Origin of the sequence: uncultured Sphingomonas sp. (genome assembly GCF_964243315.1) — a bacterium.
Lineage (GTDB): Bacteria > Pseudomonadota > Alphaproteobacteria > Sphingomonadales > Sphingomonadaceae > Sphingomonas.
Map to the genome: position 1 here is coordinate 1 of NZ_CAXTEM010000023.1, position 47617 is coordinate 47617.

Annotated in this window: 42 protein-coding genes; 24 read left to right on the forward strand and 18 right to left on the reverse strand. The window is 66.9% G+C overall.

Going from position 1 to position 47617, the window contains the following annotated elements:
- Both rlmN and ACFE77_RS08730 read left to right on the forward strand, forming a co-directional pair.
- A partial coding sequence (gene rlmN / locus ACFE77_RS08725; RefSeq protein ID WP_375421246.1) for a 23S rRNA (adenine(2503)-C(2))-methyltransferase RlmN occupies nucleotides 1-813 on the forward strand: 813 nt, incomplete at its 5' end.
- A 2-nt stretch (nucleotides 814-815) separates the two neighbouring features.
- The gene (locus tag ACFE77_RS08730) at nucleotides 816-1577 is read left to right on the forward strand and encodes a sulfite exporter TauE/SafE family protein (RefSeq protein WP_375421247.1); all 762 of its coding nucleotides are present in this window, start codon (nucleotides 816-818) and stop codon (nucleotides 1575-1577) included.
- A gap of 309 nt (nucleotides 1578-1886) precedes the next feature.
- Here the strand turns inward: ACFE77_RS08730 and ACFE77_RS08735 are convergent, their stop codons facing one another.
- On the reverse strand, nucleotides 1887-2504 hold the full coding sequence (locus ACFE77_RS08735; protein WP_375421248.1) for a flavin reductase family protein: 618 nt from the start codon (nucleotides 2502-2504) through the stop codon (nucleotides 1887-1889).
- A 48-nt stretch (nucleotides 2505-2552) separates the two neighbouring features.
- Here ACFE77_RS08735 and ACFE77_RS08740 point away from each other — a divergent pair, with 48 nt between their 5' ends.
- From ACFE77_RS08740 to ACFE77_RS08750, 3 genes are read left to right on the forward strand one after another with little or no spacing between them, the layout of a single operon-like run.
- Nucleotides 2553-3269, forward strand: coding sequence for a cytochrome b/b6 domain-containing protein (locus ACFE77_RS08740; protein WP_375421249.1), 717 nt, complete (start codon nucleotides 2553-2555; stop codon nucleotides 3267-3269).
- A complete protein-coding gene (locus ACFE77_RS08745; RefSeq protein WP_375421250.1) occupies nucleotides 3266-4027 on the forward strand; it encodes a molybdopterin-dependent oxidoreductase in 762 nt (253 codons plus the stop codon). The genes ACFE77_RS08740 and ACFE77_RS08745 overlap by 4 nt, the downstream gene beginning before the upstream one ends.
- Before the next feature lie 24 nt (nucleotides 4028-4051).
- Nucleotides 4052-5275, forward strand: a complete 1224-nt coding sequence (locus tag ACFE77_RS08750) for a class I SAM-dependent methyltransferase (protein ID WP_375421251.1) — start codon at nucleotides 4052-4054, stop codon at nucleotides 5273-5275.
- A 158-nt stretch (nucleotides 5276-5433) separates the two neighbouring features.
- Here ACFE77_RS08750 and ACFE77_RS08755 read toward each other — a convergent pair whose 3' ends face one another.
- Nucleotides 5434-5832, reverse strand: coding sequence for an EF-hand domain-containing protein (locus tag ACFE77_RS08755; RefSeq protein ID WP_375421252.1), 399 nt, complete (start codon nucleotides 5830-5832; stop codon nucleotides 5434-5436).
- A gap of 108 nt (nucleotides 5833-5940) precedes the next feature.
- Between ACFE77_RS08755 and ACFE77_RS08760 the strand changes: the two genes are divergently transcribed.
- The 4 genes from ACFE77_RS08760 to ACFE77_RS08775 all read left to right on the forward strand — a co-directional run bounded on the left by ACFE77_RS08760 (nucleotide 5941) and on the right by ACFE77_RS08775 (nucleotide 12296).
- Entirely contained in the window at nucleotides 5941-7158 is a 1218-nt protein-coding gene (locus tag ACFE77_RS08760) for an argininosuccinate synthase (RefSeq protein WP_375421253.1), read from the forward strand.
- A 242-nt stretch (nucleotides 7159-7400) separates the two neighbouring features.
- Nucleotides 7401-8915, forward strand: coding sequence for an NAD(P)/FAD-dependent oxidoreductase (locus ACFE77_RS08765; RefSeq protein ID WP_375421254.1), 1515 nt, complete (start codon nucleotides 7401-7403; stop codon nucleotides 8913-8915).
- Nucleotides 8912-10693 carry a hypothetical protein gene (locus ACFE77_RS08770; RefSeq protein ID WP_375421255.1) on the forward strand — a complete coding sequence of 594 codons (1782 nt, stop codon included), beginning with the start codon at nucleotides 8912-8914 and terminating at the stop codon, nucleotides 10691-10693. The genes ACFE77_RS08765 and ACFE77_RS08770 overlap by 4 nt, the downstream gene beginning before the upstream one ends.
- A 16-nt stretch (nucleotides 10694-10709) precedes the next feature.
- On the forward strand, nucleotides 10710-12296 hold the full coding sequence (locus ACFE77_RS08775; RefSeq protein WP_375421256.1) for a hypothetical protein: 1587 nt from the start codon (nucleotides 10710-10712) through the stop codon (nucleotides 12294-12296).
- On the opposite strand, the gene ACFE77_RS08780 is transcribed toward ACFE77_RS08775, so the two are convergent.
- The 4 genes from ACFE77_RS08780 to ACFE77_RS08795 form a co-directional block, all read right to left on the reverse strand.
- A complete protein-coding gene (locus tag ACFE77_RS08780) occupies nucleotides 12268-13404 on the reverse strand; it encodes a GNAT family N-acetyltransferase (protein ID WP_375421257.1) in 1137 nt (378 codons plus the stop codon). The two genes, ACFE77_RS08775 and ACFE77_RS08780, sit on opposite strands and share 29 nt — an antisense overlap.
- A 236-nt stretch (nucleotides 13405-13640) precedes the next feature.
- Nucleotides 13641-14105: a RidA family protein gene (locus ACFE77_RS08785; RefSeq protein ID WP_375421258.1), complete on the reverse strand. Its 465-nt coding sequence runs from the start codon at nucleotides 14103-14105 to the stop codon at nucleotides 13641-13643.
- Nucleotides 14102-14749 (reverse strand): HAD family hydrolase, encoded by a 648-nt coding sequence (locus ACFE77_RS08790; protein ID WP_375421259.1) that lies wholly within the window; start codon nucleotides 14747-14749, stop codon nucleotides 14102-14104. The genes ACFE77_RS08785 and ACFE77_RS08790 overlap by 4 nt, the downstream gene beginning before the upstream one ends.
- Entirely contained in the window at nucleotides 14746-15018 is a 273-nt protein-coding gene (locus ACFE77_RS08795; protein ID WP_375421260.1) for a DUF3572 domain-containing protein, read from the reverse strand. Before ACFE77_RS08795 ends, ACFE77_RS08790 begins: the two co-directional genes overlap by 4 nt.
- 33 nt (nucleotides 15019-15051) lie before the next feature.
- Between ACFE77_RS08795 and ACFE77_RS08800 the strand changes: the two genes are divergently transcribed.
- Complete coding sequence (locus tag ACFE77_RS08800; RefSeq protein WP_375421261.1) at nucleotides 15052-15414, forward strand: response regulator; 363 nt, start codon at nucleotides 15052-15054, stop codon at nucleotides 15412-15414.
- A 501-nt stretch (nucleotides 15415-15915) separates the two neighbouring features.
- Here the strand turns inward: ACFE77_RS08800 and rpmG are convergent.
- Nucleotides 15916-16083 carry a 50S ribosomal protein L33 gene (gene rpmG / locus ACFE77_RS08805; protein ID WP_375421262.1) on the reverse strand — a complete coding sequence of 56 codons (168 nt, stop codon included), beginning with the start codon at nucleotides 16081-16083 and terminating at the stop codon, nucleotides 15916-15918.
- 164 nt (nucleotides 16084-16247) lie between these two features.
- Between rpmG and ACFE77_RS08810 the strand changes: the two genes are divergently transcribed.
- The 4 genes from ACFE77_RS08810 to ACFE77_RS08825 all read left to right on the forward strand — a co-directional run bounded on the left by ACFE77_RS08810 (nucleotide 16248) and on the right by ACFE77_RS08825 (nucleotide 19467).
- Entirely contained in the window at nucleotides 16248-16568 is a 321-nt protein-coding gene (locus ACFE77_RS08810; RefSeq protein ID WP_375421263.1) for a hypothetical protein, read from the forward strand.
- A 1-nt stretch (nucleotide 16569) separates the two neighbouring features.
- Nucleotides 16570-17136 (forward strand): TMEM165/GDT1 family protein, encoded by a 567-nt coding sequence (locus ACFE77_RS08815; RefSeq protein ID WP_375421264.1) that lies wholly within the window; start codon nucleotides 16570-16572, stop codon nucleotides 17134-17136.
- 181 nt (nucleotides 17137-17317) lie between these two features.
- Complete coding sequence (locus ACFE77_RS08820) at nucleotides 17318-17809, forward strand: Dps family protein (RefSeq protein ID WP_375421265.1); 492 nt, start codon at nucleotides 17318-17320, stop codon at nucleotides 17807-17809.
- Between the two features lie 56 nt (nucleotides 17810-17865).
- A complete protein-coding gene (locus ACFE77_RS08825; protein ID WP_375421266.1) occupies nucleotides 17866-19467 on the forward strand; it encodes a cisplatin damage response ATP-dependent DNA ligase in 1602 nt (533 codons plus the stop codon).
- Nucleotides 19468-19569: 102 nt separating this feature from the next.
- Here the strand turns inward: ACFE77_RS08825 and rnc are convergent, their stop codons facing one another.
- The gene (gene rnc / locus ACFE77_RS08830) at nucleotides 19570-20238 is read right to left on the reverse strand and encodes a ribonuclease III (protein WP_375421286.1); all 669 of its coding nucleotides are present in this window, start codon (nucleotides 20236-20238) and stop codon (nucleotides 19570-19572) included.
- A complete protein-coding gene (gene lepB, locus ACFE77_RS08835) occupies nucleotides 20235-21038 on the reverse strand; it encodes a signal peptidase I (protein ID WP_375421267.1) in 804 nt (267 codons plus the stop codon). The genes rnc and lepB overlap by 4 nt, the downstream gene beginning before the upstream one ends.
- Before the next feature lie 151 nt (nucleotides 21039-21189).
- Here lepB and pgi point away from each other — a divergent pair, with 151 nt between their 5' ends.
- Together pgi and gorA are read left to right on the forward strand one after the other, a co-directional pair.
- Nucleotides 21190-22677, forward strand: coding sequence for a glucose-6-phosphate isomerase (pgi, locus tag ACFE77_RS08840; RefSeq protein ID WP_375421268.1), 1488 nt, complete (start codon nucleotides 21190-21192; stop codon nucleotides 22675-22677).
- An 81-nt stretch (nucleotides 22678-22758) separates the two neighbouring features.
- Complete coding sequence (gene gorA / locus ACFE77_RS08845) at nucleotides 22759-24108, forward strand: glutathione-disulfide reductase (protein WP_375421269.1); 1350 nt, start codon at nucleotides 22759-22761, stop codon at nucleotides 24106-24108.
- Between the two features lie 296 nt (nucleotides 24109-24404).
- On the opposite strand, the gene ACFE77_RS08850 is transcribed toward gorA, so the two are convergent.
- Complete coding sequence (locus tag ACFE77_RS08850; protein ID WP_375421270.1) at nucleotides 24405-25184, reverse strand: enoyl-CoA hydratase/isomerase family protein; 780 nt, start codon at nucleotides 25182-25184, stop codon at nucleotides 24405-24407.
- A gap of 121 nt (nucleotides 25185-25305) precedes the next feature.
- Between ACFE77_RS08850 and ACFE77_RS08855 the strand changes: the two genes are divergently transcribed.
- The 3 genes from ACFE77_RS08855 to ACFE77_RS08865 are packed head-to-tail and all read left to right on the forward strand — an operon-like array spanning nucleotide 25306 to nucleotide 28088.
- Nucleotides 25306-26502 carry a thiolase family protein gene (locus tag ACFE77_RS08855; protein ID WP_375421271.1) on the forward strand — a complete coding sequence of 399 codons (1197 nt, stop codon included), beginning with the start codon at nucleotides 25306-25308 and terminating at the stop codon, nucleotides 26500-26502.
- A gap of 51 nt (nucleotides 26503-26553) precedes the next feature.
- Nucleotides 26554-27036 (forward strand): 5-(carboxyamino)imidazole ribonucleotide mutase, encoded by a 483-nt coding sequence (gene purE / locus ACFE77_RS08860; protein ID WP_375421272.1) that lies wholly within the window; start codon nucleotides 26554-26556, stop codon nucleotides 27034-27036.
- Nucleotides 27033-28088: a 5-(carboxyamino)imidazole ribonucleotide synthase gene (locus tag ACFE77_RS08865; protein ID WP_375421273.1), complete on the forward strand. Its 1056-nt coding sequence runs from the start codon at nucleotides 27033-27035 to the stop codon at nucleotides 28086-28088. The genes purE and ACFE77_RS08865 overlap by 4 nt, the downstream gene beginning before the upstream one ends.
- Nucleotides 28089-28388: 300 nt before the next feature.
- On the opposite strand, the gene ACFE77_RS08870 is transcribed toward ACFE77_RS08865, so the two are convergent.
- The 3 genes from ACFE77_RS08870 to ACFE77_RS08880 form a co-directional block, all read right to left on the reverse strand.
- Entirely contained in the window at nucleotides 28389-28688 is a 300-nt protein-coding gene (locus ACFE77_RS08870) for a hypothetical protein (RefSeq protein WP_331042101.1), read from the reverse strand.
- 26 nt (nucleotides 28689-28714) lie between these two features.
- Nucleotides 28715-31528: a M16 family metallopeptidase gene (locus ACFE77_RS08875; protein WP_375421274.1), complete on the reverse strand. Its 2814-nt coding sequence runs from the start codon at nucleotides 31526-31528 to the stop codon at nucleotides 28715-28717.
- Nucleotides 31529-31630: 102 nt separating this feature from the next.
- A complete protein-coding gene (locus tag ACFE77_RS08880) occupies nucleotides 31631-33958 on the reverse strand; it encodes a TonB-dependent receptor domain-containing protein (protein ID WP_375421275.1) in 2328 nt (775 codons plus the stop codon).
- Nucleotides 33959-34195: 237 nt separating this feature from the next.
- Here ACFE77_RS08880 and clpB point away from each other — a divergent pair, with 237 nt between their 5' ends.
- Nucleotides 34196-36775, forward strand: coding sequence for an ATP-dependent chaperone ClpB (gene clpB / locus ACFE77_RS08885; protein ID WP_375421276.1), 2580 nt, complete (start codon nucleotides 34196-34198; stop codon nucleotides 36773-36775).
- Between the two features lie 331 nt (nucleotides 36776-37106).
- Here clpB and ACFE77_RS08890 read toward each other — a convergent pair whose 3' ends face one another.
- Both ACFE77_RS08890 and ACFE77_RS08895 read right to left on the reverse strand, forming a co-directional pair.
- Complete coding sequence (locus ACFE77_RS08890; RefSeq protein ID WP_375421277.1) at nucleotides 37107-38390, reverse strand: aspartyl/asparaginyl beta-hydroxylase domain-containing protein; 1284 nt, start codon at nucleotides 38388-38390, stop codon at nucleotides 37107-37109.
- A 106-nt stretch (nucleotides 38391-38496) separates the two neighbouring features.
- Nucleotides 38497-41490, reverse strand: a complete 2994-nt coding sequence (locus tag ACFE77_RS08895; protein ID WP_375421278.1) for a TonB-dependent receptor domain-containing protein — start codon at nucleotides 41488-41490, stop codon at nucleotides 38497-38499.
- A gap of 229 nt (nucleotides 41491-41719) precedes the next feature.
- Here ACFE77_RS08895 and ACFE77_RS08900 point away from each other — a divergent pair, with 229 nt between their 5' ends.
- Nucleotides 41720-42232 carry a hypothetical protein gene (locus tag ACFE77_RS08900; protein ID WP_375421279.1) on the forward strand — a complete coding sequence of 171 codons (513 nt, stop codon included), beginning with the start codon at nucleotides 41720-41722 and terminating at the stop codon, nucleotides 42230-42232.
- Between the two features lie 26 nt (nucleotides 42233-42258).
- On the opposite strand, the gene ACFE77_RS08905 is transcribed toward ACFE77_RS08900, so the two are convergent.
- From ACFE77_RS08905 to xseA, 3 genes are read right to left on the reverse strand one after another with little or no spacing between them, the layout of a single operon-like run.
- Nucleotides 42259-43116 (reverse strand): M23 family metallopeptidase, encoded by an 858-nt coding sequence (locus ACFE77_RS08905; protein WP_375421280.1) that lies wholly within the window; start codon nucleotides 43114-43116, stop codon nucleotides 42259-42261.
- Nucleotides 43113-43313 carry a DUF2093 domain-containing protein gene (locus tag ACFE77_RS08910; RefSeq protein ID WP_375421281.1) on the reverse strand — a complete coding sequence of 67 codons (201 nt, stop codon included), beginning with the start codon at nucleotides 43311-43313 and terminating at the stop codon, nucleotides 43113-43115. The genes ACFE77_RS08905 and ACFE77_RS08910 overlap by 4 nt, the downstream gene beginning before the upstream one ends.
- A gap of 25 nt (nucleotides 43314-43338) precedes the next feature.
- Nucleotides 43339-44712, reverse strand: a complete 1374-nt coding sequence (gene xseA / locus ACFE77_RS08915) for an exodeoxyribonuclease VII large subunit (protein WP_375421282.1) — start codon at nucleotides 44710-44712, stop codon at nucleotides 43339-43341.
- On the opposite strand from xseA, the gene purD reads away from it, so the two are divergent.
- The 3 genes from purD to ACFE77_RS08930 form a co-directional block, all read left to right on the forward strand.
- On the forward strand, nucleotides 44711-45991 hold the full coding sequence (gene purD, locus ACFE77_RS08920; RefSeq protein ID WP_375421283.1) for a phosphoribosylamine--glycine ligase: 1281 nt from the start codon (nucleotides 44711-44713) through the stop codon (nucleotides 45989-45991). The genes xseA and purD overlap by 2 nt on opposite strands.
- 38 nt (nucleotides 45992-46029) lie before the next feature.
- A complete protein-coding gene (locus tag ACFE77_RS08925) occupies nucleotides 46030-46659 on the forward strand; it encodes a hypothetical protein (RefSeq protein WP_375421284.1) in 630 nt (209 codons plus the stop codon).
- 215 nt (nucleotides 46660-46874) lie between these two features.
- A partial coding sequence (locus ACFE77_RS08930; RefSeq protein WP_375421285.1) for a HAMP domain-containing protein occupies nucleotides 46875-47617 on the forward strand: 743 nt, incomplete at its 3' end.

A 47617-nucleotide genomic window follows, 5' to 3' on the forward strand; every position in this document is an offset into this window, starting at 1 on the left:
CGCGGCACGCTGTGCGTGTCGAGCCAGGTCGGGTGCACGCTCAACTGCCGCTTCTGCCACACCGGCACCATGCGGCTGGTGCGCAACCTGACCCCGGCCGAGATCGTCGGGCAGGTGATGCTGGCCCGCGATTCGCTGGGCGAATGGCCGTCGCAGCCCGAGGGGCGGATGCTCACCAACATCGTGATGATGGGGATGGGCGAGCCGCTCTATAATTTCGAGCATGTCCGCGACGCGCTGAAGCTGGTGATGGACGGCGACGGGCTGGCGTTGAGCAAGCGGCGGATCACGCTGTCGACGTCGGGCGTGGTGCCGATGATGGCGCGCGCCGGCGAGGAGATCGGGGTCAATCTCGCGGTGTCGCTCCACGCGGTGACCAAGGAGATCCGGGACGAGATCGTGCCGATCAACCGCAAATACGGGATCGAGGAACTGCTGCAGGCGTGCGCGGACTATCCGGGCGCGAACAATGCACGGCGGATCACGTTCGAATATGTCATGCTGAAGGACAAGAACGACAGCGATGCCGAGGCGCACGAGCTGGTGCGGCTGATCCGGAAGTACCGGCTGCCCGCGAAGGTCAACCTGATCCCGTTCAACCCCTGGCCCGGCGCGCCCTACGACACCTCGACGCCCGAGCGGGTGCGGGCGTTCTCGACGATCATCTTCGAAGCCGGGATCTCGGCACCGGTGCGCACCCCGCGCGGACGCGACATCGATGCGGCGTGCGGGCAGCTGAAGACCGCGTCGGAGAAGAAATCGCGTGCCGAGCTCGACCGGCAGGCCGAGGAAAAGCTGCTCGCGCTCGGGTGAGCGTGGCGATCGAGCCCCTGCGACTTTTGCTCGCGGCCGGCGCCGGGCTGCTCGGCGGCGCGATGAACGCGTTGGCGGGCGGCGGCACCTTCGCGACGCTGCCGACGCTGATCGCGCTAGGACTGCCGTCGCCGATCGCCAACGCGACCAGCAACGTCGCGCTACAGCCGGGCGCGTTTACGAGCGCATGGAGCTATCGCAAGGGGCTGGAGCCGATCGGAGGCTTGTCGGTCCGGCTGCTCGCCGGGATCACCTTCATGGGCGGGCTCGCGGGCAGCCTGATGCTGGTCTGGACGCCCGAGCGCACCTTCGACGTGATCGTGCCGTGGCTGTTGCTGTTCGCCACGGTCGCGCTGGCGTTCGGCAAGCCGCTCGCGGCGTGGCTGGCGACGCGGACCAATGTCGGCGTGCGCACGCTGGTCGCCGCGCAGACGCTGCTGGGTATCTATGGCGGCTATTTCGGCGGCGGCGTCGGGCTGATGATGACCGCGACCTGGGGGCTACTCGTCGGGGTCGAGCCCGCGCGGCTCATGGCCCCGCGCACGCTGCTGCTCGCGGTGGCGAATGCGGCGGCGACGATCGTGTTCGTCGCGTCCGGAATGGTGTCGTGGCAATGGTGCCTGCCGATGCTGATCGGCGCGATCGCTGGCGGGTTTTTCGGGGCCAAATTGGGGGCGCGACTGTCGCCACGGGTGATCCGTGTTTGGACGCTGCTGGTGACTGCGGTGACCACTGCGGTGTTCTTTTGGCGGGCTTATGGCTGAGGTGTGGGGCTAACCGCTGCTCCCCACCAACCCCAGCCGTTCGCCTCGAGTAGCTGTCGAGCTCGTCCGAGACGGCGTATCGAGAGGTGCCTCTGTCGGGGCTCTTTCCCTCGATACGGGCTCTCGACAAGCTCGATCCCTACTCGAGACGAACGGTCTGGGGAGATGCAGGGGTGGATGGTTCACGCGAAGGCGCGAAGGCGCGAAGGTGGTGCGCAGCGCCGCAGGCTCCCCTACTCAATCTTCCTTCGCGTCTCCGCGTGAACCGTTCTTCGCGCCTTCGCGCCTTCGCGTGAACCACTCCAACAGTCACCGCGGACGCCGCAGCTTGAACAGTGCGTCCTCGCGGGTTTCGAAATAGTCGGCCGGCCCCCCGCCGCGTGAGATCGGGTGGGCGCGGGCGGTCTGGTAGACGCCACCTTCCAGCATCGCGCAGTCAATGTGGATGCCGATCGCCTCGCCGATCACCAGCCATTGATCGAGCGCGCGGCCGGCCCTGTCCTCGAGCCGGATCAGCTGGGTGAGGACGCATTCGAACGCCACCGGGCTGGCGGTCACGCGCGGCGGCGCGATCAGGCGCGACGGAGTCTGCGGGATCCCCGCCAGCGTGAATTCATCGACATCGGCGGATACTCCCGCGGAGGTCGCGTTCATCACCTCGGTGAGATCGCGCGTGACAAGGTTCCAAACGAACTCGCGGGTTTCGGCGATGTTGGCGACGCTGTCCTTCCAGCCCATCGACGAGAAGGCGATCAGCGGCGGATGATAATTGACTAGGTTGAAGAAGCTGTACGGCGCGAGATTGCGCACGCCGGCGGCCGACACCGTGCTGATCCAGCCGATCGGGCGCGGCGCGACGATGGCATTGAGTGGATCATGCGGGAGGCCGTGGCCCGCCTGTGGTTCGTAGAAATGCCATTCGGTCATGGCGATGTTCCTGCTAACGAGCGAGCATCGCGTCAACGAAGGATGAGCATGGAAGAGCCGATCGCCCCCGGCACCGTCATCGTCCGCCACCGCATCGCGACGCGGGTGTGGCACTGGATCAATGCGATCGCGATCGTGATCCTCCTCGGCTCCGGGCTGACGATCTCCAACGCGCATCGGCGGCTCTATTGGGGGCAGTTCGGCGCCAACCCCGATCACGCGTGGCTGAGCGTCGTCTACTGGCCGGGGTGGGTGACGATCCCGGCGCGCTACAATCTGGCGCTGGCGCGGCGCTGGCACCTGTTGTTCGCGCTGGTGTTCGCGTTCTCGTTGCTGGTGTTCATGATCGTCAGCCTGCTCAATCGGCATTTCCAACGCGACCTGAAGATCCGCCGCCGCGAGTTGACCGCGCGGCACCTTTGGATGGACGTGAAGCAACACGCCGCGCTGCGCTTCCACGATGCCGAGAATCCGCGCGACTATAATATTCTCCAGAAACTGACCTACATCGTCGTGTTGTTCGTGCTGCTGCCGCTCGCGGTGCTGACCGGGCTGACGCTGTCGCCGAGGATGGACGCGGCGTGGCCGTGGCTGCTCGACCTGTTCGGCGGGCGGCAATCGGCGCGGTCGATCCACTTCCTCGCCTCGGGCGGCATCGCGCTGTTCATCGTCGTCCACCTGACGCTGGTGATCCTGGCGGGGGTCGTGCCGGAGACGCTGTCGATGATCACCGGACGGTGGCGCGTACCGGAGAACGAGCGATGACGACGCTGCTCACCCGCCGCACCTTGATCGCCGGGGGCGCGAGTGCCGCGGGGCTGGTGCTCGCCGGCTGCGACCGCGTCGCGCAGATCCCACAGGCGCGCCGGATCCTGTTCATGGGCGAGGAGATGAACCGCGGCCTGCACCGCGCGCTGATGCACCGCGATGCTCTGGCGCGCGAGTTCTCGCCGGCGGAGATGTCGCCGGTGTTCCGGGTCAACGGCACGCGCAATCCCGGCACGCCGGCCTATGAACGGGCGGTCGCCGGCAAGTTCGCGGACTGGAGGATCGGGGTCGGCGGGCTGGTCGACCGGCCGCTCGACCTGTCGATGGCACAGCTGCGGTCGATGCCTGCGCGGACCCAGATCACGCGCCACGACTGCGTCGAAGGGTGGAGCGCGATCGGCAAATGGCACGGGCCGACGCTGGGCACGGTGCTGAAGGCGGCGCGGCTCCGCGATGCCGCGCGTTACATCGTGTTCACCTGCGCCGACCTCTACGGCGGTGCGCCCTATTATGAGTCGATCGACCTGATCGACGCCTTCCATCCGCAGACGATCCTGGCCTGGGCGATGAACGACGCGCTGCTGTCGATCGGCAACGGTGCCCCCGTACGGCTGCGGGTCGAACGCCAGCTCGGCTACAAACACGCCAAGTACGTGTCACGAATCGACGCGGTCGCGAGCCTCGACGCGGTCGGCAAGGGCAAGGGCGGATATTGGGAGGACAATGTCGATTACGATTGGTACGCGGGGATCTAGCGGGCCCTGACGAGTTTATATCCGATGGCGTTGATCGACCTGTTCCTGTCACGTGCGGTAAAGCGCGGCCGATTGACGCTGTTGCGCCCCGACAAACCCGCCACCGTCTTCGGCATCGCCGACCCAGATTTTCCCGACGTCACGCTCCGCTTCGCCGATCGAGGCGTCGCCGGACGGATCGTCCGCAATCCGGCGCTGGCGGCGGGCGAACTGTACATGGACGGACGGATGATCGTCGAGGACGGCGACATCCTCGACCTCGTCCGGCTGCTGACCGCCAACGACAAATGGGAGAAGGGGCAGAACAACCTCGAACCATCCTGGTTCGTTCGTTCGGTCGGATCGATCAAGCACCGGGTCGACCGCTACAACATGGAACGGCGATCCAAGCGCAACGTCGCGCACCATTACGATCTGTCGGCGCGGCTCTACGACCTCTTCCTCGACGCCGACCGCCAATATAGCTGTGCCTATTACACCGACCCCACGAATACGCTGGAGCAGGCACAGCAGGACAAGCTCGCGCACATCGCCGCCAAGCTCGCGATTCGGCCGGGGATGCGGGTGCTCGACATCGGCTGCGGCTGGGGCGGGCTGGCGCTGTACCTGCACGACAAGCTCGGCTGCGAGGTGGTCGGCGTCACGCTGTCGGAGGAGCAGATCAAGATCGCGCGTGACCGTGCCGCGGCGAAGGGCGTCGCCGACAAGGTGACGTTCGAGCTGATCGACTATCGCCGGATCGAGGGGCAGTTCGACCGGATCGTGTCGGTCGGGATGTTCGAACATGTCGGCCCACCGCAATACCGGACCTTCCTGCGCAAGTGCCGCGACCTGTTGACGCCCGACGGCGTGCTGCTGATCCACACGATTGGGCGGCTGGGCGGACCCGGCGTCACCGACGATTTCACCACCAAGTATATCTTTCCCGGCGGCTACAATCCGGCGCTGTCCGAGATCATCCGCGCCAACGAGGGGCTGCGGATGTTCCCGACCGATGTCGAGGTGCTGCGCCTCCACTACGCGCTGACGCTCAAGCAATGGTACGCCCGCACGGTCGCCGCGAAGGACGCGATCGTCGCGCTGTACGACGAGCGGTTCTACCGAATGTGGACCTTCTACCTCGCCGGCGCCGCGATGGCGTTCGAGAATGGGGGGCTGTGCAACTACCAGGTTCAGTTCTCGCGCAGCCGGACGGAGTTGCCGATCACGCGCGATTATATGTTCGAGGGCGAACAGGCGCTGCGGTGAGATTTAGCTAGCCAACAACACCTTCCATCATTCCCGCGCAGGCGGAAATCCATACTGGCGAGCGTCGCGATTGGTGCACGACGGGTAGCCAGTCTGGATCCCCGCCTTTGCGGGAATGACGGCGGAATGGGGGCTGACCGAGTGGGCCAGCCCGAACCCTACCGCCCCAGCGCCTTCTTCGCGACGCCGCGTTCTGCGGGGCCGATCTTGCCGTCGCCATCGGCGTCGTAGCGCTTGAAGGTCGCGGCGAGCAGCGCCTCGGCCTCGGCCTGGTTGACCTTGCCGTTCTTGTTGGCGTCGGCGCGATCGAACCACAGGTCTGCGAGTCTCTTGGCGTGGACCGCGTCGGGGCGACCGGGGCCGACCTTCATCTGCGCGATGCGGGCCTGGACCTCGGCGCGGGTCAGCACGCCGTCCCGGTCGGTGTCGCTCTGCGCGAACTCCGACTTGAACTTGGCGGTCGCCGAGGCGCGGGTTTCCTGCGCGACGGCGGAAGCGGCGAAGCTCGCGCCGACGGCAAGCGGAAGGACGGCGAGCGTGAGGAGTGTGCGGGTCATGCGCGCCCCCTGCCCCCAACGGCCTAAACCCGACCTGAACGACTTTCGCGCGGTTGCGCGCGTCCGCGCCGCCACGTAAGCGCTCGCGCGCTGCAAGGAGCCCTGCCCATGACCGATCCGATCAACCGCGTCGTCCTCGCCTATTCGGGCGGGCTCGATACGAGCGTGATTCTGAAGTGGCTCCAGCAGACCTATAGTTGCGAAGTGGTGACCTTTACCGCGGATCTCGGCCAGGGCGAGGAGCTGGAACCCGCGCGGCGGAAGGCGGAGATGGCGGGCGTCCGGCCGGAGCACATCTTCATCGACGATCTGCGCGAGGAGTTCGTCCGCGATTACGTGTTCCCGACGATCCGCGCCAACGCGCTGTACGAGGGGCTGTACCTGCTCGGCACCTCGATCGCGCGGCCGCTGATCGCCAAGCGCCAGATCGAGATCGCGCGCCAGGTGAACGCCGACGCGGTCAGCCACGGCGCCACCGGCAAGGGCAACGACCAGGTCCGCTTCGAGCTCGGCTATTATGCGCTCGCGCCCGACATCAAGGTGATCGCACCGTGGCGCGAATGGGACCTGACCAGCCGCACCCGGCTGATCGAGTTTGCCGAACAGCACCAGATCCCGGTCAGCAAGGACAAGCGCGGCGAGGCGCCATTCTCGACCGACGCCAACCTGCTGCACACCTCCAGCGAGGGCAAGGTGCTCGAGGATCCGTGGGACGAGGTGCCCGACTATGTCTTCTCGCGCACCGTCAGCCCGGAACAGGCGCCCGACGCCCCCGAGACGATCACGATTGATTTCGAGCGCGGCGACGCGGTGGCGATCAATGGCGAGGGGATGAGCCCGGCGACGCTGCTGGCGAAGCTGAATGACTTCGGCCGTGCCCACGGAATCGGCCGGCTAGATCTGGTCGAGAACCGCTTCGTCGGCATGAAGAGCCGCGGCATGTACGAAACCCCGGGCGGCACCATCCTTCACGCCGCACATCGCGGGATTGAGCAGCTCACGCTCGACCGCGGCGCCGCACATCTGAAGGACGAGATGATGCCGCGCTATGCCGAGCTGGTGTATAACGGCTTCTGGTTCAGCCCCGAGCGTGAGATGCTGCAGGCGGCGATCGACCACAGCCAGGCGAAGGTGTCAGGCACGGTGCGGCTGAAGCTGTACAAGGGCGGAGTCTACGTCACCGGGCGCAAATCGCCCAACTCGCTCTATTCGGAGAAGGTCGTGACCTTCGAAGACGACCAGGGCGCCTATGACCAGCGCGACGCGGCCGGGTTCATCAAGCTCAATGCGCTGCGGCTGCGGCTGCTGGGGCGGCGCGATGGGTAACGGCTTCGCATCCGTCGAAACGGAGCGCCCGCTTACCTCCCCCTCCATCGGCTTCGCCGCCACCTCCCCCTGGCGGGGGAGGAGTGAACTGAATCCTCCCCCGCCAGGGGGAGGTGGCACGGCGTTGGCCGTGACGGATGGGGACGTTACGCCGCTGCTCAATTCGGTCCTAACGCCCGTTAACCTCGTTTTAGCGCTTTGCCGCCATTTCCGTTCACGATCGAACGGGGGACGGGCGGAACATGGCGAATGGCACGGGCGCAGTCGACGTCGCGATCATCGGGGCAGGACCGGCGGGGCTGACCGCCGCCTATCTGCTCGGCAAGGCGGGCTATTCGGTCGCGGTGGTCGAGAAGGATCCGACCTATGTCGGCGGGATCAGCCGCACCGTCGAGCATGACGGCTTTCGCTTCGACATAGGCGGCCACCGCTTCTTCTCGCGATCGAAGGAGGTGGTCGATCTCTGGAACGAGCTGCTGCCCGACGACTTCATCGAACGCCCGCGGATGAGCCGGATCTATTACGAGGGCAAGTTCTACAGCTATCCGCTGCGCGCGTTCGAGGCGCTCGCCAATCTCGGCATCTGGCGCTCTACGCTGTGCATGGCGAGCTATCTGCGCTGGAAGATGCGCCCGAAGCGCGATGTCCGCAGCTTCGAGGACTGGGTCGTCAACCAGTTCGGCCACAAGCTCTATTCGATATTCTTCAAGACCTATACCGAGAAGGTGTGGGGCATGCCGTGCGACGAGATGTCGGCGGATTGGGCGGCGCAGCGGATCAAGGGGCTGAGCCTCGGCAGCGCGGTGATCGACGGCCTTAAGCGCTCGCTCGGGCTCAACAAGCGCCCGAACGACGGCATGCAGACCAAGTCGCTGCTCGAGAACTTTCGCTACCCGCGGCTCGGCCCGGGGATGATGTGGGATGCCGCGCGCGATCGCGTCATCGAACACGGCAACCGCGTCCTGATGGGCCATTCGCTGAAGCAGCTCGCGCGCGACGAGGTCGGCGATCGGTGGCGCGTGATCGCGACCGCCGCCGACGGCGCGACGGTGACAATCAACGCCGCGCAGGTGATCAGCAGCGCCCCGATGCGCGAGCTCGCGGCGCGGCTGCAGCCCCTGCCGGCGACGCTCCCCCAGGCAGCCGATCTTCGCTACCGCGACTTCCTGACGGTCGCGCTGATGATCCGGTCGCACGACCTGTTCCCCGACAATTGGATCTACATTCACGATTCGAAGGTGAAGGTCGGTCGCGTCCAGAATTTCCGCAGCTGGTCGCCGGAGATGGTCCCGGACCCGGCGATCGCCTGTGTCGGGCTCGAATATTTCTGCTTCGAGGGCGACGGCTTGTGGTCGGCGAGCGACGAGGATCTGGTTGCGCTGGCGACGCGCGAGATGGCGATACTGGGGCTGTGCGATGCCGCGCAGGTCGAGGGCGGCGTGGTGGTGCGCCAGGAAAAGGCCTATCCGGTCTACGACGATCGCTATCGCGACAATGTCGATGCGCTGCGTGAAGAGATCGAGGCGCGCTATCCTTCGCTCCACTGCGTCGGGCGCAACGGCATGCACCGTTACAACAACCAGGATCACGCGATGATGACGGCGATGCTGACCGTCCGCAACATCGTCGCGGGCGAGCGCATCTACGACATCTGGGGCGTCAACGAGGACGCCGAATATCACGAGGCCGGCACCGAGGGCGAACGCGCCGCGCTGGCCAGCGTCCGCGACGTGCCCGAGCGCCTGCGCGCGGCATGACCCGGGAGCGGCTCTGGCCGGCGCTGCTGCTCGGCTGGCTGCTCGCGGCGGTCGTGCTGTGCGTGGCGCTGGCCCCGACGATCGTCCACCTGCGCTTCCCCGATCCCGACGATGCGATGCGGCTGCTCGAGGTGCGCGACTGGCTCGCGGGCCAGAGCTGGTGGGATGTCGGCCAGCACCGGCTGAACGGCGGCGATTTCCCGATGCATTGGTCGCGACTGGTCGATCTGCCGCTCGCAGCGGTGCTGCTGGTGTTCGATCCGCTGGTCGGCACGTCGCTATCGACGCGGATCGCGATGACCCTGGTGCCGATGCTGACGCTGATGGCTGTGATGGCATCGGCCGCCGGCATGTCGCGCCGGCTCGGCGGGATCGAGACCGCGCGGTTGTCGATCCTACTCGCCCCGTTGTCGATACCGTTGGTGTACCAGATTCGTCCGCTGCGGATCGATCATCATGGCTGGCAGATCGCCCTGGCGACCGCGGCGGCGGCGTTGCTGATCGGCACGCCCACGGTGCGGCGTGGCCTTGCGACGGGCCTCTCCCTCGCCATGCTCGTGACGATTTCGATGGAAGGATTGCCGATCGCGGCCGCGATCGCCGCGGTGGCTGCGATCGGCTGGGCTTTCGAGCCGCGGCGACGAGGTTTCGTGGTTGCGCTGATCGGGTGTTTCTTCCTGGCCGCGCTCGCGCTTCAAGTCGGCACCCGTGGTCCGGCAATGTTCGCCAGCAGCTGCGACGCGATGTCGCCAGGGTGGCTCACGGTGCTCGGCATCGCTGCCGGCGGCATCACCGCCGCGACCGTGATCGCGCCCGCAAATCGCCTGGGCCGGATCGCGCTTCTCGGTGCGGTCGGAATTGGGTGCCTGGCGACGCTGCTCCTCGTCGCGCCGGCGTGCATCGACGGACCGTTCGCGACGCTCGATCCCCTGGTCCGGACCATCTGGTACGACAATGTCCGCGAGGGCCTGCCGATCTGGGCGCAGCCCGCGGGATGGGCCGCCGTGACGATCGCGCTGCCGCTAGTCGGCCTATTCGGGTCGGCGCGGGCGCTGCGCGGCGGCGACAACGAGACGCGGACGGGTTGGCTGATGCTGATCGGCGTGCTGGCGCCGGCGACCCTCCTCGCCTGCCTGGTCAACCGTGCCGGAGGGACCGCGAATGCGCTGGCCTTGCCCGGGGCGGCGTCGCTGCTGCTGGCGATGCTGACCCGCGCGCGTGCGGTGCGCGCCCTGCTCCCGCGCATCGCCGCGACGGCGGGTGCGCTTCTCGTCGCCTCCCCCGGCCTTGCCGCCGGAGCGGTCTCATCGATACTGGCGCGTCCTGCGGTCGGATCGGTGGTGACGATCGCCGGCCGCACCAGGCCTGCGTGCGAGACCTTCGACCAGATCCGCGCTCTCCGCCGGCTGACGCCCGCGACCGTCTTCCTGCCCCTCGACGTGACGCCCGACCTCATCGCCACTACCCCCCACCACGCGATCGCCGGTGGCTATCATCGGAACAGCGCGGCGATGCACCGCATCCTGGCGGCATTCAGCGGCTCGCCCGACCTTGCCGAAGGGCTCGTTCGCGCCACGGGCGCGACCTACGTCGCGGGCTGCCCGGGGCTGAACGAGACCGAGCTGTACAAGAAGGTCGCGCCCGACGGCCTCTGGGCGCGGCTCGAACGCGGCGAGCGGATCGCGTGGCTTGAGCCCGTGCCGATGACGGGCTCGCCGGTGCTGGTGTGGCGCGTAGTCGGATCGTCGCGCAGGCCCTTGTCCCGCAAGGCTTCCTGACACTAAGGCATGCCCGATGGAGGGGCAGCAGCTACACTGGTGGCAAACGCGCTGGTTCGTGGTCGCGATGGCGATCGCGGCGATCGTGCCGCTGTTGCGGCCGGAGATCCCGCCGCTGGTCGACCTGCCCGGGCATCTCGGGCGTTACCGGGTCCAGCTCGACAATGGCGCACACCCGTGGCTGGCGGACTGGTATGATTTCCGCTGGTCCCTGATCGGCAATCTTGGGATCGACCTGCTGATCGTACCGCTGGCGCCGATCTTCGGGCTGGAACTCGCGGTCAAGCTGATCGTGATGGCCATCCCGGCGCTGACCGTCACCGGGCTGTTGTGGATCGCGCGCGAGGTACATGGCCGGATCCCCGCGACCGCGCTGTTCGCGCTGCCGCTCGCCTATAGCTACCCGTTCCAGTTCGGGTTCATCAATTTCGTGCTGTCGATGGCGCTGGCGCTGAACCTGTTCGCGCTGTGGCTGCGGCTGGGCCGGTTGCGGCAGTTCAGGTTGCGCGCGGCGTTGTTCGTGCCCGCGTCGTGCCTGTTGTGGCTGTGCCATACCTTCGGCTGGGGCGTGCTCGGCGTGCTCGCCTTTTCCGCGGAGATGATCCGCCAGCACGACGCCGGGGAGCGCTGGTTCAAGGCGTGGATCCGCGCGGGTCTGGGTTGCGCGCCGCTCGCGCTGCCGATCCTGATGATGATCTTCTGGCGATCGGGCGACCATGTCACCGGCAAGACCACCGACTGGTTCGATTGGCGCGCGAAGATCAACTGGGTGTCGATGATGCTCCGCGACCGCTGGATGGCGTTCGACGTGGCGTCGGTGACGGTGTTGTTCATGATCCTGTTCAAGGGTGTCCGCGACCACCGGATCGAATATTCGCGCAACCTGATCCTGTCGGCGCTGTTCCTGCTGGCGGTGTTCATCCTGCTGCCGCGGATCGTCTTCGGATCGGCCTATGCGGACATGCGGCTGGCGCCGTTCGTGGTCGCGATCGCGCTGATCGCGTTGCGACCGAAACGCGGGCTGTCGTTCCGCGGTGCTGCCACCTTCGCGGCTCTCGGGCTGGTGTTCGTCGGCGCGCGATTGATCGGCACCACGGTCAGCTATTGGATGTACGCCGAGAGCTACGACCGGACGCTGCTCGCGTTGAACCATGTGCCGGTCGGCGCGCGGCTGGTGTCGTTCGTCGGACGCGAGCGCTGCGCGGACGAATGGGCCTATTCCCGGCTCGAGCACGTCCCGGCGATCGCGCTGGAACGGCGGCTCGCCTATACCAACGATCAATGGTCGATGGCCGGCGCGCAGTTGCTGACCGCCCGCTACCGCCCCGCCCAGCGCTTTGCGCACGATCCATCGGAGATTGTGACCGGATTCCGCTGCCGCGGCGAATGGTGGCGGCCGATCTCGATGGCGCTGGAGACGTTCCCGCGCGACGCGTTCGATTATGTCTGGCTGATCCGGCCGCCGCGCTACGACCCCAAGCTGGTCGAGGGCATGACCCCGATCTGGCGCAACGACCATAGCGTGTTGTACCGGGTGGATCGCAAGCCGCCGCGCGGCGAGGCCGACGTGACCCCTATGAAGTCGATCGGCGGAACGGGGTAAGCTCGCCCAGATACTCCTGATCCGCCGCCACCGAGGCACGCTCGCGCGCCAGGAAGTCGGCTATCGCCCGACGGAAGCCGCGGTCGGGGATGTAGTGTGCGGACCAGGTCGGCACCGGGACATAGCCGCGCGCCAGCTTGTGCTCGCCTTGCGCCCCCGCCTCGACCGTCTTCAGCCCGCGCGCGATCGCGGCGTCGATCGCCTGATAATAGCAGAGCTCGAAATGGAGGAACGGCACTTCTTCGGTACAGCCCCAATAGCGGCCGTAGAGCGTGTCGTCGCCGATCAGGTTGAGCGCCCCCGCGATCGGCACGCCGTCGCGTTCGGCGAGGATCAGCAGGACGCGGTCGCCCAGCGCCTCGCCGAGTAGCGGGAAGAAGCTGCGGGTGAGATAGGGCTGGCCCCATTTGCGGCTGCCGGTGTCCTGGTAGAAGCGCCAGAACGCGTCCCAATGCCGCGGTTCGATCGCGGCGCCGGTCAGGTGGCGGATCGTCAGGCCCTCTACCGCCGCGGCGCGTTCCTTGCGGATCGCCTTGCGCTTGCGGCTCGCCAATGCGGCGAGGAAATCGTCGAAGGACGCATAGCCGTCGTTCGCCCAATGGAATTGGGTACCCTGACGGATCAGCCACCCCGCGGATTCGAACAGCGGCAGCTGTGAGGGGGCGATGAAGGTCGCATGTGCGCCGGACAGCTTGTGCTGATTGGTGACCGCCTCGATCCCCGCGATCAGCGCGGGACCGGCGCTCTCGTCGCGGAGCAGCAGGCGGGGACCGGGCACCGGGCTGAAAGGAGCGGCGACCTGGAGCTTGGGGTAATAGGCACCGCCGGCGCGCTCCCATGCGTCGGCCCAGCCGTGATCGAAGACGTATTCGCCCTGGCTGTGGCTCTTGCCATAGGCGGGCGCGATCGCGACCGGAACGCCGTCCGCGTCGTCGACCACGATCGGGATCGGTTGCCACCCCGTACGCGCGCCGACGCTGCCCGATGCTTCGAGTGCGGCGAGGAAGGCGTGGCCCACGAACGGGTTGCCGGTGCCGGCGCACGCGTCCCACTGGTCGGCAGGGATGGCTGCGACGCCGTCGGCGAGGCGGGCGATGAGCGCGGTCATTCGCAGCGGCAGATAGGGTGGAGAGCGCGCGGGCGCTAGCTGTGGTGTGCGATGTTAGGCGCCCGCATGTACCACCCACTTCATTACTACCCCGGCGGAGGCCGGGGCCCAGGTGAGGAACGATGGTGGCTGATGCCGGCGCTTCGTTAACGCCCGCCTTCCCAGCTGGGCCCCGGCCTTCGCCGGGGTGGTGAAGAGGTGAAGAGGTGAAGCGGCGGTGCGGCCACCCGCTTCGCTCAGCCCGAAATCTGCACGATCGCATCGATCTCGACCGCCGCGCCCAGCGGCAGGACGGGAACGCCGACCGCGCTGCGGGCGTGCTTGCCGGCATCGCCGAACAGCGCGACCATCAGTTCGGAGGCGCCGTTCGCGACCTTCGGCTGGTCGGTGAAGTTTGCGGCGGAGTTGACGAACACGCCGAGCTTCACGATCCGTTCGACGCGCGACAGATCGCCGAGATACTGTTTCAATTGCGCGACGATCATCAGCCCGCACGCCCGCGCCGCCGCCTGGCCGCGGTCGAGATCGACGTCCTCGCCAAGCCGCCCGGTCACCAGATTACCGTCGATGAAGGGCAGCTGCCCCGACAGATGGAGCAGGCCACCCGCCTCGACGACGGGGACATAGGCGGCCACCGGCGCGGCGGCTTGCGGGAGGGAGAGGCCGAGGGCCTCCAGCGCGCGGTCGATCTGGTCGGTCATGCGGTCGTCTTCGGGCGCTCGCCGGTCGCGGTCAAGCCTTCGGCGAAGCGCGCCTCGATCCATTCCACCGCCTCCCGCCAGTCGTCGATCCGCGCATTGGCGGCGGGCGCGGCGGGCATCGTCCGTGCGAGATCGGGTTCGGAGATCATGTGCAGCCGGTGGACGCCCGGCGCATGCCGCGCGACCGATTCGTGGTGGACCGGCAGATCGTCGACGAACACCGTGATCGGATCGCCATGTTCGGCGACGAGCCGCGCGACCGGCTCGCCCTTGCCGCCCTGGTTGCATTCGACGCGAAGTTCGATCCCGAACCGCGCGAGCTGTTCAATCCGTGGCTGGCGGCATTCGTCCCGCAGATTGGTGAGGATGACGATATCGGCGCGCTTCGCGAGCCGGGTCAGCGCTTCGGCGGCGTGCGGCACCAGCGTCTGGCGGTGCATCTCGTTCGGGAAGAACTGGTTGAGCATCCCCCACATATCCTCGCGCGAGGGCGCCGGGCTGCCGTCGCGACGGGTCATGCTGGTCGCAAAGTCGCCCCCGGCGATGTCGAAATCGATCGCATGTTCCTGGTCGAGCCAGGTGCCGAAATGCCGCACCATGTGCAGCAGCACCTCGTCGCAATCGCAGATCAGCAGCGTCTTCATCGATCCTCCAACGTCGCGCGGGCAGCGACCAGTGCCTCGGGCTTCAGGTCGAGCGCGGCGGCACACGCGACGAGATCGGGTTCATGCGCTTCGAGGAAGCCGAGCGCGGCGGCGAGCACCACGGGATCGCCGACCCGCGACCTGAGATCCTGCGGATCGAGCCCGGTCGTCGCCAGCAGGCGCGCCGCGCGATCGGGCTCACCTAGCGTCCATACCAACGCCTTTAGTGCGATAGCATCTGCGTTGTCGTTTGTATCGGTACGCAGCATTGCCTATCGTCCCGTTCCGAAGGAGCGATCCCGTTGGCAAAAAGGGTGCTCGTTGTCGAGGACAACGAACTCAATCTCAAGCTGTTCTGCGATCTGCTGCGCGCGCATGAATTCACCGCCGAACCGGTGCGCGACGGCCGCGAAGCCGTGGAACGTGCCCGCGCGTTCAAGCCCGACCTGATCATCATGGACATCCAGATGCCGCATGTGACCGGCTATGAGCTGATCCTGGAGCTGAAAGCGGACGCGACGCTGAAGAGCATCCCGGTGATGGCGGTCACCGCCTATGCGGGCCGCGAAGACGAGGAACGGATCCGTGCGGCGGGGGCGGACACCTATGTGTCCAAGCCGATCAGCCTGGCGCGGTTCATGGATGCGGTGGGGGCTTTGCTTTAGGCGCCGCCAGGGGCGTCGAAGGGTTCACGCGAAGGCGCCAAGGCGAAGAATAGTGGGTTCGCGCGGAGACGCGGAGGCGCGGAGAAGAATGAGAGATGCCTGCGGCACGGAGTGGCGAGTCTGGGTGCAGTTCTGGTGAAACCGACCTCTTCGCCCCATCGCGCCAACCGAGGGCAGGCGGTCGCCAACCTCACCCGTTCGCCTCGAATAGCCGTCGAGCTCGTCGAGACGGCGTATCGAGAGGTGCTCTCTTGAGGCAATTTCTCTCGATACGGGCTCTCGACGAGCTCGACCCCTACTCGAGACGAACGGAGTTGGTGGCCCACGAGCAAGTGTCAGACGGCAGCGCGGCAGGCTCCCAAGCCTTCTTCCTCCGCGTCTCTGCAGCTCCGCGCGAACCCTCTTCTACCTACGCCGCCCCAAACGCCGAAAGGACCGCGGAGCTGATGCTCGCGGTCCTGTTCGACAGCGTCCGACGGCGGCATCACCCCGCCGTTGCGATCACTTGATCTTGGCTTCCTTGAACTCGACATGCTTGCGCACGACGGGATCGTACTTCTTGAAGACCAGCTTCTCGGTCTTGGTCCGCGGGTTCTTCTTGGTGACGTAGAAGAAGCCGGTATCGGCGGAGCTGACGAGCTTGATCTTGACGGTAGTCGGCTTGGCCATGAGCCTGTGTTCCTGCAATACGAAGAAGAGCAGCGGCACGGATGCCACCGCTCGATCAGCCGCGGCGCATGGCGGAACATCCCGCGCAAGTCAACCGCGGCGTCGGGTTAACCCGGTCTTCACCACTCGCGGCGCAGCATCGTGCGAAGCGGTGGAGACGGGTGATGACGATGGCGGCGGACTTGGAGAGCGTCAAAGCCGATCTGGCGGCGCGGATCGCCGCGATTGACGTCCGAGCGCCTTATTCACGCGCCTGCGAACTCGCTCCCGACGTCGATGCGATCAGAGCGATCGCCCACCGTGCGGGGCTTAACCCGGCGGTGACCGTCGCCCATTTCCTCGATTCGGCGCTGTCGCGGGGCGAGCATGGCGCGCTGGTCCATGGCTGGCTCGCGGTGTTGCGCGATGCGGTGGTGAGCGACCGGCAGGACCTTGCGGCATGCGATTCGTTCGCCGCGGCGTGTTCGGTCCGGCTGGCCGGGTAAAATGGACGCGCTGATGGCGGCGCTGGTCGCCGCTGCCTGCGCGCAGGTCGGCGATCGCACCGCGTGGCTCGCCGCGATCCTGGCTGATCGGTATCGCAAGATCCTGCTCGTCCTGGTGGCGGCTGCGCTTGCGGTTGCGCTCGCAGCGGTCGGCGCGACGGTCGCTGGTATTCTGATGGCCTCGAGGCTTACGCCGGAGGCCAGGCAACTGCTTCTCGCGCTGGCGTTGATCGTGCAGGGCGGCGGGGCTTTGTTTCGAACCAAGCCGCCGGGTCGGCTGGATGGCTGGAAGCTCGGCGCGGCGGCAACGAGCCTCGTCGGGGTGCTGGCGCTCGCGGTAGGCGGCGGCCTGCCGTTCATCGTGCTTGCGATCGCGGCGCGGTCGACGATGCCGTGGCTGACGCCGATCGGTGCAACGATCGGCTCGCTCGCGGTGATCGTTCCCGCGGCGATGTTGGGCGAGAGCGGATGGTTGGCTTTGCCGCTTCGGGCGGCGCGTATCACGATCGGCATGCTGTTCCTGATTGTTGGGCTGACGATCGCACTGGGTGCCATGGGACTGAGATGACGCAGTTTACTTGTGCTCCTGCGAACGCAGGAGCCCAGGGCAATCCCGGGCAACTTTCGTAGCTCTGGGCTCCTGCTTTCGCAGGAGCACAACTAGTATCGAAAGGCGCACCCTTTCCCGACAGAGACGGAGCCAAACCGGCGGCGGTTCGTTCTCGCCCCGAAATCATCCGGAGTTCCCCATGGCCACCGTCAATCCTGCGCTCGATACCCCGACCGGCCTCAGCAACACCCAATCGGTCGCGGATGCGCTGAACACCTCACTCGCCGATTGTTTCGCGCTGTACCTCAAGACCAAGAATTTCCACTGGCACGTGTCGGGCCCGCATTTCCGCGACTATCACCTGATGCTCGACGATCAGGCGGCTCAGATCCTCGGCGTGACCGATGCAATCGCCGAGCGGGTGCGCAAGACCGGCAACCTCACGCTGCGGTCGATCGGCGACGTGTCGCGGCGCCAGACGATCGCGGACAACGACGCCGACTTCGTCGATCCCTATGCGATGCTCGCCGAGCTGCGCGAGGACAATCTGAAGCTGGTCGAGGCGTTCCGTGCGGTGAAGGACGCCGCGGAAGAGGCCAAGGACAATGCCACCAGCGGCATCGTCGACGATTGGACCGACGAGGCCGAGGAGCGCGCCTGGTTCCTGTTCGAGGCGAGCCGCAAGGCCTGACGCATCGGCGCGCGACGGCCAGGGAGCACCTCGCCGTCGCCGCGCGTTAGCTGACGATGCACGCCTTCGCCGCGCTTCTCGATTCACTGATCTACACCCGCTCGCGCAACGCGAAGCTGAAGCTGATCGGCGATTACCTGCAATCCGCACCCGATCCCGATCGCGGGTGGGCAATGGCGGCGCTGACCGGCGATCTCGACCTGCCCGGCGTCAAGCCGGCGGTGATCCGTGCGTTGATCGAGGCACGGGTCGATCCGGTGCTGTTCCGGATGAGCCGCGACTATGTCGGCGACACTGCGGAGACCGTTGCGCTGCTGTGGCCGGCGCCGGCGCTGCCGGTCAATCCGTCCCCGCTGTCGATCAGCGCGGTGGTCGATCGGCTATTGTCGCTCTCGCGTTCCGACGCGCCCGCTGCTTTGGCGGAGATGCTCGACCGGTCGGACGCGGAGGAACGGTTCGCGCTGCTCAAGATGGCGACCGGGGCGCTGCGGATCGGGGTGTCCGCGCGGCTCGCCAAGACCGCGCTGGCGCAGGCGTTCGGGATCGACGTCGAGGCGGTCGAGGAGGTGTGGCACGGGCTTGCGCCGCCCTATCCGACGCTGTTCGCCTGGGCGGAGGGAAAGGGCGAGCAGCCGACCCCCGCGGACGTGCCGGTGTTCCGCCCGTTCATGCTCGCGCATCCGCTGGAGGATCTGCGCGTCGACCTCGCAGACTATGCCGCGGAATGGAAATGGGACGGCATTCGCGTCCAGATCGTCCATGTCGCCGGCGTCACCAAGCTCTACAGCCGGACCGGCGACGACGTCACCGGCAGCTTCCCCGAGGTCGCCGCCGCCTTCTCGACGCCGGGCGTGGTCGATGGCGAATTGCTGGTGAAGGGCGAAGCGCAGGGCCACACGCTCGACGCCGATCGCGCGGATGGCGGCGCGGCGAGCTTCAATGCGCTCCAGCAACGGCTCGGGCGCAAGACCGTGTCGGCGAAGATGCAGGCCGAGTATCCCGCCTTCGTCCGGCTCTACGACATCCTGTTCGACGGCGCCGAGGATCTGCGTGGGCTGAGCTGGACCGAGCGCCGCGCACGGCTCGAGGCATTCGTGCCGCGGCTCGAACCCGAGCGATTCGATCTCAGCCAGGTGATCGACGCGCCCGACTTTACGGCGCTGGAGGCGATCCGGGCGGGTGCGCGCGATGCCGGTATTGAGGGGGTGATGCTGAAGCGGCGCGACTCGGCCTATGTGACCGGGCGCCGCGTCGGACTCTGGTACAAGTGGAAGCGCGATCCGCTGACCGCCGACTGCGTGATGATGTATGCGCAGCGCGGCTCCGGGCGGCGGTCGAGCTATTACAGCGATTACACCTTCGGGTGCTGGACCGAAGAGGGCGAGTTACTGCCGGTCGGCAAGGCCTATTCGGGGATAACCGACGACGAGTTGCGGATGCTCGACAAGTTCGTGCGCGGGCATACGCTCAGCCGGTTCGGGCCGGTGCGCGAGGTGGAGAAGACGCTGGTGCTCGAGATCGCGTTTGATTCGCTACACGCGTCGAAGCGGCACAAATCGGGCGTGGCGATGCGATTCCCCCGGATCGCGCGGATCCGGCTCGACAAGCCGGCCGCGGAGGCGGATCGGATCGCGACGCTGATGCGGATGATTACCTGAGGAATGGGTCGGCTCGTGTTCCTGCGAACGCAGGAACCCAGTGTTACGAACAATAGCGCCTGTGACCCTGGGCTCCTGCGTTCGCAGGAGCACGGAACGGCCCTACCCGCCCAGCTTCTCCAGCAGCGCCTTCGCCGCGGCGGTTTCCGCTTCCTGCTTGTTCGCGCCCGTGGCGCTTGCGGTCGCCAGCTTGCCGATCGAGACCGTTACCGTGAAGCGCGGCGCGTGGTGCGGGCCGGAACGGTCGCTCACCACATAGTCCGGCGGGCGCCGGTTGTTCGCGGCGGCCCATTCCTGGAGCTGCGACTTCGGATGCTGCGGCGCCTTCGCTCCCGCCGCGACCCGGTCCCCCCAGGCGGCGCGGACGAAGGTGCGCGCGGCATCGAGCCCGGCTTCCAGATACCAGGCGCCGATCAGCGCCTCCATGACGTCGCCGAGGACGTTGTCACTTTCCGAGGCGCCGTCGTCGCGCGCCTGCTTGCCGAGCCGCAGGTGCGGTCGCACCCCCAATTCACGTGCGATGGCGGCGCAGACCGGACCGGTGACCAGCGCGTTGAAGCGCTTCGACAATTGGCCCTCGGGCTCGTCCGGGAATAGCTGCCACAGCCATTCGGCCATGATCAGCCCGAGCACACGATCGCCGAGGAATTCGAGCCTCTCGTAGTTCGCCGCGGCCTGGCTGCCATGCGTCAGCGCGCGTTCGAACGGCGCCGCATCCGCCGGCGCGCGGCCGAACGTCGCGGCGAGCCAGCCGGCGAGATCGCCGCTCAGAACCCTTCTCCGATCCGCTCCCACCGTGCCGCGCTGAACCAGGTCCAGGGCAGCAGCCACGATGCCGACCCGTCGGTCGAGAAGAAGCCGACCACCGCCTTGCCCTCGATCCGCTCCATCGGGATGTAGCCCATGCCCATCGGGGGGGCGAAGCGACTGTCCGCGCTGTCGTCGCGATTGTCGCCCATCAGGAACACGTTGCCTGCGGGCACGGTGTAGAGGCCGGTATCGTCGGCCATCGGGATCGTCGCCTGATCGATCACCGCATAGCTGCGGCCGTTCGGCAGAGTTTCGCGGAAGCGCGGATAGCGGCAGATCGGCGCGCCGGCGGCATCGACGTCCTGAAACGCCTCACCGCATTTACGCGCGTCGAAATTGGGGGTGAGCGGCAGGGTGAAATCGGCGATCCGCAGCTTGGAAATCGGCTTGCCGTTGAGCATCACCTGGCCGCCGGTCACCTGAACGGTATCGCCCGGCAGCCCGATCACGCGCTTGATCACGTCGTGATCGTCGGGGCCCATCGACCGAAACACCACGATGTCGCCGCGGACCGGGTCGTGTGGGAAGACGCGGCCCGGGATGAGCGGCAATCCCCAGGGCAGCGACCAGCGCGAATAGCCGTAGTTCCACTTCGACACGAAGAGATAGTCGCCGATCAGCAGCCGCGGCAGCATCGATTCGCTCGGGATCGAGAACGGCGCGAACACGAAGCTACGCAGGATGAACACGAACAGCGCGAGCTTCAGCAGGAAGCGGAAGGTCTCGCTGGTTTCCGAGCGAGCGGACTTTGTCTTGGCCATGACGGACCCATAACCGTCTCCGTTCGTCCTGAGTAGTCGCGCCGAGAAGGCCGACGCGCACGAACGGGCTTGCCGCGATCGGCGCATGCGATACGGGCGGGTCCTATACAAACGCCCTGCCACCCCAACACAGCCTTAGGATGAAGCGACGATGAGCGACTGGTCGACGATCGAAGCCCTCCCCTCCCCCAAGCTGGTCGACCTGTTCGACGCCGATCCCGATCGCCTGGCGACGTTCAGCCTCGACGTCGCGGGCATTCATTTCGATTGGTCGAAGACCCACCTGACCGCCGAGGCAATGACCGCGTTCGCGGCGCTGGCGGAGGCGCAGGACCTGACCGGCAAGCGCGACGCGATGTTCGGCGGCGCGGCGGTCAACGTCACCGAAAATCGGCCGGTCGAACACACCGCCGAGCGCGGCGAGGGCAAGGCCGAGAGCGTCGCGATCGCGCGCCAGTTCCACGCCCGGATGCGCACGCTGATCGACGCGATCGAGGGCGGCGCGCTGGGTGAGGTTCGCCACGTCCTCCATGTCGGGATCGGCGGCTCCGCACTCGGGCCGCATCTGCTGATCGATGCGCTCGGGCGCGAGGACAAGCGCTACGACGTCGCGATCGTCTCTAATGTCGACGGCACCGCGCTGGAGGACGTGTTCGATCGGTTCGATCCCGCGGCGACGCTGCTCGTGATCGCATCGAAGACCTTCACCACCACCGAGACGATGCTCAACGCCGACTCGGTCCTCGGCTGGATGACCGAGCACGGCGTCGAGGATCCGTATGGCCGGGTGATCGCGCTTACCGCCGCGCCCGACAAGGCGGTCGAATGGGGCGTCGACGAGACCCGCGTGCTGCCCTTCTCCGAAGGTGTCGGCGGGCGGTATTCACTATGGTCGTCGATCGGCTTCCCCGCCGCGATCGGGCTCGGCTGGGGGGCGTTCGAGGAACTGCTGGAAGGCGCGGCCGAGATGGACCGCCATTTCCGTCTCGCGCCGCTGCACCAGAACGCACCCGCGATCGCCGCCTTCGCCGATCTCTACTACACCCAGGTCCGCGGCGCCGAGACGCGCGCGCCGTTCGCCTATGACGAACGGTTGCGGCTGTTGCCGAGTTATCTCCAGCAGCTGGAGATGGAATCGAATGGCAAGAGCGTGCGGGTCGACGGCCAGCCGGTCGGCCGTCCGACCGCGGCAATCACCTGGGGCGGGGTCGGCACCGATGCGCAGCATGCGGTGTTCCAGCTGCTCCACCAGGGCACGCATCTGGTGCCGGTCGAATTCATCGCGGTGATCGAACAGTTCGATACGCTCAACGAGGATCATCACCGCCAGCTGTTGCTAAACGCCTTCGCGCAGGGCGCGGCGCTGATGAAGGGCAAGCAGGTCGACGATCCCGCGCGCAGCTATTCCGGCGATCGGCCGTCGTCGACGCTGCTGCTCGACCAGCTCGATCCGCGCACGCTGGGCGCGCTCATCGCCTTCTACGAACATCGCGTGTTCGTGAACGGCGTGCTGCTGGGGATCAACTCGTTCGACCAGTTCGGGGTCGAGCTCGGCAAGGAAATGGCCAAGGAAGCCGCCAAGGGCGGGGGCGATTTCGATCCCTCGACCACCGACCTGATCCGCCGCGCCTTCGCGTAGAGCGGTCGGGCCGAGCCTTGCCCGCAAGCTGAAGCTGCCCCACTTGGCGGTCGACAACGACGCGCAACGAAGGATCTCGCCTTGGCGGACTACGACTACGACCTATTCGTCATCGGCGCCGGATCGGGCGGAACCCGGGCATCGCGGGTCGCTGCGGCGCATGGTGCGCGCGTCGCGGTTGCGGAGGAGTACCGGGTCGGCGGCACCTGCGTGATCCGCGGCTGCGTGCCCAAGAAACTGCTCGTCTACGGCGCGCATTTCGCCGAGGATCTTGCCGATGCCAAGCGCTTCGGCTGGCAGGTGCCCGACCAGTGCGAGTTCAGCTGGCCGACGCTGCGCGACAACGTGTTGGAAGAGGTCGATCGGATCAACGGCGCCTATACCAAGACGTTGGAAAGCCACGGCGTCGAGATCATCCACAGCCGCGCAACCGTCACCGGCGCCAACCAGGTCACGCTCGCCGACGGCACGGTCAAGACCGCCGAGCGCATCCTGATCGCGGTCGGTGCGCACCCGGCGGTACCCGACTGCCCTGGCAACGAACACGGCATTACCTCGAACGAAGCGTTCCACTTGGACGCCATCCCCAAGCGTGTGCTGATCGCGGGCGCGGGCTACATCGCCAACGAATTTGCGGGCATCTTCCACCAACTCGGCGCGCACGTCATCATCATGAACCGGACGCAGGACATCCTGCGCGGCTATGATCTGTCGATCCGCGACCGGCTGCTGCAGATCTCGCTGATGAAGGGGCTCGAGTTCCGCTTCGATGCCGCGTTTCAAGGAATCGAGAAGAACGAGGACGGCTGCCTGACGGTGAGCATGGCGAATCACGATCCGGTCACCGTCGATCTCGTGATGTTCGCCACCGGGCGGGTGCCGAACACGGGGTCGCTCGGACTCGACGCCGCAGGGATCGAGCTCGACGACAAGGGCGCGATCGTCGTCGATGAGGACAATCGCTCCACCTGCCCCAGCATCTATGCGATCGGTGATGTGACCAATCGCGTCCAGTTGACCCCGATCGCGATCCGCGAGGGCCAGGCGTTCGCCGACACCATGTATGGCAACAAGCCGACGCGGGTCGATTACACCAACATCCCGAGCGCGGTGTTCAGCCACCCGCCGCTCGCCGGGGTGGGGCTGACCGAGAGCGAAGCCAAGCAGACGCTTGGGTCGATCCGGGTCTATTCGTCGGATTTCCGGCCGATGAAGAACGTGCTCGCGAACCGCAACGAACGCGCGCTCTACAAGATGATCTGCGACGGCGAGACGGGCAAGATCGTCGGGCTGCACATGATCGGACCCGACGTACCCGAGATCCTCCAGGCAGCGGCGATCGCGGTGAAGGCGGGGCTGACGAAGGACCAGTTCGACGAGACGGTCGCGCTGCACCCGACGATGGCGGAGGAGTTGGTGTTGATGCGGTGAGGTTGGCCGAGCACCACCCAAGCTTGTGCTCTCGCGAAGGCGGGAGCCCAGTACTGGATCCCCGCCTTCGCGGGGATACGAGTTAGAGAGGCGGGGCTTCTGCCCCAACCGTTGACACCACTCCACAACCGTTGACGCCTCCCCGGCGAAGGCCGGGGCCTAGGTCGAAGACGATCGTGGTGACGGCCAACGCTGCGTTACTTCTGCCTCCCACCTGGGCCCCGGCCTTCGCCGGGGTGGTAGAAGCGATCGGGTAGAAGAAGTGCCGGGTATCAGACGTACCTACAAGGCATCTCCTACTCTCCCCTGAACACGCCCGGTCGCCGCTCGTTCACCGCACGCACGCCTTCGGCGAAGTCGGCGGTCTTCTGCAGCCATGCCTGTTCCGCCAGCTCGTGATCGGTCTGCGTGACGACCAGCGCCGCCAGATCGCCCCGCATCGTCGCGCGGGTCGATTGCACCGCCAGCGGCGCCCCGGCGGCGATCTCCTGCGCCAGCGACAGCGCTTCGGCGCGTAGTCGGTCGGCGGGCACGACGAGATCAGCCAGCCCCCACTCGCCCGCCTGCTCCGCCCGGATCCGTCGCCCGGTGAGCGTCATCAGCAACGCGCGCTGGCGCCCGACGACGCGTTCGAGCACCGCCGAGATGCCGAACCCCGGATGAAAGCCGAGCTGCACGAAATTGGCCACGAACCGCGCCTCGGGCGCCGCGATGCGGAAGTCCGCGACCAGCGCCAGGCCCAACCCCGCGCCGACCGCCGAACCCTGGATCGCGGCGACCACCGGCTTGCGCACCGCGAACAGCCGGGCGGCGGCGACGTAGAACGGGTTGCGCTCGCCCGCAGGCCGGTCCTCCGCCACCGGATTGGCGTTGGCGAGATCGGCGCCGGCGCAGAAAATCCGGCCCTCGGAGCGCAACAGGATCGCGCGCACGTCACGGTCGGCGTCGGCGGCGTCGAATGCCGCGCCGATCGACTCGATCAGCGCCAGATCCGCAAAATTGTGCGGCGGTCGCGCGAAGGTGACGATCGCGACATGGCCGTCCCGCTCGGTGATCACTGCCTTGTCGTCGTTCATCGCCTGTGTCCCGTCATTGCCCTGCGGCTTTGCCGCGCATCGCCGATCTTGCCAAGGATCGCCGTAGCGGAGCGCACGAGAATGGGCTAATCGACCACACCCGATCTTCGAAAGGTTCTTCATGCGCGAAGCAGCGATCGTCTCCACCGCCCGTACCGGTATCGGCAAAGCCTATCGCGGCTATTTCAACGCGACCGAGGCGCCGGCGCTCGCCGGCCACGTCATGAACGCCGCGGTCGAGCGTGCCGGCGTCGACCCAGCCCGGATCGACGAGATCTTCTGGGGGGTCGGCAATCAATGGGGCACGCAGGGCGGCAATGCCGGGCGAATGGCGGTGTTCGCGGGCGGGCTGCCGCGCAGCGTGCCGGCGTTCACGCTCGATCGGAAATGCGGATCGGGCCTGACCGCGGTGGCGATGGCGGCGCGGACGATCATCTGCGGCGAGGCCGAAGTCGCGCTCGCCGGCGGCATGGAATCGATCAGCTACACCGTGAACAAGGACGCGCCGCGCTTCGTCAACCAGAGCGTCACCGACAAGGAACCCACCGCCTATATCCCGATGATCGAAACTGCGGAGATCGTCGCCGAACGCTACGGCATCACGCGCGCGGCGCAGGACGCCTATGCCGCGATGAGCCAGCAGCGCGCCGCCGAGGGGATCGCCAAGGGCGCCTTTGCCGAGGAGATCGCGCCGATCACGGTCGAAAAGGCGCTGTTCGACAAGGAAGGCAATCGCACCGGCACCGAGAGCGTCACGGTAACCCAGGACGAGGGGATCCGCGCGGGGACGACCGCGGAGGGGCTCGCGGGCCTGAAGACGGTGTGGCCGGGCGGTGCGTTTTCGGGGCCCGGCGGCAACGTCACCGCGGGCAACGCCAGCCAATTATCCGACGGCGCATCGGCGCAGATCCTGATGGACCGCGACACCGCCGTCGCAGAGGGCAAGGAGATCCTGGGCCTCTATCGCGGCTTTCAAGCGGCGGGCTGCGGACCCGAGGAGATGGGTATCGGCCCGATCTTCGCGGTGCCCAAGCTGCTCGAGCGTGCCGGGCTGTCGGTCGCGGATATCGGCTTGTGGGAGCTGAACGAGGCGTTCGCGTCGCAATGCCTGTACTGCCGCGATTTTCTCGGCATCGATCCGGAGAAGTACAACGTCAACGGCGGCGCGATCGCGGTCGGGCATCCGTTCGGCATGACCGGCAGCCGGCTGGTCGGCCATGCGCTGATCGAAGGGCGCAAGCGCGGGGTGCGCTACGTCGTAGTGACGATGTGCACCGCGGGCGGCATGGGCGCGGCGGGGCTGTTCGAGATCGTGTGAGGCGGCACGGCGGGGCTTGCCGCCACCCGGCCTCCCCGCTAACCGCGGCCGATGGCGCAACCGCTCGTCGGCATCATCATGGGCTCCACTTCCGATTGGGAGACGATGACGCGCGCCGCGGACATCCTCACCGAACTCGGCGTCGCGCATGAGACGCGGGTGGTGTCGGCGCATCGCACCCCCGACCGGCTCTACGACTATGCGAAGACCGCGGCGGACCGTGGGCTGAAGGTCGTGATCGCGGGCGCTGGCGGCGCCGCGCATCTGCCGGGCATGGTCGCCGCGCTGACGCATCTGCCGGTGCTCGGGGTGCCGGTCGAATCCAAGGCACTGAAGGGCCGCGACAGCCTGTTGTCGATCGTGCAGATGCCCGCCGGCATCCCGGTCGGCACGCTGGCGATCGGCAAGGCGGGCGCGACGAATGCGGGGCTGCTCGCCGCCGCGATCCTCGCCACGGCCGACCCAGTGCTTGCCGACCGCCTCGTCGCGTGGCGCACCGCGCAGACCGAGGCCGTGGCGACCGACCCGGCATGATCCTGCCCGGCGCGACGATCGGCATCCTCGGCGGTGGCCAGCTCGGCCGGATGCTCGCGGTCGCCGCCGCGCAACTCGGCTACCGGACGCATGTGCTGGCCCCCGACCGCGAGAGCGTCGCCGCGCAGACCGCGTCGAGCCTGACCCGCGCCGACTATCACAATCGCATCGTGCTCGCCGATTTCGCGGCATCGTGCGACGTCGTCACCTACGAATTCGAGAATATCGCGTTGGTACCGGTCGAGTGGCTCGCGGCGCGGGTGCCGGTCCACCCCCACCCGCGCGCGTTAGCGGTGGCGCAGGAACGGATCGCCGAGAAGCGCTTCGTCGAGTCGGTCGGCGGCCGTCCGGCGCGCTGGGCCGCGGTGGACAGCCGCGAGACGCTTGCGGCCGCGATCGCGACGGTCGGCACGCCCGCGGTGCTCAAGACCGCCCGGTTCGGCTATGACGGCAAGGGACAGGTCAAGCTCGACACGCCGGCCGACCTCGACGCCGCATGGGAGACGATCGGCGGGCCCGCGATCCTCGAGGCGTTCGTGCCGTTCAGCCACGAATTCTCGATCCTGATCGCGCGCGGCGAGGACGGCGAGTGCGTGCGCTATGATCCACCGCACAACGTCCACGTAGACGCGATCCTGCGCACGTCGACGCTGCCGTCGCCACGCGAGGTGATCGATCAGGCCGAGGAGGCGACCGCGCTGGCGCTGCGCATCGCCGAGCAGCTCGATTATGTCGGTGTGCTGGCCTGCGAGTTCTTCGTCGGCGCCGATGGCCCGGTGTTCAACGAAATGGCACCGCGAGTGCACAATTCGGGGCACTGGACGATCGAGGGCGCGGAAACCTCGCAATTCGAGAACCATATCCGCGCGATCTGCGGCCTGCCGCTGGGCAGCACCACGCTGACGGGCAGCCGGGTGACGCTGAAGAACCTGATCGGCGAGGATGCGTGGCAATCGGTGCTGACCGAGCCGGGCGCGCATCTGCACCTGTACGGCAAGGGCGCGGCGCGAGCGGGGCGCAAAATGGGGCATGTTACGCGGGTGGTGCGGTAGGGGGACGGCGCTAGGTTCTCGCTTAACGACCCGCACCATCCGCCTCACGGTTACCAGCTACCTAACGCATCTTCTTCGTCACCCCTCACCGCCTTCTTCACCACCCCGGCGAAGGCCGGGGCCCAGGTAGGAGACGATTGTGACGACTGGCGGAGCTCCGTTACATCTGCCTTCCCACCTGGGCCCCGGCCTTCGCCGGGGTGGTATCTCGCACTCGTGGGTGGGTGTCACAATCATCTGACGCGACGAAGGCCCGCCGCCGTCACCGGAAGCGAGCCCTCGCATGCATCACGTGACCGATCAGGCGGTGCGCGTCCCCGACAGCGGGAAGCTGCCGAAGGCGCCGGCGCCGACGGTGCCGGTCAGCGTGTCGCCTTCTGCAGTGGCCTTGCAGTCCAGCGTCATCGGCATCGGCACGGTCATCTGCTGCTTCCAGCTGATGGTGTTGCCGTCGGCCTCGCCGCTGAGATCGCTCGAGCCCATCGCGCCGGAGACGGTGCCGTTCCAGGCATTGCCCTCGGTTTTGACCACGACGGTCATCTTCTGGTCGCCCAGCGGCGATTTGACGGTGCAATCCCAGCTGCCATCGACATCGGCCATCATATTCTCCTTCGTGGATCTTGAATTTATCGGGCGCCGGTGACCGACGCCGCGGGAACGACCTCGACCGGGAGGCCGACCCTGTCAAGCTGCGGCCTGACCTTCCCGGCGTCACCGATGACAACCCATGTGATCGCCGCCGGATCCAGCGCCTTGGCGATATCGCTGCGCAACTGCGGCAGAGTCAGCGCGCGATAGCGCTGGGTGATCGTCGCGTAATAGTCGTCCGGCCGGCGGAACAGGTCGTTGGTCTGCATCGCGGTCAGCACCGCGCCCGACGTCTCGAACTGCCCCGACATCGCGCGCACCGCGCCGTTGATCGCGCGATCGAACTCGGGCTGGGTCATCGGCTTCGTGGTGACGAAGTCGGTGATGTCCTGGCGCAGCGCCGCGACCGAGGGACCGGTCTGGTCAGCCTGGACCGGGGCGGAGACCGAATAGGGCGCGGCGAATTCGTTGCGGCTGAAGCCGCCACCGACCCCGTACGACCAATGTTTGTCCTCGCGCAGGTTCATGTTGAGCCGGCCAAGGAAGCTGCCGCCGAGCGCGTCGTTGGCGGCGATCAGCGGCAACAGTTCCTCCGTGCCCTTTAAGCGGGTCGGCAGCGCCGCCGCGATCAGCGATTGCGGGCTGTCCGGACGATCGACGAGGACGATCTTCGCGGGCCCGGCTGCGGGCACGCTGGTGGGGAAGGCCTTGGTGCCGGCTGCACCCGCCGCCTTCCAGTCGCCGAACCGCGCGGCCATTGCGGCGCTGATCTCGGCCAGCGGACGATCGCTGACGACGAAAATCTTGGCCTTGTCGGGACGTAGCCAGGCTTGCTGGAACGCGATGAGGTCGCCCCGCGCCAGCGCCGCCACGACCTTGGGATCGCCACTGCCGCCGGGGCGGCCATAGGGCGACGTGCCGCCGAAGAGGTAGGCCGGCAGCACGCGCTGCGCGAGGCCCTGCGGGTCGGTCAGTTCCTGCGCGATCTGCGCGAGTTGCTGGTTCTTGAGCCGCGCCACCTCGGTCTCGGCGAAAGCGGGGTTGCGGGTGACGTCGGCGAGCAGGTCGAGCGCCGGGGTCAGGTTGGCGCTGGGTACGACCAGCGAGACGCTGGTGCGGTCAGCCGTTGCCCCGGTGCCGATCTGTGCGCCGAGGCGCTCCTTGGCCTCGGCAAAGGCGATCGAATCGAGCGTCTTGGTGCCCTCGTCGAGCATGTCGAGGGTCAGCTGCTGGGTGCCGAGCCGGTCCGCCGGATCGGCGGCGCGGCCGGCGTCGAAGCTGATCACCGCCTGGGTGACGGGCACCGCGCTACGCTGCGCATAGACCAGCTCGATGCCGTTCGGCAGGCGGGTGCGGCTCACCGCGGGGAAGGTCAGCCCCGCGACATCGCCGACCGCGGGCATCGCGCCGCGCGTACCCTTGAACGGGGTTTCGGGCGCGGGCTTGACCGCCACCGCGGGCGGCACCTGTGCCTCGGCATAGGCATCGCGCGGCCCCGCAACGACGTTGACCGTGAGTACCGGGCGCGACAGCCATTTGTCGGCCGCCGCCTTCACGGTCGCCGGGGTCTGCGCCGCGAGCGCCGCGAGCTGTTTCTTGTAGAAGCCGGGATCGTTCGAATAGAGCGCCCCTTCCGCGAGCGCGACCGCCTTGCCGCCGAAGCCGCCGACCGATTCGAGTCCGCGGATGCGCCGCGCGACCGTCGATGTCACCACGCGCGACACCTCGTCCGCGGTCGGCCCGGTCTTGAGGAACTCGGCGACCACCTCGTCCAGGCGCTTGCCGGCGAGCGCCGGATCGACGCCCGGCCGCACCAAGCCAAAGATGTTGAAGGTGCCGACCTGCGCGAAAGCGGAATTATCGACGGAGATCTGCGTGAACAGCTTTTCCTTGCGGACCAGCTGGTTGTTGGTGCGCGACGACGACAACCCGCCGAGCACCGCCGCGGCGACGTCCAGCGCCGGGGAGTCGGGATCGTTGAGCCCAGGCACCGCCCAGTTGCGGGTCAGCGCGACCGCGGCGACCCGGTCCTTGATCGTTTCCACGACCGGCGCGGCCAGCGTGGTGACCGGCGCGACGGGCAAGGCGGACTTCGGCCCCGCCTTGATCGCGCCGAAATACTTTTCGACCATCGGCTTCGCGGTCGCGACGTCGATATCGCCGGCGAGCACCAGCACCGCGTTGTTGGGGCCATAATGATCGCGGAACCATGCCTTCACCGTGGTCACGGTGGCGGCGTCGAGGTCCTCCATCGATCCGATCGTATCGTGCGCATAGGGGTGGCCGGCCGGGAACAGTCCCTCGGTGATGCGATAGCCGAGCAAGCCATAAGGCTGGTTGTCGCCCTGCCGTTTCTCGTTCTGGACGACGCCGCGCTGCTCGTCGAGCAGGGCCTGGGTAATCGCGCCGTTGAGATAGCCCATCCGGTCGCTTTCGAGGAACAGTGCGCGCGGCAAGGCCGCGGTGGGCACGGTTTCGAAGTAATTGGTGCGATCGAAATAGGTGGTGCCGTTGAAATCGGTCGCGCCGACCTGCTTCAGCGGTTCGAAGAAATCGCCCGGCGCATTCTCGCTGCCGTTGAACATCAGATGTTCGAACAGATGCGCGAAGCCGGTCACGCCCTTCGGCTCATGCTTGGAACCAACGTCGTACCAAACGCTGACCGCTACGACGGGCGCCTTGCGATCGGTGTGGACAACGACACGCAGCCCGTTCGCGAGCGTGAAGGTCTGGTACGGGATGTCGACCGCTTTAACGAGGCTGGCGACCGGCGCCGCCTTAATCTGCGCACCCGCCGGCACGGCTAGTGCACCGATCGCGACGCTCAACAACACCCGTGACTTGAACTTCATCGGCTACGCTCCAGACCTGTCTTAGGCGAGCATAGCACTTACCCCGACCGCGGCAACATAGGTATATACCCCAAGGCGTTGCGCGCGGTCGGGTTCGGCGATCTAGAACGCCGTCTTCAGCGTGGCGAACACCTGCCGCGGGGCGCCGATCAGCAGCGTCTGGTTGTCGCCCGAATTGCCGAAGCCGTTCGATCCGATCGTCGCGACATAGTCCTTGTCGAGCAGGTTGACCGCGTTGAGCTGCAGCTCGACCTTGCGCTCGCCGAGCGTCACCCGCGCACCGATCGTGGCGTCGACCAGCACCCGCCCCGGCACCGACTGGTCGTTGGTGTAGGTGAAGAACCGCTTGCTCATATAGTTGGCGCCAGCCCGCGCGAAGAAGCGGGTGTCGTCATAGGTGAGCTCGCCCTTGGCCAGGTGTCGCGGCGAATCGACCACGGTCTTGTCCTTGATCGGCACCGTCCCCGTCGCGGTCACCACATTGTCGCGATAGGTGGAGTCGTTGTAGCTGTACGACGCGAATACGCCGAAGCCGCCACCGACCTTCCATTCCGCGGTCGCCTCGGCGCCATAGGAGCGGACGCCACCGACATTCTGCAGGATCGCCGGGTTGCCGACGATCCCGGCGCTGGTGGTGACGCCGAGCAGCCGGTTGCGGAAATCGACATAATAGCCCGCCAGCGACGCGTTGAACCCGCGGCCCTTGATGCGCGCGCCGAGCTCGTAGGTGTCCGATTCCTCCGGCTTCAGTTCGGTGGCGCCGTTCAGCAACGCGTCGAACCCGGCCTGGGTGGTCGCGAACGGGCCACTCGTCGCCGAGGAGGCGAAGGCGCGGGTCACCTGGGTGAAGCCCGCGAACAGCTCGGCATCGTCGTTGACCGCATAGGTCGCGCCGGCGTGCGGCTGGAACCAGTCGGTCACCTTGATCTTGCCCGCCGCGAGGCTGCCGCGCGTGATCGGGTCGGCGGTGTTGCGGACGTCATAGCCCTTCCAGCCGAGGTTCACGGTCAGCGCCCCGATCGGGATGCGATCCTCGACATGATATTGGACGGTCTCCGTCGTGTAGTTGAAGTCCCACTGCGTCGCGAAGGCGTTGCGCTGGAACTCGAGCGGCTCGCGGGTCCGCACGGTGCGGCTGTCGAGCCCGTAGAAACGCCGTGCCTGGCGGAAATCGTTGTCCTCGTACCAGCCGCCGACGGTCAGGTCGCCGAACGCGCCGAGCGAGCCGCCGACCGCGCCGAACGCGCCCTTGCGGTGGATGCCGTATTCGGTGGTGCGGATCGAGATCGGCACGCCGGAGGGCGACGGCACATAGGGCGTGTACCAGATCCCCTGCCCGCGATTGTCGTGATAATAGCCCTTCAGCATCGCCCGGACCGGCGCGCCCGCCTCGGTCTCGACCCCAATCGAGGCGAGGTAATCGGTGCGCAGCCCGGCCGCGTCGTAATAGGCATCGTCGGCATTGGCGAAGGGCGCCGGATAGGTAGTGCCCGCGGCGGGGTTCAGCCTGGGTGCGCCGGTGTAGCCGGTGTTGGCGCCGACGTCGGCGACCCGCACCGCGAGCGGGAAGTCGTTGGAGATATTGTCCCAGCGATAGCCCAGCCGACCGATCATCCCGAGCGACATGTCCTGATAATCGTTTTCGCGCCGGTCGGAGAAGTCGAACGTGCCGACGAGCTGGACGTCGTAGCCGAGCGGCGCGATGAACTTGGCGTTGACCTGGTTCTGGCGCTGCGAGCCGAAGCCCTTCCACTTTTCGGTATCGAGATAGCCGTAGGACACATAGGCGCTCGGTCCGTTGTCGCCGAGCACACCGGTGTCGAGCCGGCCGAACGCACGGACGGTGTTCTGGCTGCCATAGGTGCCGTTGAGCGTCAGCCCGAACACCGGCGCCGGATCGGACGAGAAGAACTCGATCGTCCCGCCGAGGTTGTTGGTCGCCTGCGACCCGATCGCGCCAGCGCCCTGGCTGACCACGGTTCGACCGATATTCTCCGAACTGATCGCGCGGCTGATGTGCAGGCCATTGGTGTTGCCGTAGCTGCCATCGCCCAACGGGATACCGTCGAGCGTGAAGCCGATCTGGTTTTGGTTGAAGCCGCGGATCGAGACCCGCTGCGCCCATTCATACGCACCGAACGCGTCCGCCGATTGGAAGTTGACGCTCGGCAGTTTCTCGATCGCTTTCAGCGGGCTGGTGCCGGGGGTGAGGATCGCGATGTCGGCGGCGCGCAATTCTTGGACCTGGCGGGTCTGACCGCGGCCGGTGACGATGATGTCGCTCTGGTCGGGATCGGGCTCGGCGGTCGGCTCCGGTTCGGCGGCCGAGGTGGCGGACACGGCGTCGCGCGGCAGATCGGTCGCTGCGGCGGCGAGCGGCCAAAGCAGCGCGGCGCCCGCGAGCAGGCTGGGTGCGAGATGGCGAAGCATGGTGATCCCCTTCGAAGCTGAACTGCTTCAGAGAACCGCGCGTAGGCGGCGAATATTGCAGGCTTGCGCAAGATACGTGTCGGCTCGGCGTCACTGAGATGACGCTATCGTTACACTCGGATCTCCGGACGGCGATGCTGCTCGCCAAGCCGCGGAAATCCCGACATGCTTTGCCCGCACCCTCTTGTGTTGCTCAAATACAACACCATCTGGGCGGTTCGGAGGACAGGCAACAGCATGAACATCGAGAAATTCACCGACCGCGCCAAGGGCTTCCTACAATCGGCGCAGACCGTGGCGATCCGCATGAACCATCAGCGGATCGCCCCCGAACACGTGCTGAAGGCGCTGCTCGAGGACGAGCAGGGCATGGCCGCGGGGCTGATCCAGGCAGCGGGCGGCGATGCGCGGCGCGCGGTTGCGGAGACCGACCAGGCGCTGGCAAGGATTGCCGCGGTCAGCGGATCGGGCGCGCAGCAGACCCCGGGGCTCGACAACGACACCGTGCGGCTGCTCGACCAGGCGGAGCAGATCGCGACCAAGGCGGGCGACAGCTTCGTCACGGTCGAACGGCTGCTGGTCGCCTTGTCGCTCGCGCTCACCACCGCAGCGGGCAAGGCGCTCAAGGCCGCCGGTGCAACGCCCGAGGGACTCAACACCGCGATCAACCAACTCCGCCAGGGGCGCTCGGCGGATACCGCGGGCGCCGAGGACCGGTACGACGCGCTGAAGAAGTTCGCGCGCGACCTCACCCAGGCGGCGCGCGACGGCAAGCTCGACCCGGTGATCGGCCGCGACGAGGAGATCCGTCGCACCATCCAGATCCTCGCCCGCCGCACCAAGAACAACCCCGCGCTGATCGGCGAACCCGGCGTCGGCAAGACCGCGATCGCGGAGGGCCTGGCGCTGCGCATCGCCAATGGCGACGTGCCCGACACGCTGAAGGGCCGGCGGCTCATGTCGCTCGATCTCGGCGCGCTGATCGCGGGCGCGAAGTATCGCGGCGAGTTCGAGGAGCGGCTGAAGGGCGTGCTCGACGAGGTGAAGGCCGCGGAGGGCGACATCGTCCTGTTCATCGACGAGATGCATCAGCTGATTGGCGCCGGCAAATCCGAAGGCGCGATGGACGCGGGCGATTTGCTGAAGCCGGCATTGGCGCGCGGCGAGCTGCATTGCGTCGGCGCGACCACGCTCGACGAATATCGCAAGCATGTCGAAAAGGACCCGGCGTTGCAGCGCCGCTTCCAGCCGGTGTTCGTCGGCGAACCCACGGTCGAGGACACGGTGTCGATCCTGCGTGGGCTGAAGGAGAAATACGAGCTCCACCACGGCGTGCGGATCACCGACGGCGCACTGGTGTCGGCGGCGACGCTCAGCAACCGCTACATCACCGACCGCTTCCTGCCGGACAAGGCGATCGACCTGATGGACGAGGCCGCAAGCCGGATCCGCATGGAGGTGGAGAGCAAGCCCGAGGAGATCGAGACGCTCGATCGCCGCATCCTCCGCCTCAAGATCGAGCGCGAGGGGCTGAAGCGCGAGACCGACGCCGCGTCGCGCGACCGGCTTGACAATATCGAGGAGGAACTCGCCAATCTGGAGGATCAGTCGGCGGCGCTGACCACGCGCTGGCAGGCCGAGAAGGACAAGATCGCGGGCGAATCCAAGCTGAAGGAACAGCTCGACGCCGCGCGGCTCGAACTGGAGCAGGCACAGCGTTCCGGCGACCTCGCGCGCGCGGGCGAGCTTTCCTATGGGCGCATTCCGCAGCTCGAGAAGCAGCTCGCCGAGGCGGCGGGGGCCACCCAGGGCGCGATGCTGCGCGAGGAGGTCACCGCCGACGACATCGCCGGGGTCGTCAGCCGCTGGACCGGCATCCCGATGGACCGCATGCTGGAGGGCGAGCGCGAGAAGCTGCTTCACATGGAGGAGGCGATCGGCAAGCGCGTGATCGGCCAGGCCGATGCGATCCACGCGGTGTCGACCGCCGTCCGCCGTTCACGCGCGGGCTTGCAGGATCCTAACCGGCCGATGGGGTCGTTCCTGTTCCTGGGCCCGACCGGAGTCGGCAAGACCGAGCTGACCAAGGCGCTCGCCGAATTCCTGTTCGACGATCCCGCCGCGATGGTGCGGATCGACATGAGCGAGTTCATGGAGAAGCACGCGGTCGCGCGGCTGATCGGCGCCCCCCCGGGCTATGTCGGCTATGAGGAAGGCGGCGTGCTGACCGAGGCGGTACGGCGCCGGCCGTATCAGGTGATCCTGTTCGACGAGGTCGAGAAGGCGCATGGCGACGTGTTCAACGTGCTGCTCCAGGTGCTGGACGACGGGCGGCTGACCGACGGCCAGGGCCGGACGGTCGACTTTGCCAACACGCTGATCATCCTGACCTCGAACCTCGGCAGCCAGTATCTCGCCAATCTCGGCGACGGCGAGGATGTCGCGGCGGTCGAGCCGCAGGTGATGGACATCGTTCGCGCGCATTTCCGCCCGGAATTCCTCAACCGGCTCGACGAGATCATTCTGTTCCACCGGCTGGGGCAGGCGCAGATGGCACCGATTGTCGACATCCAGGTGTCGCGCGTCGATCGCCTGCTTGCCGACCGCAAGATCACGCTCGACCTGACCGACGCGGCGCGGCTGTGGCTGGGGAGAGTGGGGTACGACCCGGTCTACGGCGCCCGCCCGCTCAAGCGCGCGGTGCAGCGCTACTTGCAGGACCCGCTCGCCGATCTGATCCTGCGCGGCGCGGTAAAGGACGGCGCGACGGTCAGGGTGGATGAGGGGGACGGGAAGTTGGTGTTAGTGGTGTCCTGACGAAAAAGGGCGGCTCCGATGGGAGCCGCCCTGATACCTTGACCTGGCGAGCGGTTCAGAAGTTGAACTGTGCGCCGGCGCGGAACAGGCGACCGACGATACCGGCCGAGCTCCACGCGGGATTGTAGTTGTTGCCGCCATAGGTGTTGGGATCGAACACTGCCTTGGCGTCGAGGGCGTTGATGACGTCGGATTGGTCACGAACGTTGCAGTGGATCGGGATGCCACCGCCTGAACCCGCTGCGGCGCCTGATTAGCGCGTCACTGACGCTATCAACGTGGCAGCTTCCCTCGGCTAAGAAGACGCTCGTCCGCGCCGCCGCGATCATGGTCAATCCTTGGGCAGTGGTGTTCCGAAGCCGCTCTCGTCGCTCGCCGCAAAAAAATTGCGGATCATGCCTCGTTCGTCGTCGCTTAGATGTGGATTCCACGTATCGAAGATCAGCACGGCGCGCAGATCGGGACCGTCGTTCCATGCTTCATGTTCGATCGTGTCATCGAACGCGAACGCCTCCCCCTCTCGCCACGTTCGAGTATCGCCGCCAACCCGGAATTTGCAGCCGGCAGGAACGATGAGCGGAAGGTGGACGATCGCCCGTGTGTTGGTCACGCCGGTGTGGGGCGGAATATGCGCACCGGGCTCAAGTAACGAGAAGAACACGGTCGGCGCGCGTCCCGGGATATCCGTTAGCGGCAAACGCTCGATCGCTGCCGCAGTGACCGGGCAAGCGCGACAGGCGGCATCGTTGCGAACCCCATGCCGCCAGAGGAAGAAAGCACCCCATTTGGTGTTGCGATCGAGTGCGCTCCACTTGTTGTGAGGCGTGCCGGCGTCCTGTTGAACATAAGGAACGATAACGTCGATGCGGTCGGTGATCAGCTCAAGCAATTCGGCGCGGATCGCGTCGGTCTGCGCCTCGATCAGGGTAAGCCAGGGAAAATAACCGCGGTCGAAGAACTCGTCCGCCGGTAAATAGGGATAGTGCAGCCCATGGCAGTCGTTGGCGTAGATCCGACGCTTGCCGAGGGCGGCATCTACACAGACGTCGAAGCGGCGCAGCGCAGCAGCTGACGCGCGTTCGCGTCCGGCGTCCAGCGCCGGGCGGATGGCTGCCTCGAAACGTGCCATGTGATCGGCCACGAAGACGCGCGCATGATCCAGCACCGGCTGCAATGCCGGAGGACATTCGGGTGCCGGCGGAGCGAGCGCAATCACTGCCCCCCAATGGGTTGCCGCCAAAGCCAAGTTGCCGGTCCGCTCGTGCAGCTCGGCCGCGCGGAGCCGGGCCATGAAGAGACGTTGGTCGATGGCCAGAGCCGAGTCGAGCGCCGCCTCCTCCCCAACGTCGTCCTGATCCAAACGACAGGCTTTCGCCAAATTGAGTAAAAGCTCGGGGGCGGTCGGATCCAGTGCAGCGGCTTGCCGGAAATATTCGCGTGCCGTGTCGGCAGCGCCGGTCGACAAGAGCACGTTGCCGAGCGCGTTGTGCGCTAGCGCGCTGGTAGGATCGGCAGCGATAGCGCGCCGATAGGCATCGATTGCCGCGTCCAAATCGCCACGCTGACTGGCCTTAGCGGCAGAAGCGATCGACGCGGCGAAATCACGTTGCGTCAACTAATCGCTCCCGAAATGCCCAACGCCGGCCCTCGCGATCGAAGATCGCGAGAGCCGGCGCCGCGAGGGACCGGCTCCGCGAGGAGCCCGTCATGAGTTTAGCACATTAGAAGCGGACGCGAGCGCTGGCTGCAAAGCGGCGGCCAATCGCATCGTACGTGGATGGATAGGTGTTGCCGCTGTTGAACGAAGTCTGACCGATATTGCTGCCCACCGTCGGCGGCTTCTTGTCGAGGATGTTAAGACCGGTGAGCGTCACTTCGAGGTTCTCGGTCACGCTCGCACGGATCGTGAGATCGAAATACTCGGCAGCCTTGATCCGGCGGAACGGGGCGAACGCCGGTCCGTTCGAGCCGAAGTTCGCCAGATTGGCATCGAACGGCTCCTGGCGGGTTGCCGACAGGTGGCGCCACAGCAGCGACAGGTCGATGTCGCCGAACGACAGCGTGCTACGCTGATTGAACGAGAACTTCGGCAGGATCGAACCGGTCAGGCTGCAGTTGATGCTGTAGTAACCGACGCACTCGCGATTAAGGCCGCCCGGCGTAGCCTGGAACTTGGAATGCAGCGTGTAGTTGGCGTTCATGCTGAGACCAAGCTTAACGTCACCGGTGATGCCGGTACGGTAATTGGCGACAAGATCGATACCATCGGTTGCCAGACGCCCGCTGTTGGTGAGCGGCTGCGGCAACCCAGGCGTGGTGCTGGCATCCCCGTCGAGACCGCCAGTGAGCGGATCACGCCGGATCGAGGTGCATGCCAAGCTGGACGCGCTAGTCGCGGTCAGATTGGAGAAGCAAGCCCCGATGATGTCGCCCGCCGCCGGAGTCGACAGCGCGTTGCGAACCTTGATGTTGTAGTAATCGACCGACAGCGTGAAATTCGACACGAAGGTCGGCACGAAGAGTGCACCGAAGGTATAGGTATCAGCCGTCTCAGGCCGATTGTTCGTGCTGTAGCTGAAGCTGCCATTGACCTGGCCGGCCGACGGCGGATCGATCACACCGATCTGGCTGGCAGCTGCGCCCTGCGCGATGCAGACGTTGCGAAGCAGCGCATTGGTCGTCGGCGCCGCGCCTTGGCACGGGTCGTTGCGCAAGTTGATCAGGCCGACCGCATTCGGGGTGAACAATTCACCGATGTTAGGTGCGCGCACCGCCCGCTGATAGTTGCCGCGCAGCTTGAGCGATTCGATGGGCTCCCACGTCAGACCGCCCTTGTAGGTCCAGGCATCGAACTTCGGATTGCCCGGCGCATCCACGCGATAGCTCGAATAACGAACACCCGCTTCCACGGTCAGGCTGTGGAGGAACGTCTGGTCGGAAACCAGCGGCGCGACGACTTCTGCGAAGCCCTCGACCACGTCGTAACCACCCCTCACAGGGACTGTCGCACCACCCGCGCCGCCCAGCGCGCCCGGATCCTGCGCGAGCAAATCGGCGAAGACCTCCGCGGTATACTTGCGGTATTCCGAACCAACTGCGAACGACACCGGCTCGCTTGCGCCGAGCCTGCCGAGCTCCGCGTTAACCAAGCCATGCACCTGCGCCAGCGTCGAGCGATTTCCCGAGGTTGCCGGAACGAGCAGGAAATTGACCTGATCTGGTGTGATCGAGCCTGCATCGCCAAACACATTGATCGGAACGCAACCATTGGATGGGTCGACGCACGTCGTAGTGTTCGTGGCGCGCAGCCCCTGCTGTACGCGGTCGGTGAACACGTAGTTCAGAATAGTCTGCGTGTTGGTGCTGCGGCCGTAGGCGCCGTAAACGTCGTAGCTTACACCCTCGGTGATGTTACCGCGCAGGCCGGTCTTGAAGTTGAACAGTTCGGTACGATAGCTGCTGATACGGCCACCCGCCTCGACCAAACGCCGCGAAACGTTGGAGAGTACTTCGCGATAGTTGGGGTCGTTGGGATCGGTTGTCGCGGCTGCAGCGGCACACTGTGCACCCGTCAGCGTCTGGATGCCGGCAAGATTGGGATTCGAGTCATTCTGCGCACAGAAGGTCGCTCGCGCCGAAGCTGGCAGGTAGGGATTGCCGATTGGGATGAACAACGGGGTCGAGAAGGTTCCCGACGGTGCGATGATCGTCTGCACGGTGTTCTGCGAGAACAGGCCTTCGCTGTACACTTCTACGGCATCGGATACTTCGTAGCGAGCCGAACTGAACAGATTGAAACGCTCGAACGGCGTCTGGAAGATGTTGTAGGGGTTGAAGTTGAACAGCGCGGTGGAAGGCGCAACCAGCGCCCCAGTGGCCGGATTGATGTTGGCATTACCGATACCGGAAACTGAGAAACGCGCGGGCACTGCCGTTGCCGACGCGCCGCTGCCCGAACCATCGAACGAGTCGATCGTCAGGTTCGACCGCTCGCGGTCGCCGCCGAAGAAGACCGGGTCGGCTTCCTGATAGCCGAGCGAGAGAACCGCGTTGCCGCGACCGTCGTCGAAATTAGCGCCGATGGCCAGGTCGGCACGGAAGATGTTGCCGTCACCGCGTTCGGTGATCTGCTCGCTAACATTTAGATCGACGCCCGAAAAATCGCGCTTCGTAATGAAGTTGACGACGCCGGACACCGCGTCCGCACCGTAAGTGGTGCTGGCACCGCCGGTGAGGATGTCGACCCGATCGAGCAGCGCGAGGGGAATGTTGTTCAGATCGACCGCGCCATTAAGATTTGCAGGCACAATGCGCGTGCTGTTGAGCAGCACGATGTTGCGATTCTGGCCCAGGCCGCGGAGATCGACGAATGCCGCGCCGCCGTTGCCGTTATTGGTCGACGAACCGATGCTGGCGGCGACGCCGGGGGTTTCGCGCAGGATCTGCTCGGCAACGTTCGTCTGCCGCAACGTCAACTCTTCCGAGCCGATCGATGTTACCGGGGTAGCACTGTCGAGGTTCGGGTTTCTGATCAACGAGCCCGTGACGATGATGTCGCTGCCGACAGCCTCGCCGTCGGCCTGTGCGATATCCTGAGTCTGGGTCGGCGAACCCGGCGTCTGCGGGGCGGTCTGCGCGGCGGCAGCCTGCACCAGTAGGGTCGAGCTGATCAGCAAGGACGAGGCCAACAATTGATGGCGCAACAGCTTCTTCATGTGTCGTAGTCCCCCTTTTTGCGCCACCAGGAGCGATTGCCCTCTAGGTAGCGTTGTTGCCGGCTGCTTAAGCCGACGCTGCTGTCTTTGTACGGGCGCCTGGTGATTGCGGGCAATCACCATTGTGCGGTGCAGTGCTGCTTTCGTGACAATGGTGTTAAAATCGCCACAGTTCTCTTCGCGGCACGGGCTATGTAGCTGTACCTTCGGAGCGTGATGAGGACGTACCATGCAGATAATGACGACGGTCGGCGCGGGCATATTGTCGATGATGCTGACGGCCGCGGTGGGTGCACAAAGCCGCCGTGCGGAGGGGTCGGTCGATGCGGTGGTCGCGTGTCGCGCCGAACGCGACGATGCGGTCCGGCTGGCGTGTTTCGATCGTGCCAGCGCCACGATCGCCACGGTTCGGCAATCGGGCGAACTGATCGTGCTCGATCGCCAGAAGGTGGTCGCGCGACGGCGGCGCTCGTTCGGATTGCCGTCGGCCAATGCGCTCGCCGTCGCGGACGTCAGCGGCGCCACTGTGAAGGAGCTGGACGGCGTCGTTCGCGCAATCAGGCCCACCCGAACACCAGGCCGCTACATCTTCGAACTCACCGACAAATCAGCCTGGGAGATGCTGGAGCCAACCTCGCCACCGGGGATCGCTGACACGGTCAAGATCACCGCCGTTCGTCTGGGCGGGTTCCGCGCCAAGATCGGCAGAAGCCGGACTGTGATGGTCAAGCGCGTCCGGTAAGCGTCCGAACCCAGCCACACTTATGATCAGTTCGCGACAGGCATCGCTCCCGTCACCAGCATCGGATCGAGCCGTGCCTCGCCCCAGCGCAGGCCCCAGTGGAGGTGGGCACCGGTCGCGCGGCCGGTGGCGCCGACGAGGCCGATAGGGTCGCCCTGCCGCACCGCCTGACCGTCCCGCACGTCGATCCGCGACAGGTGAAGGAAAGCACTGTTGAGGCCCAAGCCGTGGTCGATCATCAGGAGATTGCCCTCCAGCGTGAAGGGGTGATCCGCGGCGAGGATCACGACGCCGTCGGCGGGCGCGCGGACGACGGCACCGGTGGCTTTCGCGATGTCGACGCCGCCGTGATAGGCGCCGGGCTCCCCGCGATAGATGCGTTGAGCGCCGAACAGGCCGGAGATGCGGCCGATCGCCGGCCATATGAACGGCTGCCGCCAACCCGATGCCGTCGTGACCCGCGCGCGGGCCGCGGCGATCGCGGCAAGCTCGGGCGGGCGGCGTTCGGCGAATACGGGGTCGGGCACGGGAACCCGCGGCAGGGTCGCCAGCCGCTCGATCCGCCATGCTCGTGGCGCGATCGTCAGCTGCTGGGAAACGCGGCGACCATCGCCCAGGGTCGCCACGAGCGTCGCGATAGCAGGCGCATCACGGTCGAAACCGATCACGAAACCGCCGTCGGCCGCGATCGGCACCGGTCGGTGGTCGAGCGTGACCGTCACCGTCCCCGTGGGTACCGTACCACGGATCAACCCGCCCTGGCTTAGCGTTCCCTGCCAATGGAAGGTCGTTGTCGGGGCAGGCGCGCTCGCGGGGGTCGGCGGCGCGAAGACGGGTTGCGGTGGTGCTGCCAGTGCGAGTGCCGCCACCAGGCGTGCGATCATCGCGGCGCCATTGCCTCGCTCGCGATCGCGGCGCTGGCGTAGGCCTCCTGCCGCTCGACGCTCCAGTAGCGCAGGTCCTGCAACGCGATGCGTGCGCCGGTCACCGCGCAGACGACATGGTCGCCGGGGCTGAGCACCCGGAAGCCGTTGGCCATGTATTGAAGCCGAGCGGAGCGATTGGAATTCGAGACGAGCATCGGGGTCTTTCGGCTTGCGAACGGTTCAGAGTAGCGAGGGCTGCTCGGCCGGCGCGCGATCATAGGTTTTGCCGCCCGCCCGCTCAACCCGCGCGTCGACCGTTCCATCGGCGAAGCGCAACGTCACCGCGCCCGCCCCGCGCACTGCCGCGCTCGACGACAGGGTCGCGCCGCCGACCCGCGCGGTGACCCGCGCATAGCCGCGGTCGAGCACGGTATCGGGGTTGAGCGATTGCACCAGCCGCCACGTCGCCGCCAGGCTCGCGCGCTTCGCCTCGAGCTGGCGGAGCAACGCCGCGGGACGGAGCGCGCCGCCGGTCCGGTCGAGCTGCCCGCGCGCCAGCGTCACCCGCCGCTCCAGCCCGCGATCGAGCCGCTGCCCGTAATCGTCCGCGCGCTGCCGCTGCGGCCCGAGCAGCGCGTCGCGCTTCGGCAGCAGCCGCGCCAGCGCCGCCAGCCGTTCGCGGCCGCGCTCGACATGCCGACGCGCGCAACGCTCGGTCCGCGTCGCCTGCGCCTCGATCGTCAGGCGCAGGTCCGCGAGCACCGGCACCGCGATCTCGGCGGCGGCGGTAGGCGTCGGCGCGCGCAGGTCGGCGGCGAAATCGCACAGCGTCGTGTCGGTCTCGTGCCCGACCGCGGAAATGATCGGGATCGAACAGGCGGCGACCGCACGCACCACCGCCTCCTCGTTGAAGGCCCACAGATCCTCGATCGAGCCGCCGCCGCGCGCGACGATCACCAGATCGGGCCGCGGCACCGCGCCGCCCGGTGCGATCGCGTCGAAGCCGCGCACCGCGGCGGCGATCTCGTTCGCGGCGCCCTCGCCCTGTACCTTCACCGGCCACACCACCACATGGGTCGGACAGCGATCCTCCAGCCGGTGGAGGATGTCGCGGATCACCGCGCCGGTGGGCGAAGTCACCACGCCGATCACCCGCGGCATGAACGGCAGCCGCCGCTTGCCGCGCGGGTCGAACAGCCCTTCCCCGCCCAGCTTCGCCTTCAGCTTTTCGAGCAGTGCCATCAGCGCGCCCGCGCCCGCCAGCTCCATCCGCTCGATCACGATCTGATATTTCGACCGGCCGGGATAGGTGGTGAGCTTGCCGGTCGCGATCACCTCGACGCCGTCCTGCGGCACGAAGGCGAGCGCGCTGGCATTGCCCTTCCAGATCACGCCGTCGATCACCGCCTGGTCGTCCTTCAGGCATAGATAGCTGTGCCCCGACGCGACCCGCTTGTATCCCGAGATCTCGCCGCGCAGGCGGACATGGCCGAACTCGCCCTCGACCATCCGCTTCAGCTTGAACGCGAGTTCGCCGACCGACAGCGCAAGCGCGTTGTCGCCGGCCACCGGCTCGGCTACCAGCCGCGCGTCGTCGGAAAAGGGATCGGGCATGAACGTCCTGCTGATCGGGTCGGGGGGCCGCGAACATGCGCTCGCCTGGAAGCTCGCGCAATCGCAAGCGCTCGATACGCTGTATGCCGCGCCGGGCAACCCCGGGATCGCGGCGCACGCCATATGCATCGACCTGGCGGTAACGCATCACGCCGCGGTGGTCGGCTTCGCGCGCGACCACGCGATCGGGCTGGTGGTGATCGGCCCGGAAGCGCCGCTGGTCGACGGGCTTGCCGATACCCTTCGCGCGGCGGGGATCCCGACCTTCGGCCCCGACAAGGCGGCGGCGCAGCTGGAGGGTTCCAAGGGCTTCACCAAGGACCTGTGCCGTCGCGCGGGTATCCCGACCGCGGGCTATGTCCGCTGCACTAGCCGGACGGATGCGGGGGCGGCGCTAGCGCCGTTCGGCTATCCGGTCGTGATCAAGGCCGACGGGCTCGCAGCCGGCAAGGGTGTGGTGATCGCGATGTCGCCTGCCGAGGCAGAGGCCGCGCTCGACACGATGTTCGACGGCGCGTTCGGCGCGGCTGGTGCCGAGGTGGTGATCGAGGAGTTCCTGACCGGCGAGGAAGTCAGCCTGTTCGTGCTGACCGACGGCACCGCGCTGATGCCGTTCGGCACCGCGCAGGACCACAAGCGCGTCGGCGAGGGCGACACCGGCCCTAACACCGGCGGCATGGGCGCCTACAGCCCTGCCCCCGTGCTCACTCCCGCGCTGGAGGCACGCGCGATCGCCGAGATCGTCGCCCCTACCGTGGAAACGATGCGCGCCGAGGGAATGCCGTTTTCGGGCGTGCTCTATGCCGGGCTGATGCTGACCCCGACCGGCCCCAAGCTGATCGAATACAACGCCCGCTTCGGCGATCCCGAATGCCAGGTGCTGATGGCACGGTATGAGGGCGACCTGCTGGCGTTGCTCCTGGCGGTCGCGACCGGCACGCTCGCCGATCAGCCGGCGCCGGTGTTCGCCGCGGATCCGGCGCTCACCGTCGTCGTCGCCGCGCGGGGCTATCCTGGGAAGCCCGACGCCGGCGGCGCGATCGGGGGCATCGACCGGGCCGAGGCGACCGGCGCGCGCGTCTTCCAGGCGGGAACGCGTCGCGATGGCGACCGGCTCGTCGCGGCGGGGGGCCGCGTGCTCGCGGTCACCGCGACCGGCGCGGACATCGCCACGGCGCAGGCCGCTGCCTATCGCGGCGTCGATGCGCTCGACTTCCAGTCCGGCTTCTGCCGCCGCGACATCGGCTGGCGCGAATTGACGCGCAGGTTAAACCATTAGCCCTCGCCGCCCGGGCGCGGCACGGCTAACGTGACGCCATGAACGAAACAGCCGCCACGTCCGCGCCCGGTGCCAGCCTGATCCCCGAGGGTACGTCGGTGATCACCACGATGCATTTCGCGATCATCGGCGTACTCGCGGTGCTCGCGCTGTTGGCGATCGTCTACGGCATGCGACAGAAGCGCCGCCGCCGCCAAGCGGACGAGGCGGTGGTGGAGCATAATCGGCAGGTCGACACGACGACCGAGCCCGCCACCGTCGCCGCGCTCCCGCCGGTTGAGCCGGCTGTAGAACCGGCCGCCGCACCGGTGGTGGACTCGACGCCGGCACCTGTGCCTCTCGACGACGAACCGATCGCCGCGGCGGCACCGCTCGCGGCGAGCCCCGCCAGCGAAGCTGCAACCGCGCCGGCGGGTGCGACCAGCTACGCCGATGCACCGGTGACGATGCTGAAGGGGCTAGGTCCCAAGGTCGCCGCACGGCTCGGCGAATCGGGGATCACCACCGTCCGCCATCTCGCCGCCTTGGACGACGACGAGGCGGCGCGGCTCGACGCGCAGCTCGGCAGCTTTTCGGGGCGGATGAGCCGGGACCGGTGGCTTGAACAGGCCCGGTTCCTGGCTGCCGGCGACAAGGCCGGTTTCGAAGCGGTATTCGGCCGCCTCTGATCCGCGTACCGGACCCCGTCCGGTGATATCGAGCATCGCTCATCTGCGGCGCGACCTGCGGCCACGCAAGACGGCGCGACCGGCCGCATACGTAGAATCCCGCTAGGTCGGCCCACTCACCCTCCGCACCCTCTACAATGCCGATTGTCCATCCGGCGGACGGAGCCGGCACGCATCGTGCCGGCGGCAGCCGTGCGTCAGCGAAGGGTTTTCCCATGGGCCTCCTCGAAAACATCAAGATATTGCCGAAGATGGTCGCCCTGCTGCTGCTGCTCGGCACGATCACGCTGTTCGTCGGCTGGAACGGCGCCAGCCGAATCCGCGAAACCAGCACCGAATATACCTCGCTGGTCGATGTCACGATGCCGAACACCACGCGAATGGCGCGCGTCAACGCGCGGATGAACGCGGTGGTCTATGCCGTCTATCGAGGGATAGCGTATGACGGCGCATCGCAAACGGCCCGCGATGCGCAGACGGCGATGAAGACCGCCTATGCTTCCGCGACGACGATGATGGCGGAGATCAAGTCCTCCGAACCCGCCGCCGGCGCCGAGGTCGATCTCATCGCCGGCAAGGCCGAGGCGATCTATCGGCTTGCCGAGGAGGCGATGGACCGCGGTCTTGCTAACGACAACGACGCGGCGCGCCGGATCGTTGCGCGGGCCGATCCGCTGATGGCTGCCTTCAGTCCCGACATGCAGAAGCGCACGGCCGCCCGCAACGAGGTCGCCTCTCGCCACGCGCTCGCGCTTGCCGAGGCAGGCGGTTCGACATCGACGACGCTGCTGATCATGGGCGTGGTCGGCGTGGTCGTCGGCGTCGGCCTCGCCTTCTTCGTCATCCGGTCGGGCATCACCGGGCCGTTGTCGCGGCTGCAGGGGCAGATGGGGGAGATCGCGGCGGGGGATTACGCCAAGGATGTCGAGGGAACGACGCGCGGTGACGAGGTCGGCGC

What these genes read in the sequence shown, in the direction of transcription:
- ACFE77_RS08735 (WP_375421248.1), bottom strand. Translation starts at nt 2,504, where the DNA reads ATGACCGAATGGCATTTCTACGAACCACAGGCGGGCCACGGCCTCCCG.
- ACFE77_RS08740 (WP_375421249.1), top strand. Translation starts at nt 2,553, where the DNA reads ATGGAAGAGCCGATCGCCCCCGGCACCGTCATCGTCCGCCACCGCATC.
- ACFE77_RS08745 (WP_375421250.1), top strand. Translation starts at nt 3,266, where the DNA reads ATGACGACGCTGCTCACCCGCCGCACCTTGATCGCCGGGGGCGCGAGT.
- ACFE77_RS08750 (WP_375421251.1), top strand. Translation starts at nt 4,052, where the DNA reads ATGGCGTTGATCGACCTGTTCCTGTCACGTGCGGTAAAGCGCGGCCGA.
- ACFE77_RS08755 (WP_375421252.1), bottom strand. Translation starts at nt 5,832, where the DNA reads ATGACCCGCACACTCCTCACGCTCGCCGTCCTTCCGCTTGCCGTCGGC.
- ACFE77_RS08760 (WP_375421253.1), top strand. Translation starts at nt 5,941, where the DNA reads ATGACCGATCCGATCAACCGCGTCGTCCTCGCCTATTCGGGCGGGCTC.
- ACFE77_RS08765 (WP_375421254.1), top strand. Translation starts at nt 7,401, where the DNA reads ATGGCGAATGGCACGGGCGCAGTCGACGTCGCGATCATCGGGGCAGGA.
- ACFE77_RS08770 (WP_375421255.1), top strand. Translation starts at nt 8,912, where the DNA reads ATGACCCGGGAGCGGCTCTGGCCGGCGCTGCTGCTCGGCTGGCTGCTC.
- ACFE77_RS08775 (WP_375421256.1), top strand. Translation starts at nt 10,710, where the DNA reads ATGGAGGGGCAGCAGCTACACTGGTGGCAAACGCGCTGGTTCGTGGTC.
- ACFE77_RS08780 (WP_375421257.1), bottom strand. Translation starts at nt 13,404, where the DNA reads ATGACCGCGCTCATCGCCCGCCTCGCCGACGGCGTCGCAGCCATCCCT.
- ACFE77_RS08785 (WP_375421258.1), bottom strand. Translation starts at nt 14,105, where the DNA reads ATGACCGACCAGATCGACCGCGCGCTGGAGGCCCTCGGCCTCTCCCTC.
- ACFE77_RS08790 (WP_375421259.1), bottom strand. Translation starts at nt 14,749, where the DNA reads ATGAAGACGCTGCTGATCTGCGATTGCGACGAGGTGCTGCTGCACATG.
- ACFE77_RS08795 (WP_375421260.1), bottom strand. Translation starts at nt 15,018, where the DNA reads ATGCTGCGTACCGATACAAACGACAACGCAGATGCTATCGCACTAAAG.
- rpmG (WP_375421262.1), bottom strand. Translation starts at nt 16,083, where the DNA reads ATGGCCAAGCCGACTACCGTCAAGATCAAGCTCGTCAGCTCCGCCGAT.
- ACFE77_RS08810 (WP_375421263.1), top strand. Translation starts at nt 16,248, where the DNA reads ATGACGATGGCGGCGGACTTGGAGAGCGTCAAAGCCGATCTGGCGGCG.
- ACFE77_RS08815 (WP_375421264.1), top strand. Translation starts at nt 16,570, where the DNA reads ATGGACGCGCTGATGGCGGCGCTGGTCGCCGCTGCCTGCGCGCAGGTC.
- ACFE77_RS08820 (WP_375421265.1), top strand. Translation starts at nt 17,318, where the DNA reads ATGGCCACCGTCAATCCTGCGCTCGATACCCCGACCGGCCTCAGCAAC.
- ACFE77_RS08825 (WP_375421266.1), top strand. Translation starts at nt 17,866, where the DNA reads ATGCACGCCTTCGCCGCGCTTCTCGATTCACTGATCTACACCCGCTCG.
- lepB (WP_375421267.1), bottom strand. Translation starts at nt 21,038, where the DNA reads ATGGCCAAGACAAAGTCCGCTCGCTCGGAAACCAGCGAGACCTTCCGC.
- pgi (WP_375421268.1), top strand. Translation starts at nt 21,190, where the DNA reads ATGAGCGACTGGTCGACGATCGAAGCCCTCCCCTCCCCCAAGCTGGTC.
- ACFE77_RS08850 (WP_375421270.1), bottom strand. Translation starts at nt 25,184, where the DNA reads ATGAACGACGACAAGGCAGTGATCACCGAGCGGGACGGCCATGTCGCG.
- ACFE77_RS08855 (WP_375421271.1), top strand. Translation starts at nt 25,306, where the DNA reads ATGCGCGAAGCAGCGATCGTCTCCACCGCCCGTACCGGTATCGGCAAA.
- purE (WP_375421272.1), top strand. Translation starts at nt 26,554, where the DNA reads ATGGCGCAACCGCTCGTCGGCATCATCATGGGCTCCACTTCCGATTGG.
- ACFE77_RS08865 (WP_375421273.1), top strand. Translation starts at nt 27,033, where the DNA reads ATGATCCTGCCCGGCGCGACGATCGGCATCCTCGGCGGTGGCCAGCTC.
- ACFE77_RS08870 (WP_331042101.1), bottom strand. Translation starts at nt 28,688, where the DNA reads ATGGCCGATGTCGATGGCAGCTGGGATTGCACCGTCAAATCGCCGCTG.
- ACFE77_RS08875 (WP_375421274.1), bottom strand. Translation starts at nt 31,528, where the DNA reads ATGAAGTTCAAGTCACGGGTGTTGTTGAGCGTCGCGATCGGTGCACTA.
- ACFE77_RS08880 (WP_375421275.1), bottom strand. Translation starts at nt 33,958, where the DNA reads ATGCTTCGCCATCTCGCACCCAGCCTGCTCGCGGGCGCCGCGCTGCTT.
- clpB (WP_375421276.1), top strand. Translation starts at nt 34,196, where the DNA reads ATGAACATCGAGAAATTCACCGACCGCGCCAAGGGCTTCCTACAATCG.
- ACFE77_RS08895 (WP_375421278.1), bottom strand. Translation starts at nt 41,490, where the DNA reads ATGAAGAAGCTGTTGCGCCATCAATTGTTGGCCTCGTCCTTGCTGATC.
- ACFE77_RS08900 (WP_375421279.1), top strand. Translation starts at nt 41,720, where the DNA reads ATGCAGATAATGACGACGGTCGGCGCGGGCATATTGTCGATGATGCTG.
- ACFE77_RS08905 (WP_375421280.1), bottom strand. Translation starts at nt 43,116, where the DNA reads ATGATCGCACGCCTGGTGGCGGCACTCGCACTGGCAGCACCACCGCAA.
- ACFE77_RS08910 (WP_375421281.1), bottom strand. Translation starts at nt 43,313, where the DNA reads ATGCTCGTCTCGAATTCCAATCGCTCCGCTCGGCTTCAATACATGGCC.
- purD (WP_375421283.1), top strand. Translation starts at nt 44,711, where the DNA reads ATGAACGTCCTGCTGATCGGGTCGGGGGGCCGCGAACATGCGCTCGCC.
- xseA (WP_375421282.1), bottom strand. Translation starts at nt 44,712, where the DNA reads ATGCCCGATCCCTTTTCCGACGACGCGCGGCTGGTAGCCGAGCCGGTG.
- ACFE77_RS08925 (WP_375421284.1), top strand. Translation starts at nt 46,030, where the DNA reads ATGAACGAAACAGCCGCCACGTCCGCGCCCGGTGCCAGCCTGATCCCC.